Here is a 57,671-nt window from a genome sequence, read left to right as displayed (position 1 = left end):
ATAAAGCGTAAATATTAAGTTTCGTTACCTGTACTATTAACAAATACACGATTAACAATGTACCATCAATAACAGTAACGAAACTTAACACGATACCGAGTAATTATTCTGCGGCTTTATCTACCATATGCAAATGCACATCTTGCTGCGGGAATGGAATTGACAAACCTTCTTTATCAAAGCGAACTTTCACTTCGCGGGTGATATCCCAGTACACATCCCAATAATCTTCAGTTTTCACCCAAGGGCGCACAATAAAATCAACCGAAGAAGTATTAAGCGTATGCAGCTTAATTATCGTTTCAGGGTTCTTCAATACGAGTTCATGTGATAGCACGATATCAGCTAATACGGTTTCAGCCAGCGCGATATCATCGCTATAACCAATACCAAAAACCATATCAACACGACGGACACGTTCATGGGTAATATTTTTAATAATATCGCCCCAGATTTTACTGTTTGGTACGATAATAACTTGGTTATCAAACGTCTTAATCGTCGTATTCACTAGACTCATATGGGCAACCTTACCTGATACACCACCCGCTTCAACAAAGTCACCTTCATCAAATGGACGATAAATCAGTAGCATCATGCCCGAGGCAAAGTTAGATAAGGTATCTTGCAATGCAAAACCAATTACTAAACCTGCCACACCAAAACCAGTTAGGATAGGCGTTAAATCAACCCCGACTTGCGATAATGCGATAAGTAAACCAATCGCAAAGACAATATTACCCGACATCGACGTAAAAAAGTCTTGTATCAAGCGCGACAATTTTAAATTCGGTGACGATACAGCTCTTTTCACCATTTTACGGGTGAGTGTTTTCAACCAACGGAAAGCTAAAATTATCGCAATAAAGAGTAATACTTTGAATATTAATTCCGGTGCATTATTGGCTAACCATGCACCAGCGCCCTCGCCCCAAGTCGAAATAATCGACAAGATGAGATCCACATTAAGCAATTCGTCAGTCAATGTACCAGTGGCTTGAAACAGCTGTTGTTTATATTGCGTCGTGTCTAAAGACATTTTATCGGCAAGCGTCACTAAAAATTGTAACGTCGTAATATCATTATTCACTTTACGCTGAGCCAGGATATGTTCAAGCTGAACAGCGGTTTTCTCACCTTCCGTTGCCGACTTAAGTTGCTTACTCAACAAGACTTCTTGCTGATTATCAAAAATTAAAGAAGCTGACATAAACCCAAGACGACGTTCAATATCGCTAACCAAAGCTTTTTCTTTTGCTGGTGAAGATTGATCGAGTAACTTCAACCATTGGTAGTTAGTCCACTGATCAGCTAATAATCGAGTTGAAAAACGACGTGATTCATCCAGTGATTTTTGCGCTGATAATTTACCTTCATTAGTTTCTTTTTCTAACGTTTTTTCAGTCGTTGCTATCTTATTTAACAGATACTTTGACGCATCTGCAATAAATTGAACCTGTTGGTTAACCTGCTTCAATAAAATGTCGTGCGTTTCATCAGTACGCTTATCAATAAGCTCTTGAATCACTTCTCGCAGCGCATCATTTTTATTTAATAATTGTAACCGCACGACATCCCTGGCTGTACCAGTCATGTTTTTTGATTCGTTATATAACACCGAAATGTCATTATCGAGCTTGTTTAGCTTTGCTATTTGCGGCGACGCTACTTGTTCGGTAGCGAGTTGTGACGAGGACGCTTGTGCAAAAGACAGGCTAGGCACCAATAACATCAACAATAAAACTATAATTCTCATTATTACTTCAACTTTATCATTCGGGTTTAACAAGAATAGCAAATCAAACATCATCTGCTATTGAGGTAGAAAGTAGAATATAAAAAAACCACGGTATTAAGCGTGGTTTAAATAAATGCTATATCCACGTTTGTGGTTGGGCGACCACATCGACTAACGCTTGCTGCGCGTCGTTCTGTGGTTCTAAATCATCATAGTGCCAACTAGCAAGTGGTGGCATCGACATCAAGATTGATTTTGTACGGCCTTTACTTTGCAAACCAAAAATAGTGCCTCGGTCAACAATCAAGTTAAACTCGACATAACGGGTACGACGGAACAATTGGAATTCACGCTCTTGCTCTGTATATGGCTGATTTTTACGCTTCGCGACAATTGGCGCATACGCTTGGGTATAACCTTTCGCTACAGACTCGATAAAGCTTAAACTTTTTTCGATATCCCATTCATTCAGATCATCATAAATAATACCGCCGATACCACGGTATTCTTCACGATGTGGCATATAGAAGTATTCATCTGCATCTTGTTTGAATTTGCTATACAAATCATCACCAAATGGCGAGACAGCATCACGAGCAGCAGTATGAAAGTGACGAGCATCATCAGCATATAAATGGATCGGCGTTAAATCAAACCCACCGCCTAACCACCAATGCTGCTGACCATCATCATCTGTTACCATGAACATACGTACATTCGCATGGCTTGTTGGTGCATGTGGATTACGTGGATGAACGACCACAGATACGCCCATCGCTTGATATGACATACCAGTAAATTGTGGACGTTTAGCCGATGCAGCAGCCGGTAATTTATCACCGCTCACCATCGAAAAGTTCACACCCGCACTTTCATATACTTCACCATCACGTAATACACAGCTTGTACCCTGACCTAAGTGGCTAGTCCAATTATCGGCGATAAACTCACCATTGGTTTCTTCCGCTTGAAAAGCCGTGATAATCGTTTTTTGTATATTACGAAAAAATGATTCTAAATCATTGATTCTGACAGTCATAAACACCTTACTTACAACTTAAGTGGCAATGTAAAAACACCAAACACCTAAAAAGATAATGAATAAAAACCCCATATTGAGCATTACAATATGGGATTCAAAAATAACTTATTTAATATTATGCAGAGATCTCAGCATAGAGATCACAAAATTGCAGCGTCACTTTATGCTTAGGTGCACAATTGATCAAGGGTTGGGAGATATTATGTGACTCTTTTACTTTCACAGAACTGTGGATCAAGGTATTTAAAATCGGTAAATCTTCAGCTCTGAGCTCAGCAACCAACTTTTTCGGTAAGCTGGCTTGGCCTTGAAATTGATTAACTACAATCCCTTCAACCCGTAATTTATCATTGTGATCTTGTCGTGTTTCTTCAATATTCGCTAACAAGCTATATAAACCACGACGTGAGAAGTCATCGCAATCAAAAGGTATCAAGCAGGTATCTGCAGCAATCAGTGCTGACAGACTATAAAAATTAAAGGCTGGCGGCGTATCAATATAAATTTCATCATAATCACGCTTTAATTTAACCAGCGCGTCACGTAATTTATAGATCTTATGGCGTTGTTCTAATTTAACAATCAACTCACCTAATAATTCCGATGCAGGCATGATCGATAAATGAGGGAATGCAGTAGGGGTAATGAAATCCTGATAAGGCCTCCCTTTCATGATGATATTTAACGTCTGCTCAAAAAACTCCGCAACACTAAAATCAACCTGATAATCATTCCCTAATAAATAAGCACTGGTATTACATTGACTATCTAAATCAATAATCAAAGTGCGCTTGCCTTCTGAGGCTGCTATCGCCGCCAAATTACTGCAGATGGTCGATTTACCTACGCCACCTTTTTGATTAAACACAACACGGATCACGAGATTCTCCCTTCTCTTTACTGAGTTTAATAATATAATTATTTAACTCGTTAATATTAATTCCAATCTTATATATCGCTAAGCTCTAAGCTCGTTTCACAGACGATAGACTCGACTTGATGTAATTGTAATAATTTAGCCAGCTCTTCTGGTGGCTCAATGTCAGTAAATAACTTATTCACCTGATTGATATTACCAATATTGACCATGGCATTTCGGCCGAACTTAGTGTGATCAACCGGTAAGAATACTTCTTGTGAGCACTCAATGATCGCTTGTGTGACTCGCACTTCTTGATAATCGAAATCCAGTAATGAACCATCCATATCTAAACCACTGATGGTAACAATGCCAAAATCCATTCTAAACTGCTTAATAAAATCAACGGTCGCTTCACCAACTACACCAGCATCTTTATTGCGCACTTCACCACCAGCAACAATGACTCTGAAATCAGGTTTTTGCATCAAAATAGTGGCCACATTAAGATTATTGGTCACAATGCGTAAATTGTTATGATTTAATAGTGCACGCGCTAGCGCCTCAGACGTGGTACCAATATCAATAAATAATGATGAACCATCTGGAATTAATTCAGCCATCGCCTGGGCGATTTTCATTTTTTCTTTAGCCGTTTTTTGCTTACGATTAACATATGAATCGTTAACAACACTGCTTTCTAATAATGATGCGCCACCGTGGTGACGACGAACCAAATTCTTCTCTGCTAATTCATTTAAATCGCGGCGGATGGTTTGCGGGCTTACTGAAAAATGCTCAACAAGCACTTCAGTACTGACGAACCCTTCTTCCTTAACCAACGAAATTATTTTTTGGTGACGTGTATTTTGTCTCACATCGTTCTCCCTGTTTTCCCTAATATCATTATCGAAAGGGAGTTAATATTACCCCTTAGTTTATATCATATTTACACCTGTAAACCTGAAAAATAGCGTAGATAAACAAAGTTTAACGTTATTTTGAGATATACTCATCCCTGTTCATCGATATTATCAAGTCACGATCACCACCATTCATCATGGCGCGTAACGATGATATGTATATAACAGCAATACAGCGAGACAATAAGAATGGCTTCAGAACCCGATAAACTACTCAAAAAACACGCAGGATTAACCCATTCAGAACTGCAGAAGGTAACCTCTCACGTACAGCGTGAAAAAGACGACTGGTTTGTCAATACGGTGATGATTCAAGGCCACACGGTACCATTTAAATTTAAACGTAAGAAAGTCTATCAATCGTTAACAGGTGCGCGTGTAAATCTCACTTACTACCCTGAAATTGAAACTGTAGCAGGTTTCAAAGTAGAGATAATGCATGTGGTTAGAATTAAAAAATCATAACCTATTTTATATGCTCTTAAGCCAGCCTTTTTAATATAGTGATTAAGCTTGTTGCAAACATTTCAGCGAGTTACACTAGAGTAACTATTACTAAACTTAACGTATGATTCGAGGGAACGACCACATGAGTAAATCTAAAATCATTGCGGGTATTGCTGCTGTCAGTATTATCTTTTATGCTACTTCAGTTTATTGGAGTGTTGAACCAGACAATTTTAGTCCAACACGAGTTACAGAAGAACTGACTAAAAACAGTGCTGATATTGCGGTTGGTTCTTATACAACAGCAACACTCATGAAGTCGTTATTAATGCTAAATGAAAAAAATGGCGGTTACCTAAGTAACTCAATATTGCCACCAGCAATCATGATGGATAACATGCCATCATGGGAATATGGGTTATTAGAACAGTCTCGTGACCTTATGCTCGTGTTACGTCGTGATTTAAGCCGTTCACAAACACAATCAACTGAAAATAAAGATCTACAAAAAGCACACGGTTCGTTAAATGTTGAACACACACGTTTATTCCCAACCAATGCAAACTCTGAATACAAAAAAACGATTGCTGAACTGCAAACATACCTAGATAAATTAAACGATTCGCAATCTAAAAACGCACAATTCTACGCCCGTGCCGATAACCTTGCTGAATGGTTTAAACAAGTTGAAAAACGCCTTGGTTCATTGTCTCAACGTTTAAGTGCATCAGTTGGCCAATACCGTATCAACACAGATTTATCAGGTGATCTTGGGGCTGAACAATCTACATTCACAGAGTCTGGCTCAACAGTGAAAACGCCATGGTTAGATATTGATAATGTATTCTGGGAAGCACGTGGTTCTTCTTGGGCACTATATCACTACTTAAAAGCAGCGCGTATTGACTTCAAAAGCGTATTAGAAAAGAAAAATGCGCTAGCAAGTGTTGACCAAATCATTCTTGAATTAGAGGCATCGCTACAGCCTGTAGGCAGCCCGATGATCCTTAATGGCGCTGGTTTTGGTATCTTTGCTAACCACTCATTAGTCATGGCAAACTACTTATCTCGTGCAAACGCCGCGGTTATTGACCTACGTAGATTACTAGAACAAGGTTAAGCTTTGCTGGCATAAATAACAATGAAGCCCGTAACACAATTACGGGCTTCATTATTCCCTCCCATATTCCCCCCATCAAGACGTTGTTACCATTCTTCGATATTGTCGAGGAGTCATCTGCATTTGTCTTTTAAAAGCACGCGTAAAATGCGCAGAATCTGAATAACCCATTTTACTTGCTATTAATGTGATCGATAAATTGCGCTCGGAAAGTAGATCTAACGTTTGTTCTAAACAAATATTTTCAACAAGTTTACTGTATGTTGTCCCCTCTTTGTCAAGACGACGCTGAATTGTTCTGACATGAATATTTAATACTTCAGCGGCCAGTTTTATGGGTAATTTCCCCATAGATAAATAAGGTTTAATAGCGAGTTTGAACGTCGACAAAAATGTTTTATCTAATACCGAGCTTCGACCTAACTCGCTAACTTTCGGGACGCTTGATAGCATTACAGGTGAATTGATTAAGTCATCCGAAATTGAAAATGCGGTAACAGGCCTGCCAACATAAAATTGTGCTTGAGACAATTCAGGTAACGCTTGGTAATCCTTAGCATCATGGTATTGAATGCCAACATTAACCGGCCACCACTTGCCAGCGGTTAATGACTTCAACAACTCATTAATAAAAATCACTGAAAACAGCTCTGCATATTTAAACCATGGCTCATCTGTAGGTGACTTATCTCTCACTAACCACCATCGTCCACGTCTGTACTGTGTATATATATTCGCACCACTAGAAACGTCCTGTAACTGCTCACCAAATTGATCTAGTGCTGATTTTAGAGTTTCAGTTTTCGTTAGCTTAGCGACAAACTTAGGGACATATACTTCTTTACATGCACTCCACATCAGTAATCCAAAGTCTTCTTTCGTCGTTCGAGAACCGAGGATTTTAACGAGATTATTAACCGTCGTCTCAGGCAGGTACTGGTATTCGCTTTTGTGATCATAAATATCCCCAGGGATATTTGCTTCTCGTAATAGTGTAAACATATTATCATTCATTATTTTAAATATGCCGACGAAAAATTGCACATCCTCCCTTTTTACGACAGTGATGGTATTGGGTTTTTCTGTCATACAAATCCTTTTAAATATATGAAATGATCATTAAGTTAATTCCTTACATTATAACGTATATAAAACTGCATTAATGCCCTAGCCTATACATCCAGCATTGTCATCAAATGGCAAGTTTTAATTAGAGCTCTCTCTTATAATATTGGCAATAAAATGAAGAGGGGATGTAAACATGAAAAATAAATTTGAACAATACCGTTCACCATTAGAGCAATCTTTACAACATGCGGTGACCTATCTTGAATCTCTTGATGATAGAAATATAGATCAAGGCGCAACATCTCAGGAATTAAGAGCCGCTATTGGTGGTCCGTTACCAATACATTCAGCTGATCCAACACAAGTAATTAATAACTTGGTTAAAAATGTCGATAAAGGGCTTGTCGCATCAGGTGGTTCACGTTTCTTTGGTTATGCTATCGGAGGCTCTTTTCCTGCGTCATTAGCCGCTGATTGGCTGGTCAGTGCTTGGGATCAAAATGTACCTTACTATATTGCAAGTCCAGCAATGGCAGTTGTTGAAGAAACCGCAGCAGAGTGGATGGTTGAGCTACTAGGTTTGACTAAAGGTTCTGCTGTTGGATTTACATCGGGTGCACAAGAAGCTATCTATACAGGTCTTATCACAGCCCGTAATACATTGCTCCATCGTGCGGGATGGGACGTTGCAAGACAAGGCCTATATGGGGCGCCACGCATCAATGTCGTTGCAAGTGACGAAATACACTCAACCATTAAACGTGCTCTGTCTATGATTGGTATAGGCCTTGAAGATATAATCAAGATTCCAACAGATAATAACTTAAGAATTATTCCTGAAGAAATGAGTAAAATTGTCAGCAATTGCAAAGGTCCTACCTTAGTTTGTGCTCAAGCTGGTTGTATTGACTCTGGTGCATTCGATCCATTTGATGAACTTGCCGATAGTGTCGAACAACATCATAATGCATGGCTTCATGTTGATGGCGCTATTGGCCTTTGGGCTGCAGCCAGTGATAAACAAAAACACAGATTGCAAGGTATTGAGCGAGCGGACTCTATTGATACTGATGGGCATAAGTGGTTCAACATGCCTTACGATTGTGGCATGATCATCGTTAAAGACCCCGCTACGATTATTTCAGCGATGGGCGGAAGTAATATGGGCGACTATCTTAGCGATGCAATGAAAAAGCCAGACAGAAATGCAATTAATTTCTCTATATCAGCATCAAGACGCGCACGTGGTGTACCTGTTTATGCAGCCTTTAAGTCATTGGGTAAAGAAGGTATTGTTGCCCATTTGGATAACTGTTGTGCTCTGGCTTTACGCATGGCGGATAAATTAGCCGCGGTCGATGGCATCAAGATACTAAATGACGTCGTATCTAATCGTTTTTCCGCACAGTTTGGCCATGGTGATCAAGCTTACCGAGATGAATTGACAGAGCGAGTTGTACATCGACTTCAGAAAGAGGGATATTTGTACCCATCCACATCTGGATACAAAGGATTAAAGACCATGCTATTCTCAATATTGAATTATCATACTGATATTAATGATATTGATATCTCAGCAGAAAAAATCATTAAGGCTTATTCGGCAGAATTAAAACTGATGTAATCATTTGTTTAATAATTTAAAGCACAAAATCAACATGATTTTGTGCTCTTTGTCTTTCTTTTAAACCATTCAATTTATTAACCGTAATCCAAAGAACAGAGTTTAACGCCCTGCTTAGACACTAAATACCCCCCCTTGCGCGAATGCCAAATACCCAGCTACTACTTTCTGTAGAGAATGCTGGATCTTTAATATACTGGATGTCAGGAGTAATCTGAATCAATTCATTGACTTGTATATTGTAGTATATCTCAGTGGTAAATTGGGTTGAGTCCGCGACTAAATACGCGTTCTCGAGATTGTCATTAACATTACTCCAATTAACTGCAAAACCAAGATTGTTACCCGCGCCCGCAAGACCAAAGTAACCGAGCCCTGCCGAAATAGATTGATCATAAAGCGCAATATCCCCTTCAGAAAAACCACCTCGAATAAATGGCATTAGTTGAGATGTAGCAAAATAACTGGCGGAAAAATTAATACCTTGCCCCCCTTCTGTACTAGTCAGGTTATGCTGAGTACCACCAGCGAGATGCCAAGCAGTAAGATGTATATTATCAGTATAAATTTGCTCTTGCGATGTAGTCCAACCAAGTTCAAGCGTAGAGAACAGCTTGTGATCATTAAATAATGTATCAAAACCAGCAAGTGGATCATCCGACTTACCCTTGCCATCAGCCACTCCAGCAACCACATACAAGTTATTTGTTAGCATGTGAGCAACTGCGAGTCCTAGAATACCGTCATCAGGCAAGCCTATCGCACCACCACCGGTACTAAATGCTAGGTTACTAAAACCAGTCCAAGGGCTTGCAAGTGCGTAAGTATCCACATAATCCGTTGTATCAAGATAACCAGCGATAAAAGACGAGTCTCCCCCGTTGAGTTTTTGCTTCCAATATAAGTTAGTTAATCGTGTACCTTGGTCACTGTACGCTGGGCCAATCATGCCCGCATAACCCAAGCCATTACCAATAAAAGCAAATTCCTTGGGGGATAGATCGCTAAAAGCATGACGGTGTTCAACCTTCCAAACAATGCCTCCGATATTACCGGACTCGAGTCCAGTAAGATTCCAAGCACCGTAGAGTCGAGCTACACCTGCAGACGCTTGCTCATCACCGCCAGCGGTCGGGTCGCTAGCCGAAAGACCAAGCACTTGGTAATCAAGACCAAAAGTTAGATTCTGCTTCGAGGCTAGATTTTCTCGCCAAGATTGCTTTACCCGATGATTATCACTGAGGGTATTATCAACCGCACCAGGCCCGCCAAAATTTGTATCGGCCATCACCGTAAATGCAGTTATTGGCAAGAACAGGCATGCATAAGGGACAAATGTTCTAAATTGAATCTGCATATTATCACCGATTGGTTAAACTAATTTTTCGTGCTATTCATTAAATGAACTTCATATTTTTACTTCGGGTAATAACGATCTATCATCGCGCCATCCATTTTGTAACCCATGGTCAGATTGACTTTGCCATCAGCTAAAGACACTTCTTCTGTTTGTTGATAGGCTTGGATAGTACCTTCAATCCAAACTGGGTATTGGATATTTTCAACCGTAAATCCTTTAGAATATGAAAGCCTGACAATTTGATTACTTGCTGGCGGCGGTTGATGTACCCCCGCACCTGCGAATGGCACAAATAAGAACTCCGTTACTTGAACTGTGTCATACACATTTTGAAACTCCAACGGCACTAAAAAACCAGACATGCGAATTTTTTTTCCCATCACCTTAGGGTTTAAATTTTCAGCCTTCTGCTGGGCAAGTTTCATATAGGCATCGCGTGTTTTAAATACTTCAGCCACGTTAATACCTTGTTTAGCTAAATCATCTTTTAACTTTTGGACATTTTTTTTATCATCTATTGAGCCATATCGCTCAAGTTGATAAAGTTGTTTAATGGTATTTAGCTGCGCTATCGTTAATACAGGTAAAACAACCTCGGCATTTTTAATTACAGGTTTTAAATCTTCCCAGTCAAGCTTAAGTACTGCTGATTTAACGGATAAGCTGACGAACAGCGAAATGAAAAATATAAATTTATTCAAATGTTTAACCTTACGTTCCTGTTATCACCCAATGAGTTATCTATGTAGATTAAAGATAAAGGCCCATAACGAGCCTCTAATTAAACAATATGGAGATTACAGCGAGTTTTTATAGATTTTACCGTCTTTCATAATGACTCGAAGTGTATCGATACCATTACGAGGCTCAGCATCAAACCATTTTTCATTACCACCAATAACCGTAATATCTTCAAGTGGATTGCCTTCTACAAGTAGTAAGTCGGCATAAGCGCCAACTTCGACTACACCCAATTTACCTTCAGGGTATGGGTCGACAACATCACCCGATAATTTCAAAATTTCACCGTTAACTGAAGTCAACGCTTTCAAGTAGTAAAAGTTACCGAAAAATTCAGCCCCCAAGTAAATTTGATGATCATTTTGCGCCTGACAAGCGTTAACTAAACCCACACAGTCGCCTTGAAAGCCTAGTTTAGGACGGAATTTCTTAACATTGGCAATATAATCTTTGAATGCAGCTTGCGCAGAGGCAGCTTTACGCGCTGAAGCAGGACTCGCAGAAATGGCCGAAACTTGCCCTAGTAATGGCGAGAAGGCTTGCATGTTTGTGGTCATATATGCGCCTTTCTCTTCCATTAGCTCAGCGATCTCCGCATCAAACGAAAAACCGTGTTCTATCGATTTAACACCATTCTCTAAATTACGCATAATGGCTTGTTTACTATAAGCATGCGACATAACGTAAGAGCCATAAGCATTTGCAACTTGGACTGCAGCTTGAATCTCATCATCTGAATATGCCTCTAACTGCCACGGATCAAATTGTGAAGCGACACCACCACTCGACATGATCTTAATTTGAGTCGCGCCCTGCATGAAGTTTTGACGACCTGCAGTCTTAATTGCATCAACGCCATCCGCGGTGATGGTCATTCCCAACCTTGCACCGCTAGACTGAGGTCCATTGAAAGTTTCATTTGGTGTAGTTAGATTTCTAAAGTCAGCATGTGAACCTGTTGGACCAATAAAACCACCAGATGGGTAGATGCGTGGGCCTTCGACCAGTTCTGCATCAACCGCTTTCTTTAACCCTGCGCCCATTCCACCAGCATCACGCCATGATGTGAAGCCTGACATTAACGCCGCTTTCGCGTTAGCTGAAGAACGGACGGCAAGTTCTTCCCAATTTAAATTATTTTCAATTTCAGAGAGTGATCCCCCCGCCATTTGTAAGTGACCATGCCCTTCAATTAAGCCCGGCATTAGCGTCATACCTTGACCGTCGATAACCATTGCATCGGCTGATTTAATCGTACTTTTAGATATTTTCGCAATTTTATTATCAATCACTAAAACATGATGATCTTCGTAGAGTTTATCTTCCGTACCATTAAAAATATCAACATTGGTAAACAAAGTTGTCGCTGCATTTGCAGACAAAGCGAATGAGCATGCACACGCAATAGCTGAAAGTTTAATACCTGATTTTTTCATTATTACACCTATATTCTAAAAGAGTGGAATCCACTTCCCATCACAATTCCCTATGGCTTGCGCCTAATGAGTCTTAGACGATGACATCGAACAAAAAATGTAAACATATCGCCGCAGACTCAAAAATCAAGATGCAATCATAGTCAAACTTAATAATTTAAAATGGCCATTTGATGACAATGAATATTATGCGAGCAATATCTATCTTTCATGATATCGAAGTATAGTTATTATTTTTCATTTGCCATTTAAGGCTTTAAGATAAAAAGAACAGCCCTCACAAAATGTAAAAAACAAGGCTTTTTTGTAACTTAAATTCATGACAAACTGTTTAACAAATAATTCATAGGCTGTTTAATACATTCAGAATTAATAACTTAAAATGATTAGCGTAAAAAAGAGTGCAAAGGAACAATTGAATGGTAACGGTATTAATAACAGGCGCATCAACAGGGATCGGCTATCACGCAGCAGTGACACTTAAAACAGCTGGCTATCGCGTATTTGCAACCGCAAGAAAGCCTGCTGACGTAACGGCCTTAACAGCACAAGGTTTTGAAAGTGTACAACTCGATTTAAGCTCGACAGAATCGATCACCACCGCGGTCAACCATATAACCCAGCTTACCGATGGCAAGATAGATGTCCTATTTAATAACGGCGCTTACGGTCAGCCCGGCGCAGTCGAAGATTTACCAACCGATGCACTGCGTAAACAGTTTGAGGCCAATGTATTTGGTTGGCACGAGTTAACCACGCTAATCATCCCATTAATGCGCGCAAATGGCCGTGGTCGCATCATCCAAAATAGTTCTGTACTTGGTTTAGTCGCAATGAAATATCGCGGCGCATACAACGCCAGCAAATTCGCCATTGAGGGTTTAACTGATACCCTACGCTTAGAGCTGCGAGATTCACCAATCAAGGTATCATTAATTGAACCTGGACCCATTGTCAGTCAATTTCGCGCTAATGCATTAAGTGCCTTTAAAGAGCACATTAATATTGCAAACAGCGTTCACAGTAAAGACTATCAACAGCAAATAGAGCGTCTAGGTAAAAAAGATGTCAGCAATCAATTTACGCTAGGGCCTGAAGCCGTAACTAAAGCATTGATTCACGCGATTGAAAGTAACAGGCCTAAGGTACGCTATTACGTGACGTTTCCAACCTACTTATTTGCCTTGTTAAAACGCATTTTACCGTTTCGCGTATTGGATGGGATCTTAGCTAAATCAGGTTAATACCTGCACGCATTAACGCTATCAGCACAACCACGAGCATAACGATAACCATCAACACAAGGTACCTGAATATGAATAATATAAACCTGTTATTTGATTACAATGGACACTTACCTGAATGCCCAACATGGTGTGCACAAAGCCAAAGTTTATATTGGACAGATATCTTAGAGAAACAAATACATCGATATGATCTATTAACCAAAAAACATCACGTACTCAATTTTTCTGAAGAAGTGGGCAGCTTTGCGCTCAGAGAATCAGGCGGTTTTATTTGTGCGATGCGCACGGGGATCTATTTAACCGATGCAGATGGACAATTAAATAAAAAAGTGTGCGATAACCCAAACAATCCAGTGCTGGCTCGCTTTAATGATGGTGGCGTAGATCCACTAGGTCGATTTTATGCTGGCACATACTGGTCACCGAAGGACTTTAATGGTGCCTTGTTATGCCGCGTTGATGCAGATTTAAATACCAAAGTCATACACGCTGATATCCTAGGTGCTAATGGTCTGGCGTTTAGTCCTGATAGGCAATGGATGTATACAACAGACACACCAAACCGAGTCATGTATCGCACACCCCTCGATGAATTAGGTAATGCAGGCACCAGAGAAATATTCAAACACTTTGAACCTGATTACGGTCGCCCAGATGGCGCTGCGATGGATGTAGAGGGCTGCTACTGGGTTGCGATGTTTAGTGGTGCTAAAGTTATTCGCATCTCACCCAACGGCGATATTTTAGCTGAATATCCAATCCCCGTTAAAAATCCGACCATGGTCTGTTTCGGTGGCAGTGATATGAAGACGCTTTTCATCACGTCGGGGCGTGAAAAAATGTCTGCAAGTGAGCGCGCAGCATCGCCATTATCAGGTTGTATTTTCACGCTACAGACAAACGTTAAAGGCATGATTAAACCGCGTTTTAAAGAGGCTTTACCTTAAGCATGGGTAAGTATGACCATATTAAGCGTGCTTTCAGGACGACTTATTTGCCTTGCTAAAAAAAATTTACCCTTTAGGGTGTTAAGCACTGTGTTAGACCTTATATTAAACCTATATTAGAGCCAAATCTGGTTAGCATTTTTCCTTCCCTCTTATCTTACTTTGGAATAAACATGACAACAAAATCAGCCTATGAACAGCTATCTAAACATTTTAAAAAAATCCATAATCTAAGCCATTTATCGTCTATTTGTGGTTGGGATCAAGCAGCTATGATGCCTACAGGCGGTAACGAAGCTCGCTCTGAAGCCATGGCTGAATTAGCCGTTATGATCCACCAGCAAAGTACAGCGCCACAACTTGCCGACTTAATTAAACAAGCGCAGTCAGATCAATTATCGACAGAACAACAGGCGAGCTTAGCGGAGATTGACCGCAGCTGGCAACAAGCTAACATCGTGCCTGAAGAATTAGTTTCAGCTCAATCGTTAGCAGGTTCTAAATGTGAACATGCTTGGCGTACCCAGCGTAAAGAAAATGATTGGGCAGGCTTTGCTAAGAACTTAAAAACAGTCGTTGAGCTATCACGTGAAGAAGCCAGTATTCGCGCACAAGCAAACAACTGCAGCAACTATGATGCCTTAATGGACTTATATGAACCAGGCATGACCAGTGCACAGCTTGATCCGATCTTTGATGATGTAAAGTCATGGTTGCCAGAGCTAACTCAAGCAGCACAAGAAAAACAAAAATCAGACAACGTCATCCTGCCAACAGGCCACTTCCCGATTGCAGCACAGCAGCAACTCGGTTTGAAGACGATGGGTATTTTAGGCTTTGATTTTAACCACGGTCGTCTTGATGTATCTGCGCACCCATTCTGTGGTGGTGTTGCTTCTGATGTTAGGATCACAACGAGATACGAAGAAGATGATTTCACGCAAAGTTTAATGGGTGTGGTTCATGAAACCGGTCACGCGCGTTATGAACAAGGGCTACCAACAGCATTGAACCACTTACCTGTGGGCCAAGCGCGTTCAATGGGTATTCATGAAAGCCAAAGTCTGTTATTTGAAATGCAATTAGGTCGTAGCGAAGAGTTTTTAACCTTACTAACACCTGAAATTAAACAAGCATTCGGTGGCACAGATACCACTATTTATAACCCTCTGAACCTGAGCCAGTGTTATACCCGCGTGAAGCCTGATTTCATCCGTGTTGATGCCGATGAAGTGACTTACCCTGCGCACGTGATGCTGCGTTATGAAATTGAACAAGCATTAATGAATGGCGATATCGAAGTAGATGACATCCCTGAATTATGGGCGCTTAAAATGCAACAATATTTAGGCGTGAATACGAAAGGAAATTACCGTAATGGTTGCATGCAAGATGTGCATTGGACCGACGGCAGCTTTGGTTACTTCCCGTCTTATACACTAGGCGCTATGTATGCAGCGCAGTTTATGACGACGATTAAGCAAGAGATGGATGTTTCGGCAATCATTACTAGCGGCGACTTATCACCAATCTTCACTTGGCTTAAAACCAACATTTGGCAAAATGCGTCTTTGTTAAGCACTAATGATTTAGTCAAACAAGCAACGGGGGAAACATTAAACCCGTTGCACTTTAGACGTCATTTAGAAAACCGCTACTTAAAGTGAGATTAAGTTAAAATTATCGACTTGAATATGAAGGAATACAAGATTGAAACAATCAATAATACACGTTGCTATTGTTGTTAAAGATTATGATGAAGCAATTGATTTTTATGTCAATAAACTAAAATTTGAACTCATTGAAGATACATATCAAGCAGAACAAGATAAACGCTGGGTAGTCGTTTCACCACCCGGTTCTAATGGCGTCACTTTACTATTAGCGCGTGCGTCTAAACCTGAACAGGATGATTTCGTCGGGAATCAATCCGGCGGTCGTGTGTTTCTGTTTTTAAGTACAGATGACTTTTGGCGAGACTATAATCGAATGGTATCTGATGGCATAAAATTCATCAGAGAACCACAAGAACAAGATTATGGTACGGTTGCGGTATTTGAAGACCTGTATGGTAATTTGTGGGACTTACTCCAACTTAGTTCGACTCATCCAATGGCATCGAGAACAGTATAATAAGTCAATTTAGCGAGAGAAAAACAGCAGGTTTATAATTTAAACCTGCTGTTTTTTTAGAATGCATAGTTCAATGGTTATATCAGTTCATCACCTTAGGCAACAAGCGTAATAACTTAAACGCTTCAGGCATATTCGCTTGCGTCACCACAAACCCCATCAATACTTCATCACGATCAAACGCCTTTGCCGTCATTCCCGATGCAGTCAATTCAACTTGCCAACGCGAGTCACTGGCCGTGGTATTGCCGCTAAGCTGGATTGGATATAGCGGTGTTTTCACTTTAACTAACATTGCAGGAAGCATCACCTCGGTCACCGAACCGGTGAGGGTTTTCGCTAACGCATTTGCACTGAGTATGATCGGTTGTAAAAACGCTAAATGTTTACCCTCTATTTCAGCGCAATCACCAATGGCAAAGATATGCGGATCACTTGTGCTTAACTGTTTATCAACCACAATACCGCGATTAACGACTAACCCCGCATCATTCGCTAATGCCGTGTTAGGTTTTAGACCTGCTGCACACAACACGATATCAACCATGGTGGAATGCCCATTTTTAAAGCTAACCGCAATACCAGTCTCTATTCTAGTCATGCAACTGAGTTCATTACCCAGTTGTAACTCAATCCCTTGCTTTCTCATCGTTTGATAAAGCTGAGATGACACAAATTCAGGTAATAGGCTTGGTAATAATGCATCAGCGCGATCACTTAATATCACCTTATAATCGGCGATGGCTAAATCCATCGCGATTTCAGTTCCCACTAAGCCCGCACCAACCACCAATACCGATTTAGCCGCAGCCAATTTAGCTTGTGATTGTTGATACTCCTCCAGACTATTCAAGGTAATAATGTCGTTAGCCGCATCCCCATCAACAAAGGGCAAAAATGATTGCGCGCCAGTTGCCAGTACTAAATTTTCGTAGGCGATTTCGATTCCCTGACAACTCACCGTTTTTTCGGTGCGATTAATGCCATCAACACAGGTATTTTTCATCAAGGTAATATTGTGCTCAGCCGCAAAGTCAGCGCCGCTTTGCTTGACCATGTCTTGCGCTGTGAGTTTTTTACTAAATACATGGCTCAATTCTGGCTTAACGTAATCATCACCACTGCCCGCTGTAATGATCATTATCGCTTGTTCTTGATTTGCACGACGAATTGATTTAACTAATTGATAGGCAGCAAAACCACTGCCTATAATGACAATACATTTTTCATTACCATCAATCATGCTACCGCCTTCTTGGTTTTTATCTCTTCGAATACATCCTTGCCTAGACCACACTCAGGACAAAGGAAGTACTCCGGTACATCTGGCCATGCTGTACCAGGGGCGACGTCTTGATTCGGCTCACCCTGCGCTGGCTCATAAACCCACTGGCAGACTGTACATAACATCGAGCTATCAACATCAAATTGAACAACTGGGTTTTCAGGTATCGACTTTGTAGTCGCTTGCTGCTGTGATGCTACTGCAGGTTCTTGTACTGCTTGTTGTACGATTTGATCCTGAACAGTTTGATTTGCAGCAAGTGCAGATATATCTGCGACAGGCGCGCTTGTTAGTGCCCACTCTTTGGCAATCATACGACCGTATTCACGACATGCTAATATTGCTTTACCGTCTGGTCGCCACTTCGTTTTAAGACTTCCGAAGCGTTCAAAACCAGCGTCATCTAAGCGACTTTCGATGCGGTCAATAGCACCGCCATTCCAGCCATAACTGCCAAATGCAGCGGCTTTTTTATTTTTAAAGCGTAAGCCAGTGATCTCTTCAAGCATGCCTGCGACTTTCGGCATCATCACGTTATTCATCGTTGAAGAACCAACTAACACCCCTTTAGAAATAAAGGCATTGGATAAGATTTCATTTTTATCATGACGCGCCACATTAAATACTTTCACCGCAACCTGACTATCAACCTCATGGATACCTTGGGCAATGGCATCTGCCATCATCCGGGTATTATTCGACATTGAATCGTAGAAAATAGTAATACGGTCTTCTTGGTATTTATCTGCCCACGTTAGGTATTGCTCAATAATCTGAATTGGGTTGTCGCGCCATACCACACCATGTGCTGTTGCAATCATATCAACAGGTAAATTAAAGCTTAATACTTCTTTGATCTTAGCGGTAACCAACGCACTGAATGGCGTAAGTATATTGGCATAATAGCGCAGACACTGATCCATTAATTCTTTGCTATCAACTTCATCATTGAATAAACGTTCATCGCAATAATGCTGACCGAATGCATCGTTACTAAACAGTACTGCATCCCCTGTCATATACGTCATCATGCTATCAGGCCAGTGCAACATGGGTGTTTCAATAAACACCAACTGCTTGCCATTACCTAAATCTAAACTGTCGCCCGTCTTCACGACATTGAAATTCCAATCTGGCTGGTGATGGTGGCCAACAATTGAATCAATGGCATTTTCGGTACAATAAATCGGTGTATTAGGAATTTTATTTAACAAGGCAGCGAGTGCACCTGCGTGGTCTTCTTCGGCGTGGTTAATAACAATGTAATCAATTTTATTAAGATCAATTTCTAATTCTAATTGCTGGATAAACTCATAACAAAACTTGTGATCAACCGTATCGATTAATACCGTTTTTTCCTCTTGAATCAGATAACTATTATAACTTGTGCCTTTCTCAGTTTTAAATTCAGTGCCGTGAAAATCACGTACTTCCCAATCACGCTGCCCAACCCAAGAGATATTATTTTTTACATGTATAGTCATTTTAAATCCCAATTAAACAATAATAATAAATTTTATATACCTCTTTAATTGCACGTAGTGTGCCAATAGTTAACCAGTTGATTTAATAGAAAATAATAAAACAACACTGTCATAATGACTTCCTTTACACATAGTCATTATGACTATACACTGTCGATAAGACAGTATTTTATATGATTATGACTATGCAGCATGATACTAAAGACCTTATCCATATCGCCTTAGATTTAACGACTAATATCTCCAGTCAAGATCGCTTCGAGCGCTTATTAACAACCATGCGCAAGCTATTCAACTGCGATGCATCAGCACTATTAGAGTTTAAAGGGCAGCACTTCAAGCCCTTAGCAATTAATGGCCTAAGCGCAGATGTGTTAGGTCGGCAATTTAATATCAATGAACACCCAAGATTAGAGGCGATTGCCAGAGCGGGTGATGTCGTCAGGTTCCCAGCAGACAGCGACCTGCCCGACCCTTATGATGCCCTTATTACTTCGCATCAAGGTGATCTGCATGTACATGCGTGTGTAGGCTTACCCTTAATGGCCAATCAACGCCTGATTGGTGCCCTTACTATCGATGGTTTTAACCCTCACCAGTTTGATAATTTCAGCAATGATGAGTTACGTACCGTTAGCGCACTAGCAGCCGCCACACTTAACATTGCGTTATTGATGGATAAACTGGAAAAAGTCGCAGGCACCATGACCGAGTCAGATCCAGCTACACATCAACCACCAAGTAACACTGAAATTATTGGTCAATCAGCGCAAATTAACGCCTTAAAAAAAGAAATCAGCGTTGTTGCTAGTACTGACATGACCGCGCTCATATTAGGTGAAACGGGAGTAGGTAAAGAGCTAGTCGCAACGGCAATCCACCAGCAATCATCTCGAGCAGATAAACCGCTGGTCTATCTAAACTGCGCTGCATTGCCTGAATCCATCGCTGAAAGTGAATTGTTCGGCCATGTTAAAGGCGCTTTCACGGGTGCTATTAGTAACCGTAGCGGTAAATTTGAATTAGCCGATAAAGGGACGCTATTTCTTGATGAAATTGGCGAGTTAACCCTGACTTTACAGGCAAAATTACTGCGGGTTCTACAATATGGTGATTTACAACGTATTGGTGATGACCGTAATTTAAAAGTCGATACACGTATCATAGCGGCTACCAATAAAGACTTAAAAGAAGAGGTCCTTGCTGGCCGATTTAGGGCTGATCTTTATCATCGCCTGAGTGTTTTTCCCATTATGGTGTCGCCTTTACGCGAACGCGGTGAGGACATTTTATTATTGGCGGGTTTCTTTATGGAACGCTGTCGCAGCAAGTTGCAATTAAGCCATTTGAGTTTAAGTTTAGCTTGCCAAAACACACTGATGAGTTATCCATGGCCTGGGAACATTCGCGAATTAGAACACAGCATTAATCGTGCGGCTATTCTTGCCAAAGCAGAAGCGAAAGATGAATTAGTGATACTGCAACCTGCGCATTTTAGAGTTGATAATGTGAACGTTAAGCATTCGCCATTTGAAGTAACAGATGTGATAAACCAACCGGCACTCGCAGTGACAAATATGCCCGTGGATAATTTACGCGAAGCAACGGAACAATTTCAACGACAGTTAATCACTAATGCACTGCAAGAAAATAATAATAACTGGGCTGCAACTGCAAGACAGCTTTCTATCGATGTGGGCAATTTACATCGCTTAGCTAAGCGAATAGCATTGAAAAATTAATAATGAAAAAGTTGGTTGAAATTGAAATAGCAAAAGGCCGCGCATTACGATTAATAAAATGAGCGGCCTTTAGTTATTATCTAAATAACGATTCAAGCATTACTTCATCGGTAACGATATCTGTCTTAGTGAAACAGCACCAGGTACGAGCTCAAGCGTCATTGTTGCACTCCCACCACCAATACTGACATCAATCTCGATATTATTTTTATTACTTAAACTAATCTCCATACGACCATCATCTAAGAACTCAATAGGTCCTTGCAGATCCATCGTGATTGGATAACTGTGTAAGTTATGCGATAAATCTAAGGTTACATGCATATTTGGCGAATCCATATATACATTAAGTTCAATAATAAAGTTAAGTTGCTGCGTCTCTTCATTCCAAATAATATAACCCGTTGGCACCACTGTTTTACCATCAACGGTAGGGTAACGCGGACGCATAATCATAGTGCCCGTCGGGGTATCAGAATTGATAACACCAATTAATTTAGCTTGTACATAAACATCTGACGAGATCATCTGCTGAGCATGAATAGTTACTGGAATACGATTATTAATAGCATCGTACTCCCCCACTTCTGTTGGCATAAAGGCACTAATAAAAGTCTTCGAATAATCTTCATCACAGCTAGTGCCAATAGCACAACCCGTTTGAGCAGCTGTCAGTAAACCACCAAAACTGCCCTCTTGAACTCTTAATTTGGCATAGTTACTGGTAAGCGTTTCAGCGCCTTCATTCCAACGGTAATCACGGTTACTATCCGTCGTCGGCATCATCAGTGGGTTAAATACAAATTTATCGATAGGAGCAGCTCTAAACGGAATGCGGATATCAGGACCGCCTTGGTCTTCAGCACTCGACTCTTTCAATAATGTCGTCTGTAATGCATAACCGGCTTCACTACAGATCGCAGAGCCATTAGTACAATCGACTTGCGCTTGCGTGGCATTATCCTGTGAGATTAACGAGTACTGATAAACATTCGCACCTTGATCTTGCCAATTATCCATTGGCGAGAAGGTTAAGATCTTATTATCATACTTCATCACACCCGGTACCGTTGACTGACAAACACCAGCGTTATTCACAACTTCGACGCGGAATGAACCACTATTACAGCTATTACCCAGTATTAAACTTGCTTTGTCGATTGGCTGGCTAAAAACAATAAAGATGTCACGATCGGCCTGTAAACTAAAGATATTAAATTTATCATCATCAGCTAATCCGCCAGCACAACGACCCGCAATATCATTAGCATAATTGGCGTCAACCAAAGCACAAGTGTAACCAGGAACAGCACCTTCAACCATAGGCGATGTTTGTCTTAATGCTTGAGCTTTATAGGGCGTGGTAAATGTTTGCTGCACATATGCAGAGTTACCCGCTAAATCTTTAATACTACCAGTGATGGTGTAATCCGTTGCCGCAGATAAACTTGCTATAGGATCAAACACGATAGACGAGCCATCCTGTGAAATAAACGTCTCAACAGCATCACCGTTTTCATCTTTAAGCACTAGGTTCTGGAGTGACGATAACTCAAGTGGTTCGTTGTAAGTAACCGTAACATTATCACCTAAACTAAAGTGAGTAATGCTCTCACCCGGATAAGCAGATTGAAATTGAGGAGCTTGAATATCGACAGCTGGCGCAGGTGTTTCATCAGCGGTATACGATTCCATGTGGAATGATACTTGCGCATAAGCATTATCAACGCCTAAGATCTTCACATCAATTTCACTAACCGCATCAATAATCATCGCCGCGCCTTCCGTTCGCACAGTGCCCATCAATTCAAGATGCATAATATTCTGACTTAAACCACCATTGGCTTTACCATTTAACTTACCGCCTTCATCATAACCATCGGTAGTCATAGCAACATCCATGAGCAGGTGTAGTTGCTTTGGTGCATATTTATGATCAGAACTGGTGTTATTAATTAAATAACCCGTGGCATCAGAAATATTAGTCATCCGAATATTACCGGTATCGAAACCAGTCGGAAATTCACCACCAACTTTCACTGTTAAGCTTGAGCTATTTAAAATAGAACCTTTACGAATAACCAATGGCGCAGCGTCATCAAAGTTACCTAAATTAGCTAGTTCAGTCACTAAATCGGAGTCAACATAGGTCGTATCATTGCCACCAATCAGTACCGACTTAATCGTTACTGCATTGGTCAGTTCACCAGAATAAGGCGATGCCTGGTTATTATCATTCATGGTGACGTTCATTGGTTTAAATGCATGCTCGCCAGAATCTAATACCGTGAAGGTTTTCTCTAAGCCCGCAAAACTGTTACCAGCCAAGTCTTTAACGCCATCACTGACGATAAGTTCATAGCTTGCATCAATATCAAGATCAATCGCCGGATCAAAAGTGACATAACGACCTTTGGTAATCAAATCACCGGTAATTTGCTCACTTGTGCCTACTTTTTGAAATTTAAACGTATCACCAGCCACTAAGGTCTTAGTATCAATGTCATTGGTCATGCGTAGACGTAATGTTGTGAACGTCGTAAACGGTAATTCATCGCTCGGGAAAAAACCGTCCGCATCCAAAGCAAAAATAGCAGAATCTTTCGCTAACCGAGTGGTGAAGGTGAGCGGATCTTGCGCTGTACGCTCCGCTATCAGTTCCGTATTACCATCCGCTTCATTAATTAAACCAATGGTATAGGTGACTGTGTATTGCTCACCAGGTTTCAGTGCTTGTGTTGGTTTAAAAGCGAAACCATTTGTCGGTGGATTATTAGGGTCTATCGAAAAGCTACTTTCAGTCACCTCAACCGAGGTCACCTCAACAACGTTACCTTTACTGTCTGTTAGGCTAAATACTTGCGATGCGAAGGTATCTAGCGGATGCGAAAATGACAATAATACCGAGGTATTAACCGCCACATCAGCCTGACCATTCGATGGGAATGAATAAAACTCATGGGCGTCAAATAGGCTTTGCGCTCGACGCTCAGCTAATGCAGCACGACTTTCTTCAGCGGTAAGCGTGACTACTTCAGCTTGTTCATTTTCTTGTAATTCAACACCACAACCAGCAAGTGCAATCGCCGAGGCTACGAAACTCCCCTTAACAAAAGAGCTAAAGAAAGTATTTAAACGAGCATTAATTGTTTGCATAAGCCCCCCTTAAAACTTAGTCGCGAATGAAAGTGAAATCGTTGATACAGTGCCTTCCAATTCAACTGAGGAGTTATTTGCGCTGTCTTGATGCGTGATAGTGTGATCTGTTGGATCAAGTACTTGTAACTGATACGCAAGGTCAATCTGCCAAGGGTAAGCCGTTAAACCCGTGCCTTTATGAAAATATGATATACCTGCACCAACAACCAATTTATCTGCACTTAAGTAGTTCACATCCAATGTGGCTTTTTCTGAGTCTAGTGGTGAAACCTCATAACTTGCACCCGCCATCACTTTAACGGTATCGTTAAAGTTAAGTTCCATACCAGCGCGTGGAATAATGATATCTTCAAAGCCCACACTGGCTTGGTCTTTCACCGTGTCGTTTAACATTAATTCATTTAAATCAGACCAATTTTGTTGTTCTGCACTGAAGGCAAAACTAACCATGCCCGCTTTAATACGCACACCAGCAGAAATGATATCCGGCTGATAGGCATCATACGTTAACAGGTTAATGGGTAAATCCGTGACAGTTTGAGTAATCGTTGCTGCCGCTTTAATGTTTGCTTGACCATAACTTTCACCACGGAAAGCGGCTGCAAAGGTAATACCATTTCCCGAGCAAGCTGTATCGCTGCCGCACATCATTCTGCCAAGATCTAAGGTTATGCCTGCAATAGGCGTAATCACGGGTTCCGCTGCAACAGCGACACTCTCGTTACCCGCCGCAGTACCGTCGAGTTCACTTTCTAAATTCATCGCCGCATCAGCATGTAAAGAGACTTGCGCACCACCACCGATCGTTAAACCAGGTACAATTTGTATCGAACCCGACGCTGCAACAAACAGTGGTTTCTCACCATAATTGGCTAACTGACCCGTTTCTGATGTTGACGAGCTAAATGCCATCATCTCGGTACCGTAATTCTCAATGCCAGCAATCAAACCAAAGTAAATAGGGTAAGAAAAATTAAATAGATTGGTGACATTAACATTCATGCCAGCAAGTATTGGTTGCGTTGCTTCATCAAATGTTTGCTCACCAGCAGTCATATCAGGCGTTGCTGATAATAAACCGACATACATCTCACCTTTACCTGCTGTGGCTAGCGCAGATGGATTGTAATACGCTGCTGATGATTGTGAGTTGAATAAAGAAAAAGATTGAGCAGAGGCAATATCCACAGGTGATAAACCAAATGTGGAGCCTAAATTCCCCATACTAGCCTGAGCGGTACCCGCTGACAGTGCTAATGCCACAGATACAGTAAGTAGAGATATGTTGTTAGAAAGTGTCTTCTTAGTCATTGGTGCTAACTCCATTTAGCGAAACTAAAATAAGTATTCTCTAGTGGCTCCTGCCACAACAACGGAATACCGGTCAATTTATTGAGAATATCAAGAGACATACTATCTTTTGAATTCTGAGTATAAATTTACATCAATTAACCAATAAAATGTCAGTATCTAACTCGTATTATTTAATTATTCAGCGTCTAATCAGGTGAAAGTACCAGTAAAGTCCCATACTAATGTCTAACGAATCTAAATTTATATAGCAATCAAGTAAAGGTTTTACATCATCCTTCTAGCGTGACATATTTCTGAATACCATCGAAGCTCAGCCTGATGTGCTGGTGAATAACCTTGATGAATAACATGATCTACGGACGATCACTATAAAGTCCATATCCGTAACCACTGACATTAATGAGTCTGTATTTATTTTTTTCATCATACTTTTTTAACAATTTCCTTAAATTAAACATAGCTACCGCCAGAGAATTTTCTGTCACAATCTGCTCTCCCCAAACTAAGTCTAATAGCATCAATTTACTTATTATATCGTTTTCATTCTCAAATAATAATTCAAGTAACTTAACTTCCCTCCGACCTATTCTATCGAATTTAAACTGTGGTGTATTATGCTTGATCACACCACTTGAAAGGTCAATTTCAACGTGACCAATTTTCATCTTCCTCACTGTCTTATTTCGTTCTAAAGTTAGTACACCTTTCATAACCGTTCCTTACATTCATGTGGTTAAATTTAATGAGATAAAAACTTTAAGTTCGACCTTATCAGCTCTCAATAGAATAATAGTAACGTTATATAAGAATGTAAGACACGTGAAACAAGTGGTTGTTTTCACATTGAATTTAATTATAAGCAGTGTAACGATGGTGGTTTAGTGAATCATATCTTTGAGTTGCTATGATTCGTCAATAAGTGCTCTTTTGAGTATAATTTTGAGAGAGAGATTTCAGGGGGAGCTTGATGGTTCTTTATACAAAGAATATGTGAAATAGGTAAAGATAAAATTAACATTATCTTAATAAAAAAATAATTACATCTTTGAATAAATACGATTAAATATACCTATTAAAGTTGATAAATAGGTATATTTAATGTTTCAAAAAGAATGTAACAAATGTGGTGAAAAAGGTTTCCTATTAAGAGTCAAAAGAACATTCATTGAAAGGAATTTAACACATAAAAAAGAATATAAATTAAAATGTAACAACTGTAATCACCGGTTATTTATCTCATTAGGAACGGTAACGTTTAGCTAACACTTTTAAACAGAGTATCTAATGTCGGGGAATAGCAAACAACCTGGTTCCGTCCTGCCCTCTTAGCTGCATAAAGAGCGATATCCGCTTTCTTGATAGCGCCATTGACTGAATCACTAATAGAAAAAACATGATAACCAATCGATACGGTAAAACGAGGAACACCATCTGTTACTAGATGTTCAATGGAAAATCTCAATCTTTCCATAATTACATCGATGTCGCGCTTGGTATTAGACTCTGCTCTCAGGATAACCAGAAATTCTTCCCCTCCCCAACGAAATAATACATCCCGATCGCTCATCGTTGTTTTTATACATAGAGAAATAGATTTTATTGCATCATCGCCAATGTAGTGACCATAAGTATCATTAATATATTTGAAATTATCGATATCCAATAAACAAAAACACTTCACTTGATTATTAATTTTATTTGTCTTAAATGAATCTCGTCTTAGAAGTCCTGTTAACCCATCATATTTATAACGACCAAGTCGAACTTTGATCACACGAAAATACAATAGACACGAGAGCATTAGCACGGTAAATATTGAACTGATAAACACAAAAAAATGCACCAGCATATTTCCATTCATCTTAAAATAGACTTTGTATGTCGAACCGACAAACTCAATATGGGTTATAGTCAAACCACTAACAACATTTGCCCTTATTTTTTTAATCGGGATATCAAAAGCACCAACACCAAAAAAAATACCGTCACGATAAACAGGATATGAATAAGTAATCATATCCTCGTGAGGAGAGAATAAATTAGTATAGATATCACTTAAGCAAGAGCCCCCTGTTTTTTTCGCACATTGATACCACATCCGAGTCCTCATATCTAAAGAAATTAATGTTGGATTTTCACTCGGATCATTGAAAAGGACATTCCCATTTTTGTAAACAAAATAGAGGTTATTATAGATCCCACTGTTCCAAAACATATCAAGAAAATCGAGTCCATTACCACCTCGAAAATAAGGGATCATTAGGTTGCTGATTCTTTCCATCTCTTTCGCTTGATACATTTCATGTTCAATATTGGTATGAGCATCTTGATAACTACGGCTAAACATAAAAAAAAGCGAACACAAGGTGATAATAAAGCTTAGAACGAGCATTTTAAACGTGAGTAAAAAAGACATATTATACCACCAAAACACAAGGAGAGACGCACTCTGGATTGTGAAAGTAAAAACCTTGAAAATAGTCAATACCTAATGACAACAAAATTTTATAATCATCGTATAACTCAACACCTTCAACCAGCACCTTTGAACCTCGACCTTTAAACGTATCAATTAAAATTTTAAATTCTGCATAATTATGGTTCTTTTTTTGCGTCAAAAAAAAGTCTCGACTTATTTTTACTATTTCAGGGTTACACATTTCATAACGTTCAAAATCAGAGGCTGCATCACCATAATCATCTAATGCTAATTTATAACCGTGTTTTGATAATAACTGAGTGCCGAGCGCTAATGATTTTTTACAAACTGCATGCCCTTCCGTAATTTCGGCGACGACATTGCATCGAAGTATATCGAATTCTTTAAGCATGTTATTAACATCATTAGCTATCTCATGGTGATACCTAATGCGTTCAAAAAAATCCGGTGTTAAATTCAAAAATATTTTTTTCTCTTTAGAGAACAATTTAGATTTTCTATAACTTAATAAATGTAACTTATTAATGAGAAACGATACGTCTCGATAACGTTCTTCTTTCATTAAAAGGGAAAAAAACATATCAGGTCTGACCTGCTGCCTACTTGAATCAATGTGTATTCTAGATAATGCTTCATAGCCAATTATATTTTCATCTGTATCCACGATCGCCTGAAAGGCACTACGGATAATGTATTTCTTAAAAGAAAGCACATAACTATCTTTCTGTTTACAATAAAAAATCTTCACTATCACTACCTATCTATAAGATCACATAACTTCAATTATCTCGAGATGTAAAACTACATCAATAAATTTAACAATACCTAAAAAAATTGCTTTATACATGAATATAGAATTATTAAAAAATTAATATTTTATTAAAAAAATATTAATTAATTTATCCAGACATATTGTTAGCATATGGGGATGGAATATACGCACACCCACGTAGAATAAATTACTTTACTAAAAGAAATACATCTTACTAAGAATAGTGTTATTTAATAAAATAATAATTATTTGATAATGATTATTATTTCAGTTGCTATAAAATGAATTCAACATACCAAAAGGAGACCACCTGTCACGTATGTATTAAGGAGGGGATTATCAACGATTATGAGACTATAACCAAAGAATATATAAAGATAGGCTGTGTAGAGCTAAACCTACATTCAGGTTTGTATTTTTACATAGGCAGTAAGTTAGACATATCAAAGTATAAAAAATTGGGCAAAAGAGAGTTGTTACTACTCGATTTTTTACTTAAAAATCCTGGTTGTGTAATAGATAAAGAGTTAATCGTAACAACAGTCTGGTCTAACAGAATAGTCACAGATAGTTCATTAAATGTAACTGTGCATAATTTAAGGCAGTTCATTAAGTCAGTATCAAGTAATATTTTAATAAAAAATTTTTCAGGAGTCGGTTATGTCTTATATAAAAACACTAAATCATAATTCTGTTATAATAAAAAACATTGAAAATGATTCATCAGCAGAATTTGACCTACTTGCTCAACCTATTGTAAGCCCTAAAAATAGAAAGGTATTTGCATTAGAAGTAACCTCTAATTTCAATCACAACTCTAAAAACAATGTGAATATTGAAAGGTTTTTCGATTCTATACCTGATGATTTTTTTAAAGAGTTAATGTTAATTAAGATAGAGGCGTTAAACAAAAATGAATCTATAATAAATCATGATAATATCATCGCATCAATACATTGCCCATTCAGCTTATTATCTGATAATGAATTTATTAAAAAAATAATATCTTTAAGTAAAATTAAATTAGCATTTGAAATTAATAATTTTATTGAAAGTACTTTAAATAATGATGCAAGACATTCGATCACTCTACTAAAAGAGCAAGGCCATGAGTTATGGTTAGATAATTTCACATCAGAAGATATACCTATTAATATATTAAAAATGATCATGTGGGATAGAGTTAAAATTGATAAAACATTCATGTATAACCACATGAATAACAACTCTATCTTTTCAGCTCTATATAATTTCGTATCAAATAACTCGCTGAAAAGTTTGATATTTAAAGGAATAGAATCAGATTATCAACATGATAAACTTACAAAATTAAACTGCCTTTGCCAAGGGTTTCTCTATTGTAAATCTTTCAACTTAGAAAGCATTGGGGGGTAACAAGTAGAGTCACACCCTGTATCCAAAAGTAATTACATGATAGAGGATCTTCATGTCTAAAAAGAATTATTGGAATAAATTCCATATCCATAACCGCTTACATTCACTAATGTATAATGCTTTTTTTCATCGTATTTTTTTAGTAATTTTCTTAAGTTAAACATGGCAACGGCAAGAGAGTTCTCTGTTACGATTTGAGTTCCCCAAACCAAGTCCATTAACATAATTTTGCTTACTACATCATTTTCATGATCAAGTAATAGTTCAAGTGTTTTAACCTCTCTTCGTCCAACGCGATCAAATTTTAACTGCATTTTTTTATTTGTAATTACACCACTTAAAACATTAATTTCAACGTCTCCGATGCTAATATTTCCAATTGATTTTTCAAGCTGACAGTTCATATTTTAACCTTTCGTCATAGCATTTATATTAAATAAAAATTCAATATGGATACTACTAAATTAGTTTAACAAACAAACTTTTTTTTAAACTTCCGGAAATAATTTTCATTGATTTCAAACCAACAAAAGAAATTATTTTCACCAACAAGCACGATACATTAAACTCACACTGTAAATTAAGCCACTACATTTCACTAACAAGCTGTTCGAACTCTTGAACGATTAAAGACGTTAATTTAAAAACCTGGCTAACAGTTCTAAGTGGTAATTTATTTAATTGATAAAGTATCTCTTTAAGTTCTTCTTGAGGTACATTTAACCATTGTGGAATATCACAAGTACCCGTAATTAACCAGCTAAGGTTTGCATCCAAAATGTCACATAAAAGTGGGCATAATTCGATATTAGGAGATGACTTTCCAATACTCCAATTATATATAGTCTTAGAAGACACACCACAGTAAGCTCCAATATCCTTATTAGTCAGACTTAAATCATGTTTTCGCAATTTAAAACGTTCATCAAAGTAAATATCTTCTTTTTGTTCATGTTTATAGTTTTTTTTTCTGTCTTTCGAAAAATCAACAGTGTTAACTTTATTAGTTGCTAGGTTTATATGGCCATTTAGATTTACGATCATATCAAAAGCACTACGTAGTACATGACCTCGGTTGTAAACTGAAACACTCTTAATAACATGAAGAAAATCTAAAAAACCTTCAGGGAAATCATCTACCCACTGATATTGACTGATGCTCCCAGTTATAACCCAAGGAATGTGAGAATGAAGTGTGAAACAAAGAGCACTTATATTTTTTAATTCAGGTGGCTTTTATTTTCACACCAATTATATACAGTCCGTTCTGTTACATTACAACGACGAGCCACATCACTGCGACTACAATTAACATGATTCATTCTTAATTTTATACGGTCTCCAATTTGGAGATGTTCAGCAGGAAGGTGAGGCGGATTATTATTTTTCATTGTAGATAAATGACCTAGATTGGGTCTAAATAAACTTATTTTGTAATAAATCTATTAATAGAATGACAAAATAAATGGCATATTACTAGTGAATATAAGCACGTATTAAATTTTTATGAGTTAAAAAATTAACATGATAGCTGTAATACTAAGGTTGCATTGTTTAACTTAACCGGCTTAACACGTTGAGTAAAACACTCTATATTACTCATGTGTAATAGTAATATAACCTCACATAGGAGCACCATTTTAAAGTTAAGAAATTGAAATTAATGTGAGCTGATTATCAATAATCATAAGATATAAAGTTAGTCAGCCTTTAGTAACGATTTATTTATTGTCAACTTTTAAAATTAAAGAATAATCTAGTAATAATAGAGTCACTATTCATGCTATATAGTAAGATCAGGATAAAAAACTATTATATCTAAAAAGGATTGTTAGAATAAATTCCATATCCATAACCGCTTACATTCACTAATGTATAATGCTTTTTTTCATCGTATTTTTTTAGTAATTTTCTTAAGTTAAACATGGCAACGGCAAGAGAATTCTCAGTTACGATCTGTTCACCCCAGACCAAGTCCATTAACATCAACTTGCTCACTATATCATTTTTATTATCAAGTAATAATTTAAGTGCTTTTACTTCTCTTCTACCGATTCTATCAAGTTTATACTGTGATACTTTGGGTTTAATCATCCCATTTAGAAGGTTAATCTCAACATCACCAATTCTAATATTTCCAACAGCATTACTCGATTCTAATTGCATATATTTATCCCTAATATCATAAAATTAAAAAACATACTTCTCACAACAACCTTACCAACTTTATTTAACAAATAAAATTTTTTTTAATTAAATGGGCGGTTGTTTCAACACAATTACACGATCGAAAGAAAGTTCATTCCATATATTAAAAATATAAAATGAAGTTATTTTCATCTGCATATCTATATCGCTGCGTCTTGAATTTCCTCTATAATTATCGAGGTAAGTCTTAACACTTGGCGGGCTATCCTCACCGGTAGTTTATTTAATTGATTGAGCATATCTTTAAACTCAATCTGCTCTACATTCAACCATTGTGGTACATCACAAGCCCCTGTTACCAACCAGGTTAAGTTTGCATTAAGTACTTTACAAAGTAATGGTAATGACTCAAGACTAGGTAGATACCTTCCTATACTCCAGTTATAAACCGTTTTATCCGATACATTGCAAGCTACCGCTATCGCATTATTTGACAGATTAAAGTGTCTCTTTTGTAACTTTAATCGTTCACAAAATGTCAATTCTTCTTGTATTTCATGCTCATAAACTTGTAAATAACTTAAATCTAAAGGTACACCATTATCTATATTCCTTATGGACAGACTATTTCGACTATTGACCTGAGTATATAAGTTAACAACCATGTCAAAAACACTGCGCAGCGCATTCCCCCTACTTTCTACAGGCATTTCTTTAATCGCATTAAGAAAATAAAAAAAACCTTCAGGAAACTCATCGACCCATTGATGTCGATCTGCACGTCCAGTAATAAGCCAAGAGATATGAGATTGGAGCTTAAAGCACAGTAATGTAATCACCTTTAACTCTGGGGTTGACTTGTTTTCACACCAGTTATATACAGTGCGAACAGTGACATTGCAGTAACGTGCGAGCTCATATTGACTGCAATTTATATATTTAATTCTTAATTTTATACGGTCTCCAATTTGTAAATGTTCAGTTGAGAAGTGAGGGGGATTATTATTTTTCATTATTTATAATGACCTAAATTGGATTAAAACAAACGTATTGAGCAATAACTCCATTAACATAATGTAAACATACACGATATCTTTCAGTTAAATGTAAGCGAATGTAAGCAACAACTACAACACATTGTTTTTATTGGTTTTAATTGAGTGATAGCGGTAACAGCTAGATTGCATTTTTCAATTTCATATCCCAACTCACTGAAAAGTACTTTAATCCACTTTAGTTTCTTGAAGTTTAATGTTTTCGAGCATTGTCATTATTCGTCATTATTGATACTTAACTTGTCATTTTGTTGGCAGTAAAAAGCCTTTATTGGTTGCTTTAATAGAGTCATAGCTTGTTAAGCAGTCTTACATCAATAAGGGAACTGACCATGAAAAAATCAATCTTCGCAAAAACATTACTTATTACGTCAATGGCGTGTACCAGCATCTCAGCAAACGCAGCAGAACAGGAACCCCTAACAAATTGGGAAAAGGCGGGCGTATTTTCATCAACCATTATCGTCGGCACCATTGCTGGCGGCCCAATTGGTTTAGTACTTGGTGTCGCTGCAGGTGATTGGATTAATAACACGTGGGATAAGTCGATTGAATCTGACCAGTTGATGGTTGAAAATCAGCAAATGACAGAGGATTTACTCGCCAGTGAATTACAAAATAATCAACTGCAACATGATGTTTTGATTTTGGATAAACAAATTCAAAACATTTCTGAAACTGAAGAAGTAAACCAACAACTGGTCATGGATGCTTTACAACTCGACCTATTGTTTGCAGTAAATCAAAGTGCGATCGATAACACCAATCAAGCACGATTAATGCAAATTGCCGATTACCTGATTGAAAATCCAAGCATCAGTATCGTATTGTCAGGTCATGCAGACCCAAGTGGTAAAGAAGAATTAAACGAAAATTTAGCGCAACAAAGAGCTGTCGCAGTACAAGATAAACTGATTGCGTTTGGCGTAAATGAATTGAATATCCAGGTGCAATCATTTGGTGCCGATCTCGCGAGTGCAGAACTCGGAGAGTTAATTCAATATCCACGCGACCGTAAAGTCAGTGTCGAGTTTATCGATAACTTAGCAAGTAATACGACTGCAGAAATGGCCATGCAATTCTAACTGCATTCATTAAGGCTAGCGACGTATCAGAGTCCCTGTAAAGAGGCGCAGTAATAATTCGCTAGTCCTTACCTTTTCTTTATATATCTTCAATATTCTTACTCATTCAAATACCTTATTTCAACATAAACATATCTTCACTACTCTTCACACTCAAGCATTTGGCATTCATATCAAAGGATTACAGTGAGTTCACCTTTATTGATTTTTCCTGATTTAAGTTGATTTTAATATTCACAATATTTTCAATAAACTGCCGTCAATCTCAAAACAGGCCAGTGTACTTGGTATTAATAAACTGTTTTGGAAGCATATGTAATAAATATTTCAATGACGGGATGTAACATGAATAATAGATTTAAATTAACACTACTCGCTACCAGCACAATACTTCTAACGGCATGTGGTGGTTCAAGTAGTAGCGACAGCAACAAAACAACACCACCGAATACTAATAGCACTGTTATCTTTGAAGATGGCATACAAGATATCCGCGCAGGCTACACCCCCTTAAGATTAAACATCGTCAATTTACGTGATGAACAAGTAAATTTCACGATTGCCCTACCGACCGCTGGAGGCAAAAACGGCGAATATACAAAATACATAAAAACCGATTTGCCCGAAGCACGTGCAGATATGCTCCAAACTGAATGGAAAAATGGTAATGACCATAGTATCCAAATTAAAAATAGCAATCTAGACACCGCATTAGATGTCGAGGTTACAGATTTAAATGCCAATGTGCCATGGGAAGTTAAAGACCAAATTACAGGTGGTAATGAAGAAGCTGGCCACATATTAATTTTACCTCGTGTTACCGATATTGACGGTCAACCACCAGTGGCATTTATCGAAGGTAATGTCGATTTTGATGAGCATAGAAGCGAAGGTCAAATCAGCTTTGTTAACCGTTTTCAACATTCAAACCTGTCTGCAAAAGCATCCAACATTTGCTTAGCAATGATTGATTATAATGGCCAGGTAGCATCGGTTGAAGACAACCTTGCTCAATCCGAAGCCACCGAGTTGCTCGATAGTACCAAGCTAGGTCTGGAATCGATGAGAAGACTTGTTGTAGTGACTAACACGGCACTTAACCCTCAAAAAGAAGTTACAGATTTAACAAGCTTACAGTTGCAAGCCATTAACAATGCCTGCCCAAATCATGAAGTTACTAACGGCGATAACATTCAGGTAATTTATATAGGCGCACAAATGAACACCATGACAGCAGATATTATTTATAGCCCAGAAGATGGCGATATCGCTCGCTTTGAGCGCTCGGCGACACTACCTTCACTAAAGTGGGAATCTGAGGTCGGCTACCAAGTAATGCCAAATAACCTTAAATAACTCCTATTCAATCTAATCAGATCGATAAGCGCGTTGTTAATTCAACGCGTGTTGTGATCTTCAGCCTTTTTTAGTAAATATTCACTTACTCGATTTAACTTCTTAAGACGCGGTTTAATTGGATTTGTCTTTAAGTAATTTTTTGCCAGAAAATAAGTTAAGGCTTTTTTTACACGAAAAAAAGAAACCTGTTTGATTGACAACAATAATTGGTTAGCCCTTTGTAAATCACCTGATAACGCATAAGCAACCGCTAATTTCAAACACGTATCATCAAGCTTATCAGGTAGCCCTTGCTGTAAATATTCAATTGATTTTTTTAGTGTTTGCGCATTTTCATTCTTAATATATTGATTTAATAATACTCGACCATAAGCACCAAATACCAATGGGCAATCTTGATTACAACTTTCAGTTGATTGCGCTAATTTAGCTACAAATTCAGTATTGTCTTCAATATCCTGGCTGTACGCCAAGGCAGTTAATTGCAATCGGTCCATAGACTTAGTCGGGTCATGGGGTTTCTTTAAGTTAGAAAACGCTATCGCTAATACCCTTTTTTTATTCTCACTACTTGTTAGCCTATCCAACAACTGCAGCAATAAATCATCTAATTCTCCATCAAGCTGATCAAAAGAGAGTGATTTCGTTGTCAGTTCAATATCAGCATTAACGCCATCAATAACCAGGTTCAGCTTTAACATGTTTCCGGAATACCGCAAAATAGGTTTTATTTCTATAACTTGACTACGATCAAAATGATAACTCTCAGGGCAAATCTGTTTTGCTGCGGGGGTTGAACATTCAAAGCGCACATCTACATTTTCCCCTGCAAACGAATTCTTAAGCCCATAAAACAAAAATCCAGATAATGCATGGCTAATCGGATCCGCAGGGATCTCACCTGAACGCGTGATAATTAAAGCGGGAGATACGACGATGGTTTTATTGCTTTGTGGCCATAGCGAGATAACGAAAGCCGCGGCTATGAGGATAAAAATAAGACTATAGCCAATAGACTTAACACTCACTTTGGGATATTTTTTTAACTTTGTAGGCTCAGTATCTAACGCTTTATTATTTTTTGGGGTAATATTTTTTGCAGATAAAGAGGCAACCTCATCAACGAATACCGTTGAAATACTGTCTTCAGGAAAACTAATCCGTCCGATAAATGAGTAACCTTTACGTGGGTTCGTTATAATCATTTCTGGTGACTTACTGTTATCACCTAATAATTTTCGTAATTTACTGATGGATTGATTTAGTGAGTTTTGAGTCACCACCATATTTGGCCAAACGGCTTCAAATATCCGTTCTCGTGAAACAATATTACCCTGTGCACTAACCAGCAAAAGTAATAGCTGAATCAATTGCGGCTCAATTTTTTGTATTTGTTGATCTTTGCTGATAGTTTGCTTCTTTGGATCAATAATCAAGCAATCACCAATATAAAACAATCGAGGGTTTTCATACAGCGCAATCATATACAGTCTCTATAGAGCAGGTAAAATAGGGGGATGCATTATATACTCAAATTTACTAAAAATGCGAATATAGCTTGGACATTCAAGACACGTAGTCATCATTTATATCGATACTAAGCTCAATTATTAATTCGTGTCCCCCCTCCATTTTTATGCCGCCCCATAATAATTATCGAGTCTATAACTCTTTTCAAAACTAACATCTCCTTGTTCTATACTGAAATAGCTATCCTAGTATATTTAAATAGTATTTTATGATCTAAGTAACAGTTTACTAGCCCCAAATAAGTATATTTAAAGGTGTAGATACATTACTCACGACTACTTGCTAGTCCCATCTTAACCAGGAGCTTCATCATGACCATTAACAACATCCTTTGCCCGACCGATTTCTCAGACACGGCAAATAAAGCGATAAACTACGCTGCAGAAATGGCAATCATACATGATGCTACCTTGCATTTAGTCAGTGTCATTAATGAGATCCATGGCTTCGATAGTTTTCAAGTACTCGCTATCACACCGAGTGACATTCACGAACATATGCTCAAAATAACCCAAGAAAAATTGGATGAACTCACCACTGAACTCAAGCCAAGCTTGCCACGACATACCGCGGTACTCGAAGGACACCCATCAACAGAGATCGTCCAAGCGGCTATCGATTTTGATTGCGACATGATTGTTATTGCTAGCCACGGTCGCACTGGTTTAGAACATATATTAATAGGGAGTGTGGCAGAATCGGTTACCCGTCATGCGCATTGCCCAGTATTGATTGTCAAATAAGTTAGCAAAGCAAGAAGCCCCCGTTAATAGCGTTATTTAATGGAGGCTTTCTGACTTTGAAAGCGCAATGTTAGTTATTGCTAAATATCATTGACGTGGTGTTAATGTCAGCGTTAAATTAGTTGGTCGCATGGTGAATGCAAACTCTTCACCTACTTCAGGCGCCTGTTCTGGTTGGCTAATTACATAGTACCAACATAGACGTGCAATAACCGCCTTGCCTTCCATCATCGCTAAACGTTCACCAGGGCAATGTCGCGCCCCCGCACCAAATGGCAGATGGCTACTTTGTAAATGAGGACACACTGGTTTATCCGGTTTTGCTAACCAACGCTCCGGGTTAAACTGTTCGGGACATTCCACCACTTTTTCATCTAATCCACCGGGACGCGTTAATATAAAAATAGCCGTACCTTTGGGTAACTTAATGCCATTACTTAATACTGTGTCTTCCGTTGGTTCTGCAGATATCAGCGGCGCAGTCCCTTTTAGCCGTAAACCTTCACGTAATATTGCTTCAATCACGTCGAACTGCTCTAACGCCGCCAAATCCAACATCTCGATATCACCACAAACATGTGATACCTCATCAATCACTTGCTGTTGTAAGTCAGGGTTTTGCGCTAAATAATACAAGGTCCAAGCAAGCATATTAGACGTGGTGTCTTCACCCGCGAGTAACAAGGTTAAAATATTAGCAAATAATTCATCATCCGTTAATTTCCCCTCCTCACTGTCACTCGCCACGATCATCGCTTGTAAAATAGTTTCAGGTTCATCTGCAAGCGCAGTATTTTCAGCAAGTTCGGCCTTGGCTTTACTTATCATGCTGACAGCTAACTGATAGACCTCTTCACGGGCTTTATCAACTCGGCGAGTTTCTGCTGTGCGGATATAACGCCACCACGGAAACGGGTATTTACCGCGTTTATTGAGCGCTCTAAATAAACGATCAATATTATCTCGCAGCGTCGTATCAGAACTACCCGACAACATATTGGTTTGATAACCAAAAACCAGGCCTGTGGTAATATCTATGGTGAAATGTTGTAATAATTCATGCACATTAAATGCGCTACCGAGGGCAATTTTTTTATCAATCGCGGTTTGTAAATCAATCGATAATGACTTTAGGTGGGGAACAAAACTTGCCAGTGTACGGTAGGAAAAAGCAGGCATGATAAGTCGTCGTTGCCGCTTCCATTTTTCACCATTACTGGAAAATACACCATGAATACCTAAATCTTCAAATAACCATTCTAAGCGCTCTGTGCGATTAAATAGCTTAGGCCTTTGTTTAATAATTTCAAGACCAACTTTAGGATCGGAAATAACCACATATTGCTTATTCAATAGTTTCATTTGATAAGCTGGGCCATATTCTTTCGCCCATTGTTCTAAATTAGTATGAAATGATTCAGGTGAGATCTGCGCAAAGTTACCGATGAGGGGGGCTTTTTTAGGACCCGGTAACTCATCTATAGATAACATCGAGAAACCCGATAGGTTTACATCCTTAACCGTTTTAGCGTTCATCTTACTTTCCCTGTATTGTTAACTATCGCAGAATTTAAACCGCTACCATTAACAATAGAGCATTAACCTTAAGATCGCATTACAGTTTACTACCTTTTGTAAATTCATTAAACCAAGTTGGAATGCGCTCTTCTAACCAATACTTTGGTTTTAATATAGAGCCATAAACAAAGCCAACATGACCACCATAACGGCTTAACTCAAATAAAATATTATCTGACATGTCTTCAAGTTTTGGGATCACCTTTTTAGTTAAAAACGGATCATCCTCGGCATGAATAAATAAGGTCGGCGTTTGAATTTTATGTAAAAACTGCAAACTACTGCACTGGCTATAATAATCTAGCGCATCTTTAAAACCATGCAATGGCGCCGTAACGCGATCGTCAAACTCCACAAAGGTATTCAGCTTTTTCACTTGCTTGGTGGTCATATCTAACGCTGAACGCATATCTAAATGTTCAAACTTACGCACTACACTGGCTTGCAAGCGTTTAATCAATCGACGCTGATAAGCTTTAGAAAAACCTTTTTTAATCCGCTCTGCACTTTCAGCCAACAGTAATGGCGCAGAAACAATGGAAGCGGCTAATAACTGAGATTTTGTACCTGTTTGGGCTAAATAGTGCGTTAACACACTGCCACCAAGCGAATAACCGACCGCGAATAACGGTGCATTAGGATAGCGTTTAGCCATCAAACCAATCACATAACTTGCATCACTGGTATCACCAGAATGATAGGCGCGTAATAAACGATTCGACTCTTCGCTGCAACCACGGAAATGCATGACCAAACCGATCCACCCCGCCGCAGTCACCGCGCGCATGATACCTTTTACATAAGGGGATTCGACAGAACCTTCCAGCCCATGAAATATGATAACAATCGGTTTATTATTTTCAGCGGTAGGCAAGGCTGTCCACGCCAGATCAAGAAAATCACCATCTTCAAGTTCAAGCCTTTCATTAATCGTCGTTAATTTCAGATTGCGGCGACTAATCGTTGGCAGCATCGTTTGTAAATGCGCGTTACGGATCCACCACTGGGGCTGAAATTGACTCGGTTGAAACATCTATAGCTACCTTCATTTAATCAATTGGCTATTTAAACAACGCCTTGCGTCTTATTTGATATTTTATGATAACACCACTAGAGTATTTTTGAATAACGTCACGGCTAATTTAAATAATACAGCAACTCACTTCAACAACACCGCGGCTCGTTTAATTACGACCCGTTGAGTAATTGATACCGCCAGGGTTAATAATGTTGTAAACTGAAAATAATTTTACTTATAACCAGTGCCATAAATGAATTACATAGAACTTGAAGCTTATTCTCGAAAATGGATTTTTAATCATAAATCGCTGCCTGTTAGCGGCGATGATCTCATTAATATCAAACCCTTCAGTAAGGCTAGAGCAGGTCAACTATGGAGCCAGCTGATTAGCTCACAATGTAACTTTACCGATCAATTTGGTAAGGGCGATTGGCCACATGACCAAAATACTTGGTCACAAGAGGCTGACTGGCAGCAAGCTTGGGATGATGACGATAATAATGACTTACCTGAAGCAGTGCTAACGCATTTAGCGTGGGACGATAACAGTAAGGTTTACTTTTGCTATGAACGTTTTAACATGATTGAAACGAACTGGGGCACGTTTAAACGTAACTGGAAAAACTTTTTATTCTACGATGACGGCGCAATTTTAATTTCAGCAAAGCGTAAAGAAGCACTTTCATTTCAACAGGACGGTACCGTATTAATTGGTACTCGCGCACCTGTTTCACCTGCAAAATAAAGAGCCATTATGCATACACTTTGTAGCTGTGGCTTGGCAATGCCTTTCAAAGATTGCTGCGGTAAATACATTTATGGTACAGCAGCAGCGGCAACTGCCGAGCAATTGATGCGCTCACGATATAGTGCTTATGTACATAACGTGCCTGTTTATTTAATGGCAACGCATCACCCGGATTTCATTGCCGATTTGAATGAAGATTTAATTGCTGAAACTGCAGAAAATACCCAATGGTTACGATTAGAAATAATCATGAGCCAAGGTGATGAAGAAAGCGAAACCGGTATCGTCGAATTCAAAGCATGGTTCCAAGATGGCGAAGATGAAGCATGTCTACATGAACGCTCTAACTTCATCGTTCAAGACCAGCAGTGGTTTTACACTCACGGTGAGCTAAATCCAGCGCCACTCAAACAAGGCCGTAATGATGCTTGTTTATGTGGAAGTGGAAAAAAACACAAGAAATGCTGTGGCTAATAGCAGTAACAAATACTGCGTTATCGACATCGAGGTTTAACATTTACAGTTCGATATTAAGCATTAAAGTTCGATAAGATACACAGCCAATATGGCTAAACGAATACAAGAATAAAGTACCCCGTTTAGCCATACACAATTAAACATCAAATTAAAGTAGTAGAAATCATGGAAAAGAAAATATTACTGGCGGATTGTCCCGATCAAAAAGGGCTTATCTCAAAGATCACCAACATCTGTTACAAACACCAACTCAACATCAGTAACAACACTGAGTTTGTCGATCGTACCCATAATCGATTTTTTATGCGTACCGAGCTCGATGGTATATTCAACGATGAAACTTTACTTGCCGACCTAGATAGCGCATTGCCAACAGGTTCACACCGTAAACTCGTCTCAGCAAGTCGTAAACGCATCGTTATTTTAGTCACTAAAGAGGCGCATTGCCTTGGTGATATTTTAATGAAGAATTATTACGGCGGTTTAGATGTCGAGATCGCAGCAGTCGTTGGTAATTACGATAACCTAGCTGAATTAGCCGAAAAATTTGATGTGCCTTATCACACGATATCTCATGTTGGTATTAGCCGCGAAGAACACGAAGAAAAGATCATTGAAACCGTTTCTGCGTACCAGCCAGATTATGTTATTTTGGCAAAATACATGCGGATTTTAACGCCCAATTTTGTGTCTGCATTTGAAAATAAGATAATTAATATCCATCATTCGTTCTTACCTGCTTTTATCGGGGCACAGCCTTATAAGCAAGCATTCGAACGTGGCGTCAAAATTATTGGTGCAACCGCCCACTACGTCACCAATAATCTTGATGAAGGTCCAATTATCTTACAAGACGTGATCCACGTAGATCATAAATACAGTGCCGAAGATATGGCGCGTTCAGGTAAAGACGTAGAAAAATCAGTACTCAGTAAAGCACTGCGTCTGGTACTTGAAGAACGTGTATTTATTTATGAAAACCGCACTGTCGTATTCTAGCCTGCCTGTACTAGCGTCAATAGGGATAAACTCATTCGCATTATGGGTCTATCCCTACTTCCCTGCATATTTACCTTTACACAACTAACTAAATTGTTAATATTAATGACTTATTTTAATCTAATGGTTCATTATGCTCACAATTATCTTTACCGCCTTACTCAGCAGCATCTTTACAGCAGTGGCCTTTATCTACGTCTTCAATCAGGTCATCAAACCTTATATCGCCACCCAAATAGCGTTAGTAAAAGAAGAGGCTGAAGCAACGATTAGCCAAGTATCACCACAAATAAGTAAAGATATTGCCGATGCAATCGAAGCTAAAATTGCCGAAATTCAGCCAGAACTAGAGGCGCATGTAAAACAAGAACTCGATCAAATCATTGATGAATTCTTACCTCAGCTCAGTAAAGAAGTCGAAGACGGCGTCGACAACTCGTTTAAAAAGTTTATTCCGACCATGATGGGTTCAGCTGCGACCATGCCTGCTGAAACGCTGATAAAAACCAGTTCGACTTTATTTAACACCGGCATTGGTATTTTGAGAAGTGTCACTCCTGATGTGAAGAAATAACCTAACTGCGTGATCCAGTCTGCACTTTAAAAAATCGTACTTGCAACTGGATCGACCTGCCTATAAGCAAAATTAATGTAAACTGGTGTTTTCATTATCGTAGCTTAATTAAATATGTTTCTAAACGAATTCTATTCTCAAAAAGACAGCTCTTTTCGCTTTACTCAACAACAAGCTAGCCGCTTTGCTAAAACAGTAGCAAACGATTATAACAAGATCCATGATGTGGATAATAAACGTTTTTGTGTACCTGGCGACTTACTTTTTGCTGTGTCTTTGGCTAAATTCGGTTTATCTGAAACAATGAAAATTGATTTTACCGGCATGGTTAAAAACGACACTGACCTGGTATTCTCCCCGCTACTAGACAATAAAACTGAAATACTAAATCCAGAACAAAAATCTTTTATGGAATTAGAACTCGGTGGTCAATCATCGCATGATGAAAACATAATCAGTAAAATCATTAAAGAATACGTGCAGTTTTCAGGTAAAAATTTTCCTGACATCATGGTGCCGCTGATGCGCTCAAAAGACCTGATGTTTAATCCTGCTCGTGCTTTAATCATGTATAAATCAATGCAGATAAACATGACTCGCGTACGAGTTAATCGCATTGAGCTTAAATTTGATGAAGCTATTATTGAAGTACAAGGTAAACGTGCAAGCGTGACCTTTAAGTTCGATTTTTACGAAGGTGATGATAAAGTCGGTACTGGTCAAAAAGTAATGTTGTTAAGTGGCCTGATCGCTTACGAAGAATCAGTGATGGCGGGTGTTATTGCCGATTATCAATCAGCAAAAACGAAATACCTTGCGACAGCAAGTTAATCATTTATCAGGCTCAGTAACTCACCGTTAAGCTGAGCCATTTAAGTCAATTATTTAATATGGTCGAGCGGCAATACAGTTCGACTTAAGACATTCCGTAACATAAAGCTCGATCTCACCCCTGTTACACCTTTAATACGCGTCAACTTCCCTAACAATAATTCTTGGTAATGATCCATATCCGGCACGATCACCTTTAACTGAAAATCTGCATCACTACCGGTGATAATACAACATTCCATCACATCAGGAATAGCGGCAATCTCAGCTTCAAAATTATCAAATCGCTCTGGCGTATGACGATCCATACTGATGTGGATATAAGCCGTCAACTTTAAACCGAGTTTAGCTTGATCAAGCAAGGTCACATGTTTATCAATTAAACCTAACTCTTCTAAATGCTTAACGCGGCGTGAGCAAGGTGACGCAGACAGACCAATTTTATCAGCTAACTCTAAATTACTGATCCGGCCATTTTCTTGAATTAAGTTTAAGATTAATTTATCCGTACGATCAAGTTTCATCTTTGCATCTCCGTATTATCACATTACACACGTTATAAAGGCATAAGCAGCCAACGTCTCTGGTCATTGTCGTTTCCATTTAATGAAAGTAAGAATATAAATAGCGCACCAAAACAACATAAGGGTTAATTATTGCCAATAAATAGTGTAAATACAAATGTAATTGCTAACAAAGTGACAATTAATGCAAACATCGCAACCACATTCCAAATCGTTATGGCTATACTAAACCCAGTTAAAGATAACGCCAAAAGCTGATTAGCAAACACCTTAACCCAGGTCGATGCGGTGATAGAAGTACCCTTCTTGCAACCAATCAGGCAACAATCCTTACCCAGGAATATTCGTCATCACCAGTGACAGGCTGTATTAACGCAAAGATAGGCACCCTAAACGGTGCCTTTTTTGTATCCAACTTTCCCAACATACATCCCAGATACGACAAATTAGCTACCACTTTCAAAGACTAACCTCTATAATTGGGTTAATAAGATTAATTATCCGAATTGGCACTCTGCCAAACAGCGTATAATTAAATACTAAATCACTTCGTATTGCGTATATTTCACGACCCGCTCTGTATTATCCAGTCACAAACATAGGTAAATTTTAATGCACTATGCAAATATCACCGGTTGGGGTAAATGCTTACCGCCCGCGACGCTAACAAATAATGACCTAAGCACTTTTCTTGATACGAATGATGAATGGATTCAATCTCGTACCGGTATGCAGGAACGCAGAATTTCACATGTAAGTACATCAGAACTTGCTTACGTTGCAGCATGCCAAGCGATCGCTGCAGCAGGTATTGATGCATCTGAACTTGATGGTATTTTCTTTGCCACTTGTACCGCGGATTGCACACTACCGAGTGCAGCATCAAAAGTACAAGCTAAATTAGGCGCAACTAACGCGGCTGTATTTGATATGAATGCAGCGTGTACCGGCTTTGTATATGGCCTGAGTACGGCTAACGCCTTTATCCAAAGCGGCCAAATGGACAAGATATTAGTGATTGGTGCCGAGCGCATCAGCTATTTCCTTGACTGGACAGAGCGTGGTACAGCCGTATTATTCGGCGATGGCGCGGGCGCTGTGATCCTAGAATCAAGCACAGAAAAACAAGGTATTTTAAGTAACAAAATTGGTTGTGACGGTGATGCTGGACACATCCTGTCCGTGCCAAACTTTGGTACTGACAGAGCGCGTTTCAAAAATATCGATGGGCTATTTGATTTCAACTTCGAAGGTAAAGAGATCTTTAAACGTGCGGTAACCCGTATGGGTGAAGCGTCTGCGATTGCCTTAGAAAAAGCCAATATGACCCCAGAAGATGTTGATTTTATTATTCCTCATCAAGCTAACTTACGTATTATTGATTTCTTAGCTAAACGTATGGGTGCCAGCAAAGAAAAAGTAATGGTGAACGTGCATAAATATGGCAATACTTCGTCAGCAACAGTGCCAATTGCACTGTGTGAAGCACTAGAAGAAGGCCGTATTAAAGCAGGTGATAATGTATTATTAGCTGCATTTGGTGGGGGGTTAACTTGGGGCGCGACGATGATCAAGTGGGGCGAAAGAACGACGCCTATCGCGACATCTGACGTGAAATTACCTGAATACAATGGCACTGCATTAGATTTAATTCAAGATGCAATTAAAGGCTGCCAAGACGCTAAATTGGCACGCGAATTACAAGTTGATGCATAACTATCTCTAAATAAGTCATCGCTAAATAAGCGATCTTTAAATCAGTTATATCAATACCGAAAATCATTAAACAAAAAACCAGTGAATCACTTCACTGGTTTTTTTCTATCTAAACGTTAGTGACAACTTAAATGACAGCAACATTTAGCTAAGACTATTTACATTCACCTTCAGTGAAACCACGTACCGTTGCATCAGAACATGCCCCACACGCATTGCTGAATGTTTTCAATTCACCCGATTCAGTTGTACCGCATACTGGGCGGTAATCCATCGTACACATCTGTGGACGTTCATCAGGACAGCTATTACTATAAGTTGGTAATGTTGGTAATGCCTTTGCTGTCTCAGGCGTGGTTTCTGTGTTAGCACAGGCAGCTAAGCCAAGGACTGTGAATACGACTAAAATTGCTTTTTTCATCTTAATTCCTACTCTTTTATTGATGATGAGTTTTGTTATTATTTTTGTTATTCAAGATTACAACAACGGGTTGAATAAATAAAATACGCTTTCTAGAAAGCGTTGTACTCGGCCTCGTTGTTGCCATTGCGTTAGGCATACTTTATGCGAATGAGCGATATAAGATAGCTGTAGTTGGTACAGTTCGGCAATAAAAGGTGATTGGTCAATCAGTAATGTTACTTCGAAGTTGAGCCAAAAACTGCGTTTATCTAAATTAACCGTCCCCACCAAACATAGCTCATTATCGACCAGAATACTTTTGGTATGCAGTAGGCCATTTTGGTATTGATATATTTCAACACCACAAGCCAGCAGTTCTTCAAAAAAACCTTTGCAGGCATAATCGACCATACGTGAGTCATTCTTTGCTGGCAGAATGATTTGTACTTTAACACCGCGCGCACTGGCAGTTTTAAGTGCCGCTTGCAAAGCTTCATCAGGAACAAAATAAGGCGTCGTTAAAATTAATGATTTTTGCGCTGAATAAATTGCTGAAACTAATACTTGATGGATATTATCATCATCAACATAAGGCCCAGATGGGATCATTTGCACATGACTTTTTTCATCAAATACAGGGCTTTCCTTACATTTTACCAGCATATTTTTAACTAAGCTTTCACCCGTTTCCATCTCCCAATCAAATTCGAGTAGTGAGGCTGTAATAGGAATAATAGGGCCTTGCATGCGGATCATTATATCGACCCATTCACCCACTCCAGCGTCTTGCTTGAACACATGTGGGTCAACTAGGTTCATACTACCGGTGTAACCAACATGGCTATCAATAGCGATAAGTTTACGGTGCATACGTAAATCTTGGCGATGAAAGAATATCCGCATAGGACCAACGGGTAAGACTTCAATAAGGTGAATACCCGCCCGCTTAAATTGCAGCGGCCAATGGCTTTTAAAGAATGCCGAACTGCCCACAGAATCAAGCATGACACGACAATCAACCCCCCGTTTAGCAGTATTAATCAGCGCGACAGCCACCTCATCCGCTTTTCCACCCACCGCCCATATATAAAATTCAAGGTAGACAACTTGGCTCGCAGCATTAATATCAGCAATTATTTGTTCGAGAATACCGTGTGGACGAGTTAATAACATCAGTTGATTACCTGTGACGCCAGGCATTTTAAAACGCCCATGAATCAACTCACGCAAGGGCGTGACTAAACTTCTGTTATTCTCATCATAAGGTACTAAATACGGCGCAGCACATTGATTAATCTGTTGCGTAAAAGGATCAAACATTGCTTCGGCGCGTTGTACCCGTTTTTTACCGAGGTACAGCTCACCAAAAATCAAATAAATCACCACCCCAGCAAACGGTAACGTATAAATCACCGATAGCCAGGCTAACGATATACTGGCAGAACGGCGTTTAGTGATAACCCGAAATGAAACTAATATAATGATCACCGCATGCAGAAAAACCAGCAATAAAGTAATAAAATTAGTAAACGAATCCCATTTATCCATCTTGGTTATCCATCCTGATTAGCAATCCAAGTTTTCAGACGGTTAACATCATGCTGATATTCAGTATTAATTTGTTCAACCCAGTCATCAATATTCTGCCACCACGTCGGCTGTTCTGGTGACTGCGCTAATTGTGACACCTGCTGAATACGAGTCAGTCCAATTGAGCCTGCAGCGCCTTTAATCTTATGTGCTTCATCAACGATCGCATCTTGATCTCGTGCGGTTAAATTCGTATTTAACAAGGTTAAATAGTGCGGCATGGTTTGTTCAAATAAGCGCACACTTTCCAGTAATAAATCTTTGCCTAAGGTATCCAGATATTGCTGTAATAAATCAACATCAAGATATTCATCAAGCATTTTTTGTTCATCGACCAATTCATCAACAACATAATTAAGCGGTGATTCAGCCCCCTGCTCTAAACTGCTAAATAAGCGACTAATGACCCCGGTTACAGCATTGATCGATAATGGTTTACTGATCGCATCATCCATGCCTTTATCGATATACTCTTGACGATTATTAATGACATTCGCCGTTAACGCCACAACTGGTGGTAATTCAAGAGCGTCATTTTCACGTAAGGTTTTAATCACATCAAAACCAGTCATGTCCGGTAAGTTAATATCCAAGAAAATTAAATCATAATGATTATTTTCTGCCATTTCGATAGCGGATTGGCCATCAATAGCGACAGCCACACTGTGGCCTAATTTATTTAAAATAGCGGTGCACACAGTGACATTTAACTCGATATCTTCAACAAGTAGTATCGACAGCTTAGTTTGTTCCGTTTCTGGTACATCAATCGGCTGTAAACTTTCTACGCCATCAACATCAAACTCGATTGTGAAACAGGCACCTTCACCTAATTCACTGCTGACCCAAATATCGCCGCCCATCGCAGTCATTAAACTTTTAGCAACAGACAGACCGATACCAGTACCGGTAGCACGCTTACTGCCCTGCTCCTGATAATACATAGCGAATATTTTATCCTGGCCTTCAGCAGAGATGCCAATACCGGTATCTTCAACCTCAAAGGTTAAACCAATGCGATTACCGTCTTCTTCGCTGGTGAAAACTCGAATACTTACTTCGCCAGAATCGGTGAACTTCACCGCATTCGACACCAAATTCCATAACACTTGGCGTAATCGAGTACCATCTGCATTGATAAAATCAGGGATCTCACCAAATATATCAAATGCTAATACCAAGCCCTTTTGCTCTGCTTGTAACAAGGCTAAGGTTTTAATGTCGTTAAGAAAACTTCTAAATTCAATCGGTTGGTTAACAATCTCAAATTTACGGCGATCAAACTTATCCAAATCAATAATATCGTTAAAGATATTACCCATTGTTTGCGCGCTAACATAAATGGTATTTAAGTGCTGGCGCTGCTCTTCGCTGAGCGAGCCATCAAGTAAGATCCGACTTAAACCAACAACCCCGTTTAACGGGGTTCTTAACTCATGACTAATGGTTGAAATAAAAGTGGTTTTATCGCGACTGGCCTTTTCTAATGCATCTTGGTATTTCTTACGTTCGGTAATGTCACGGCCATAACCAAGGACACCGATAGATTCATTTCGACGCCCAAAGAAAGGGACTTTACGTAATTCAAAACACGCCTTGTGGCCATCAGGATAAGTTAACCATTGCTCGTAAGTTTCAGATAGCTGAGTGCTTAATACTGCTTTATCGGTGGCAGCAAATTTAGCCGCAATCTCGGTATCGTAAACATCAAACGGCGTAAAACCAATAAGCTCTTTTTCGATTTTACCCGTTAACGATTCCATGGCTAAGTTACAGCCAGAAAATTGCCCTTGTTCATTACTGTAATAAACCAAATCAGGCGAGCTATCAATAAATGAACGCACTAACGCAGAGCGCTCTTCCACCACTAATTGCGCCTGTTCACGCTGAAATACTTCATTTTCTAAATCTTTGAAAGCTTGATTTCTATCTGATTCTGCTTTTTTACGCTCTTCAAATTCGGCATTAAGTTCAATCAGGTTTACTTGTAATTCTTGTTGCAACTGTAAATCGCGAGCACGTACTTCTTGCAGTTTATAAACCATTTTACTGAGTCGTTTACGTGAATCTTCGAGTTGTTGGACAACTATAGAGAGGAAAAATACCACCCAAGGCGTGACAATAATGGCGAATAAAATAGCCGCATACAAATCATCAAGTTGCACTTCGCCACGCAAAATATAATTAATGCTTGCTTGGATCATGATAGAAAAGAAAATAGTCGTGGCCGCAGAGATAATACTAAAGCGTATAACACCCAACTTAGTAAGCATATCAACGTAGTATTGAGCCCAGGCTCTGATTTTAATCATGGATTACCCACAGTAATAAAATTATCTAGATAATTAATAATATACGATAGGTTATAAGCAAACTAGCGGAAAATTAAGGTTTTAATAAATCTATGGTTTTATGAGATCAAAATTTAATTCGACCATAGCACTGTCCTGCACTTGCTCCTGGTAAACCCAACACTGATTACGGCCATGCTCTTTCGCAAGATACAAAGCCTTATCCGCATTTTCAAGTAATTGTGCCTCCGAACTTTCGCTTTCCGGACACATAGTCGCAATACCAATACTTAAGGTGACATATTTCGACGCCTTAGAATAAGCATGTGTAATTGCCAGTTGTTCAATCGCCACAATGATTTTATTGGCAAGGCGAATAGCCCCTTCCTCATCGGTATTAGGTAAAATAACCGCAAATTCTTCGCCACCATAACGCGCGACTAAATCTGCACCACGGTGAACCTGCTCATCCATCACTTGTGCTATGTTTGCGAGCACAACATCCCCCATCGGGTGGCCGTAATTATCATTATATAATTTGAAACTATCGACATCACAGAACAACAAGGACATCTGCTTGACCTCTCGATGATGCGTTGACCAATAATGCTGTAGCTTGCTATCAAACGTACGTCGATTAGCAATTTTAGTCAGTTCATCAATTGAACTTAATTCATCAAATTTTTCTATCGCCTGCTCTAGTTCATGTTCGATACGCTTACGTTCGGTCAGATCACGATAAATAATTAAAATTCCACTCTCACCATTAGTGCTGTTGAGATAGCGTTGTTTACATATTTCATACCAGCGTGGTTCTTCGCCTGCAAGATGCAGTAACTCTTCATAACGAACAGATTTACCATCCTCCAACAATTGATTTTCTTGTTCCAACAACCAAGATCTTTTATCGCAAGTGAACAATTGCTGTCTATCCATGCCCAGTAAATCGGCATGTTTAACACCAACCACTTCGCAATATCCATTATTTGCGCCAACATATTTGCCGTTACCATTCATAAATGCCACCGGATCTGGCGTCGCATTAATCACCGAGTTTAATAAACTATTGTTACGACTTAATTCCGCTTCAATACGTAAATGTTCACCATTTTCACTCAATAAACGTTCATTCAGATCCATTATTTCCGTTTGGTCATGCGATACAGTTAAAATCGCGACGACTTTTTTATGCTCGTCATACAATGGGGACTTAGTGGTCTGCAATAAAATATTATTATCAACCATACTCCACTCTTCATATTCTTGTATTTCACCGATAAGCACAGACTTTTCACAAGACTTAATTTGCTCGAGCTTCGAGGCACTGTAAAAGTCATGTTCAAAGTGACCATTCACTTGTTCTACCGACCGCTCAAATTGCGAGGCCCATGATGGTGAACAACTCAGGATCAGACCATCTAATGTTTTGATATGAATAAACGCTGAGTTTGACGAAAATAAAGTTTGAATAATCTGCCCATCCAAATCCCAAGGTGAGATAGAGGAAGAGTTAGTATCGATATGATCAATTTGACATAACCAGGCACGGCGACCTTGATAATTAATTTGCACCGCACTATAACGCAGCGTTTTCTTCAATTGCTTTATATGAAATACATCATTGGTGATAGACGTTTCACCGGAGAGTTCAGATAGCCGTTCGAAACAACATTGAGCAACAATATGACTGGTCTTATTATCTCGGTCAAAAAGCCTAGTTATTGCTGGATTCGCATAACGTATCGAGGCTTTTTTTACATCAAGAACAAGTGTCGGCGTAGCTGAAAATGTCAGTAATGTTTTACTGGCAGACAGTTTTCGCGATAGTACCAACATCACCAACATATTCGTTAATGAGGCCGCCAAAACTAACCAAAGCGTGATCACGACAGGCATATTTGTTGATAATTCAGTAATGCCCTGCCACCAATTTAATATTGTTTGCATCGCAGATTGATATTTAAAATCCATAATTTCGCCCAAGATCCATCTCACACTGACGGATTATAGAACACCAAAATGAGTATACTGTAAAGCAAGCATTCTAAAAACTAGCGCAATAACCCATTTTTGTTTTCCATACTTTAGTACTAAGTAACATAAACCAACTAAATCAGTAAATTATGTATCAAAAGAAATAAAAATGGCACACTACATCATGAATAACTGCTGAAACATCATTTAAAATCACACAATGTCATATCTCCAAAATTAAAAACCAAATCTTAAACAATCATCAATATTTATCACACTTTATTGACCAATGACAAAACAAATGGCCCATTTATATGAAAAGGTGATAAGTAACTCAGAATACATTTTTAGATTGACCTAAGTGTTAATTCTGGTAAATTTGGCAGGTTAGCCAATTTTCGGCTTTTGGAAACTTTAACGATTTACCTATTTTTGTATGTATATTTAAACTCTGAGTAGAATCTCAATGAGGCATACACAATCAGTATTTAGTAAATTGAATGCAAGGGAGAAGTGCAATGTCAGTCTATGACCCGTCGCTGGAAAAAGACAACTGTGGTTTTGGTTTAATCGCCCACCAAGAAGGTGAAGCTAGCCATAAGTTAGTGCGCGTCGCTATATCATCATTAGACCGGATGCAACATAGGGGCGGTATCGCAGCAGATGGAAAAACAGGGGATGGCTGTGGTTTACTTATGCAGAAACCAGACAGTTTTTTCCGTGCCATCGCGATAGAAAATAATTGGAACCTAGGCAATAATTACGCCGTTGGTATGATTTTCTTAAATCAGGATACGGATAAGTCTGCGACAGCAAAACAAATCATTAAAGAAGAACTCGAACGCGAAACACTCAATGTGGTTGGCTGGCGTGAAGTCCCTCTTGATACCAGTGTGCTTGGCGAAATTGCCATGTCATCGCTGCCACAAATCCAACAGGTATTTATTAGTGCACCTGCAGGTTGGGCTCCAAAAGATATTGAACGCCGTTTATATTTAACTAAACGTCGTATCGAAAAACGTATTACCGATGACAGCGATTTTTATATTGCCAGCCTATCAAACCTAGTAACTATCTATAAAGGTTTGTGTATGGCGGGCGATCTGCCTAAGTTTTTCTTAGACCTTGCCGATCTTCGTATGCAATCTGCAATTTGCTTATTCCATCAACGATTTTCAACAAATACGTCGCCTAAATGGCCGTTAGCACAACCATTCCGCTTTATGGCGCACAATGGTGAAATTAATACCATCGAAGGTAACCGCGAGTGGGCACGTGCACGTAGCTACAAATTTAGCTCGCCACTGCTTCCTGACATGCATGATGCTGCGCCGTTTGTGAATACCAAAGGTTCTGATTCATCATCAATGGATAACATGCTTGAGCTATTCTTAGCCGGTGGTATGGATATTTTCCGTGCTTTCCGTCTGCTTGTTCCGCCTGCATGGCAAAATCACCCTAATATGGATGATGATCTACGCGCATTCTATGACTTCAACTCAATGCATATGGAACCTTGGGATGGCCCAGCGGGTATCGTCCTCAGTGATGGCCGTTATGCTGCTTGTGGTCTAGATCGTAATGGTTTGCGTCCGGCACGTTATGTACGAACCAAAGATGGTTTGATTACCGTTGCCTCTGAAGTAGGTATCTGGGACTACAGCGCGGATGAAGTAATCGAAAAAGGCCGTGTTGGTCCAGGCGAATTACTTGTTATCGATACCGAAACAGGTAAATTATGGACCTCTTGGGAAATTGACCAGGAATTAAAAGGCCGTAATCCTTACCGCGAATGGTTATCAAACAATTCAACGAAGTTAACACCATTTGAAGCATTGCCTCCAGAAGCCATTGGCACACGCACATTTGATGACGAACAATTAGCTACGTATCAAAAACAATTTGATTGTAGCAAAGAAGAATTAGAACAAATTCTACGTGTGTTAGGCGAAAACGGCCAAGAAGCCACAGGCTCTATGGGTGATGATACACCGATGGCTGTGTTGTCAACTAAAACCCGCTCGCTGTATGACTACTTCCGCCAAAAATTTGCGCAAGTAACCAATCCGCCGATAGATCCATTACGTGAAAACCATGTGATGTCTCTGGCAACATGTATTGGTCGTGAGCACAATGTATTTAACGAAACACATGGTCATGCGCACCGCGTACTATTTGATTCGCCAGTATTACTTTATTCTGACTTTAAACAAGTGACCGATTTAAGTAATGAATACTACAGAACAGCAACAATTAACCTGTGCTTTGATGGCCAAGCTGAAACATTAGGTCGCGCAGTCGCGCGCATTACAGCTGAAGCTGTTGAGCAAGCAGGTTCTGGCGCAGTGTTATTAGTCTTAACAGATCGGACACTGACTAAAAATAATTTACCTATTCCAGCAGCAATGGCTGTCGGTGCGGTACAAACAGCCTTGGTTGAAGCGAACTTACGTTGTGATACCAACATTGTGGTTGAAACAGCAAGTGCACGTGACCCGCATCATTTTGCTGTATTGATTGGTTTTGGTGCAACGGCTATTTACCCGTATCTTGCTTATGAATCACTACGTAAATTAGTTGAAATAGGCACAATCAAGCAAGACACAACAAAAACTTTATTAAACTACCGTAATGGTATTAATAAAGGTCTGTATAAGATCATGTCAAAAATGGGAATTTCAACCATTGCCAGCTACCGTTGTTCGCAATTGTTTGAAGCCGTTGGTTTAGCTGATGAAGTGATCGAACTATGCTTTAAAGGTACCAGCTGCCGTATTAAAGGTGCTGACTTTAGCGACTTCCACATTGATCAACAGAAATTAAGCAAACTAGCATGGACAACACGTAAGCCAACTTCACAAGGTGGCCTACTGAAGTATGTTCATGGTGGCGAATATCACGCTTATAACCCTGATGTGGTTAGCACGCTACAAAAAGCAGTGCAAAGTGGTGAATATGCAGATTACCAACAGTATTCAAAAGAAGTAAATGAGCGCCCGATTTCAAGTCTGCGTGACATGCTACAACTTAAAGTATCGGATACTCCGGTTGCACTTGATGCTGTAGAACATGAAGATAACCTATTTAAACGCTTTGATACTGCAGCTATGTCAATTGGCGCATTAAGTCCTGAAGCGCATGAGTCATTGGCGATTGCGATGAATACCTTAGGTGGTAATTCAAACTCAGGTGAAGGTGGTGAAGATCCACGCCGTTTTGGTACGCTTAAAGTATCGAAAATCAAACAGATCGCATCTGGTCGTTTCGGTGTAACACCACATTACTTAATGAATGCTGAAATCATTCAGATTAAAGTAGCGCAAGGTGCAAAACCCGGTGAAGGTGGGCAACTACCAGGTCACAAGGTAACAGCTGAAATTGCCAAACTACGTAACTCAGTGCAAGGTGTAACACTAATTTCACCGCCACCGCATCACGATATCTATTCAATTGAAGATTTAGCTCAGCTGATTTTCGATATTAAGCAAATTAATCCAACTGTATTAGTATCGGTGAAATTAGTATCAGAACCCGGTGTTGGTACGATTGCGACTGGTGTTGCTAAAGCATATGCCGATTTAATCACGATCTCTGGTTATGACGGCGGTACAGCTGCAAGTCCAATTACGTCAGTGAAATACGCTGGTAGCCCTTGGGAACTTGGCTTAGCTGAAACTCAGCAAGCATTGGTTGAAAATGGCTTACGTCATCGTATTCGCTTACAAGTTGATGGCGGTTTAAAAACTGGCTTAGACGTTGTAAAAGGCGCGATACTAGGTGCTGAAAGCTTTGGTTTCGGTACTGGTCCTATGGTTGCATTAGGGTGTAAATTCCTACGAATTTGTCACTTAAATAACTGTGCGACAGGTGTTGCAACACAAGACGAAAAATTACGTCAAGATCACTTCCATGGTCTACCGGAAATGGTTATGAACTACTTTAAGTTCATCGCCCAAGAAACCCGTGAAATCATGGCATCGCTTGGCGTAACGCAGTTAACTGATTTAATTGGTCGTACTGATTTATTAGTACAACTAGACGGCTTAACTGAAAAACAACGTAAAATTGATTTGTCTGGCATTACCTATAAACCACAGCCAAAAGCAGGCCTAGGTATATATTGTCAAGCAACCAACGAACCGTATGATAAAGCAGAGCTTAACGAAACGTTAATTGCACACTACTTAGAATCAATTACTGAGCAAACAGGGTTATCAAGTAGTTTCCCAATTAAAAATACCGATCGTTCTGTGGGTGCACGTTTGTCTGGCGAAATTGCTAAACAACACGGTAACCAGGGCATGGCAGCAGAACCTATTACCGTTAACTTTACTGGTACTGCTGGTCAAAGTTTCGGTGTGTGGAATGCGGGTGGCTTGAATCTAAACCTAACTGGCGATGCCAACGATTATGTCGGTAAAGGCATGACAGGTGGCCGTATTATGATCCGCCCTGAACCAGGTTCAGCATTTAAATCAAATGAAGCGGTGATCGCAGGTAATACTTGTTTATATGGCGCATCAGGTGGCGAATTATACGCGGCAGGTTTAGCTGGCGAACGTTTTGCTGTTCGTAACTCGGGCGCCAATGCGGTTATTGAAGGTATCGGTGATAACGGTTGTGAATACATGACCGGTGGTATTGTCACAGTCCTGGGTAACACAGGTGTTAACTTCGGTGCAGGTATGACCGGTGGTTTTGCTTACATCTATGATGAAGATGGCCAATTAGCGTCTAAAATTAACTATG

Annotated in this window: 48 protein-coding genes (1 of these 48 running past the window's edge); 20 read left to right on the top strand and 28 right to left on the bottom strand. The window is 39.2% G+C overall.

Going from position 1 to position 57,671, the window contains the following annotated elements; translation table 11 throughout:
* Positions 1-103: 103 nt before the first annotated feature.
* The 4 genes from JFU56_RS09555 to JFU56_RS09540 all read right to left on the bottom strand — a co-directional run bounded on the left by JFU56_RS09555 (position 104) and on the right by JFU56_RS09540 (position 4,517).
* Entirely contained in the window at positions 104-1,756 is a 1,653-nt protein-coding gene (locus JFU56_RS09555) for a mechanosensitive ion channel family protein (protein WP_198437062.1), read from the bottom strand.
* A 118-nt stretch (positions 1,757-1,874) separates the two neighbouring features.
* Positions 1,875-2,777 (bottom strand): oxygen-dependent coproporphyrinogen oxidase, encoded by a 903-nt coding sequence (hemF, locus tag JFU56_RS09550; protein ID WP_198437061.1) that lies wholly within the window; start codon positions 2,775-2,777, stop codon positions 1,875-1,877.
* Positions 2,778-2,895: 118 nt separating this feature from the next.
* Positions 2,896-3,660 carry a ParA family protein gene (locus JFU56_RS09545; protein ID WP_198437060.1) on the bottom strand — a complete coding sequence of 255 codons (765 nt, stop codon included), beginning with the start codon at positions 3,658-3,660 and terminating at the stop codon, positions 2,896-2,898.
* Between the two features lie 68 nt (positions 3,661-3,728).
* A complete protein-coding gene (locus JFU56_RS09540; RefSeq protein WP_198437059.1) occupies positions 3,729-4,517 on the bottom strand; it encodes a DeoR/GlpR family transcriptional regulator in 789 nt (262 codons plus the stop codon).
* A gap of 234 nt (positions 4,518-4,751) precedes the next feature.
* On the opposite strand from JFU56_RS09540, the gene JFU56_RS09535 reads away from it, so the two are divergent.
* Positions 4,752-5,027, top strand: a complete 276-nt coding sequence (locus JFU56_RS09535; protein WP_198437058.1) for a hypothetical protein — start codon at positions 4,752-4,754, stop codon at positions 5,025-5,027.
* Positions 5,028-5,151: 124 nt separating this feature from the next.
* Positions 5,152-6,129, top strand: a complete 978-nt coding sequence (locus JFU56_RS09530; RefSeq protein WP_198437057.1) for a DUF2333 family protein — start codon at positions 5,152-5,154, stop codon at positions 6,127-6,129.
* Between the two features lie 75 nt (positions 6,130-6,204).
* Here JFU56_RS09530 and JFU56_RS09525 read toward each other — a convergent pair whose 3' ends face one another.
* Positions 6,205-7,218, bottom strand: coding sequence for an AraC family transcriptional regulator (locus JFU56_RS09525; protein ID WP_198437056.1), 1,014 nt, complete (start codon positions 7,216-7,218; stop codon positions 6,205-6,207).
* 172 nt (positions 7,219-7,390) lie between these two features.
* Here JFU56_RS09525 and JFU56_RS09520 point away from each other — a divergent pair, with 172 nt between their 5' ends.
* Positions 7,391-8,821 (top strand): pyridoxal-dependent decarboxylase, encoded by a 1,431-nt coding sequence (locus JFU56_RS09520; RefSeq protein WP_198437055.1) that lies wholly within the window; start codon positions 7,391-7,393, stop codon positions 8,819-8,821.
* A gap of 121 nt (positions 8,822-8,942) precedes the next feature.
* Here JFU56_RS09520 and JFU56_RS09515 read toward each other — a convergent pair whose 3' ends face one another.
* From JFU56_RS09515 to JFU56_RS09505, 3 genes are all read right to left on the bottom strand, one after another.
* A complete protein-coding gene (locus JFU56_RS09515) occupies positions 8,943-10,178 on the bottom strand; it encodes a carbohydrate porin (RefSeq protein ID WP_242065931.1) in 1,236 nt (411 codons plus the stop codon).
* 59 nt (positions 10,179-10,237) lie between these two features.
* Complete coding sequence (locus JFU56_RS09510; protein WP_198437054.1) at positions 10,238-10,882, bottom strand: DUF3299 domain-containing protein; 645 nt, start codon at positions 10,880-10,882, stop codon at positions 10,238-10,240.
* A gap of 96 nt (positions 10,883-10,978) precedes the next feature.
* Positions 10,979-12,358 (bottom strand): amidohydrolase family protein, encoded by a 1,380-nt coding sequence (locus JFU56_RS09505; protein WP_198437053.1) that lies wholly within the window; start codon positions 12,356-12,358, stop codon positions 10,979-10,981.
* A gap of 419 nt (positions 12,359-12,777) precedes the next feature.
* Here JFU56_RS09505 and JFU56_RS09500 point away from each other — a divergent pair, with 419 nt between their 5' ends.
* The 4 genes from JFU56_RS09500 (at position 12,778) to JFU56_RS09485 (ending at position 16,685) form a co-directional block, all read left to right on the top strand.
* Positions 12,778-13,602, top strand: a complete 825-nt coding sequence (locus tag JFU56_RS09500) for an SDR family oxidoreductase (RefSeq protein WP_198437052.1) — start codon at positions 12,778-12,780, stop codon at positions 13,600-13,602.
* Positions 13,603-13,673: 71 nt separating this feature from the next.
* On the top strand, positions 13,674-14,552 hold the full coding sequence (locus JFU56_RS09495; RefSeq protein WP_198437051.1) for an SMP-30/gluconolactonase/LRE family protein: 879 nt from the start codon (positions 13,674-13,676) through the stop codon (positions 14,550-14,552).
* 173 nt (positions 14,553-14,725) lie between these two features.
* A complete protein-coding gene (locus JFU56_RS09490) occupies positions 14,726-16,219 on the top strand; it encodes a carboxypeptidase M32 (RefSeq protein WP_198437050.1) in 1,494 nt (497 codons plus the stop codon).
* Between the two features lie 43 nt (positions 16,220-16,262).
* The gene (locus JFU56_RS09485; RefSeq protein ID WP_198437049.1) at positions 16,263-16,685 is read left to right on the top strand and encodes a VOC family protein; all 423 of its coding nucleotides are present in this window, start codon (positions 16,263-16,265) and stop codon (positions 16,683-16,685) included.
* Positions 16,686-16,767: 82 nt separating this feature from the next.
* Here the strand turns inward: JFU56_RS09485 and norW are convergent, their stop codons facing one another.
* Both norW and norV read right to left on the bottom strand, forming a co-directional pair.
* Positions 16,768-17,928, bottom strand: a complete 1,161-nt coding sequence (gene norW, locus JFU56_RS09480; protein ID WP_198437048.1) for an NADH:flavorubredoxin reductase NorW — start codon at positions 17,926-17,928, stop codon at positions 16,768-16,770.
* Positions 17,925-19,454 carry an anaerobic nitric oxide reductase flavorubredoxin gene (norV, locus tag JFU56_RS09475; protein WP_198437047.1) on the bottom strand — a complete coding sequence of 510 codons (1,530 nt, stop codon included), beginning with the start codon at positions 19,452-19,454 and terminating at the stop codon, positions 17,925-17,927. The genes norW and norV overlap by 4 nt, the downstream gene beginning before the upstream one ends.
* Positions 19,455-19,627: 173 nt before the next feature.
* Between norV and norR the strand changes: the two genes are divergently transcribed.
* Positions 19,628-21,196 (top strand): nitric oxide reductase transcriptional regulator NorR, encoded by a 1,569-nt coding sequence (norR, locus tag JFU56_RS09470; protein WP_242065930.1) that lies wholly within the window; start codon positions 19,628-19,630, stop codon positions 21,194-21,196.
* A gap of 99 nt (positions 21,197-21,295) precedes the next feature.
* On the opposite strand, the gene JFU56_RS09465 is transcribed toward norR, so the two are convergent.
* From JFU56_RS09465 to JFU56_RS09445, 5 genes are all read right to left on the bottom strand, one after another.
* Complete coding sequence (locus tag JFU56_RS09465; protein ID WP_198437046.1) at positions 21,296-24,352, bottom strand: Ig-like domain-containing protein; 3,057 nt, start codon at positions 24,350-24,352, stop codon at positions 21,296-21,298.
* A gap of 9 nt (positions 24,353-24,361) precedes the next feature.
* Positions 24,362-25,666, bottom strand: coding sequence for an OmpP1/FadL family transporter (locus JFU56_RS09460; protein ID WP_242065929.1), 1,305 nt, complete (start codon positions 25,664-25,666; stop codon positions 24,362-24,364).
* Positions 25,667-26,022: 356 nt separating this feature from the next.
* Entirely contained in the window at positions 26,023-26,379 is a 357-nt protein-coding gene (locus tag JFU56_RS09455; RefSeq protein ID WP_198437044.1) for a winged helix-turn-helix domain-containing protein, read from the bottom strand.
* A gap of 545 nt (positions 26,380-26,924) precedes the next feature.
* Positions 26,925-28,085, bottom strand: coding sequence for a diguanylate cyclase domain-containing protein (locus JFU56_RS09450; RefSeq protein WP_198437043.1), 1,161 nt, complete (start codon positions 28,083-28,085; stop codon positions 26,925-26,927).
* A 1-nt stretch (position 28,086) separates the two neighbouring features.
* A complete protein-coding gene (locus tag JFU56_RS09445; protein ID WP_256432389.1) occupies positions 28,087-28,821 on the bottom strand; it encodes an EAL domain-containing protein in 735 nt (244 codons plus the stop codon).
* Between the two features lie 341 nt (positions 28,822-29,162).
* Here JFU56_RS09445 and JFU56_RS23235 point away from each other — a divergent pair, with 341 nt between their 5' ends.
* Together JFU56_RS23235 and JFU56_RS09435 are read left to right on the top strand one after the other, a co-directional pair.
* The gene (locus tag JFU56_RS23235; protein WP_198437041.1) at positions 29,163-29,570 is read left to right on the top strand and encodes a helix-turn-helix domain-containing protein; all 408 of its coding nucleotides are present in this window, start codon (positions 29,163-29,165) and stop codon (positions 29,568-29,570) included.
* Positions 29,542-30,276: an EAL domain-containing protein gene (locus tag JFU56_RS09435; protein ID WP_198437040.1), complete on the top strand. Its 735-nt coding sequence runs from the start codon at positions 29,542-29,544 to the stop codon at positions 30,274-30,276. Before JFU56_RS23235 ends, JFU56_RS09435 begins: the two co-directional genes overlap by 29 nt.
* A gap of 56 nt (positions 30,277-30,332) precedes the next feature.
* Here JFU56_RS09435 and JFU56_RS09430 read toward each other — a convergent pair whose 3' ends face one another.
* The 5 genes from JFU56_RS09430 to JFU56_RS09415 form a co-directional block, all read right to left on the bottom strand.
* Positions 30,333-30,680 (bottom strand): winged helix-turn-helix domain-containing protein, encoded by a 348-nt coding sequence (locus tag JFU56_RS09430; protein ID WP_198437039.1) that lies wholly within the window; start codon positions 30,678-30,680, stop codon positions 30,333-30,335.
* A gap of 184 nt (positions 30,681-30,864) precedes the next feature.
* Complete coding sequence (locus JFU56_RS23070) at positions 30,865-31,320, bottom strand: helix-turn-helix domain-containing protein (RefSeq protein WP_242065927.1); 456 nt, start codon at positions 31,318-31,320, stop codon at positions 30,865-30,867.
* 176 nt (positions 31,321-31,496) lie between these two features.
* Positions 31,497-31,598, bottom strand: a complete 102-nt coding sequence (locus tag JFU56_RS23065; protein ID WP_242065937.1) for a hypothetical protein — start codon at positions 31,596-31,598, stop codon at positions 31,497-31,499.
* 496 nt (positions 31,599-32,094) lie between these two features.
* Positions 32,095-32,442, bottom strand: a complete 348-nt coding sequence (locus JFU56_RS09420; RefSeq protein WP_198437038.1) for a winged helix-turn-helix domain-containing protein — start codon at positions 32,440-32,442, stop codon at positions 32,095-32,097.
* A 182-nt stretch (positions 32,443-32,624) separates the two neighbouring features.
* Positions 32,625-33,437, bottom strand: a complete 813-nt coding sequence (locus JFU56_RS09415; protein ID WP_198437037.1) for a helix-turn-helix domain-containing protein — start codon at positions 33,435-33,437, stop codon at positions 32,625-32,627.
* Between the two features lie 374 nt (positions 33,438-33,811).
* Between JFU56_RS09415 and JFU56_RS09410 the strand changes: the two genes are divergently transcribed.
* Both JFU56_RS09410 and JFU56_RS09405 read left to right on the top strand, forming a co-directional pair.
* Positions 33,812-34,564 (top strand): OmpA family protein, encoded by a 753-nt coding sequence (locus JFU56_RS09410; RefSeq protein WP_198437036.1) that lies wholly within the window; start codon positions 33,812-33,814, stop codon positions 34,562-34,564.
* A 345-nt stretch (positions 34,565-34,909) separates the two neighbouring features.
* Complete coding sequence (locus JFU56_RS09405; protein ID WP_198437035.1) at positions 34,910-35,920, top strand: hypothetical protein; 1,011 nt, start codon at positions 34,910-34,912, stop codon at positions 35,918-35,920.
* Between the two features lie 41 nt (positions 35,921-35,961).
* Here JFU56_RS09405 and JFU56_RS09400 read toward each other — a convergent pair whose 3' ends face one another.
* A complete protein-coding gene (locus JFU56_RS09400) occupies positions 35,962-37,407 on the bottom strand; it encodes a transcriptional regulator (RefSeq protein WP_198437034.1) in 1,446 nt (481 codons plus the stop codon).
* A gap of 357 nt (positions 37,408-37,764) precedes the next feature.
* Here JFU56_RS09400 and JFU56_RS09395 point away from each other — a divergent pair, with 357 nt between their 5' ends.
* The gene (locus tag JFU56_RS09395; protein ID WP_198437033.1) at positions 37,765-38,196 is read left to right on the top strand and encodes a universal stress protein; all 432 of its coding nucleotides are present in this window, start codon (positions 37,765-37,767) and stop codon (positions 38,194-38,196) included.
* A gap of 87 nt (positions 38,197-38,283) precedes the next feature.
* Here the strand turns inward: JFU56_RS09395 and JFU56_RS09390 are convergent, their stop codons facing one another.
* On the bottom strand, positions 38,284-39,732 hold the full coding sequence (locus tag JFU56_RS09390; protein WP_198437032.1) for a cytochrome P450: 1,449 nt from the start codon (positions 39,730-39,732) through the stop codon (positions 38,284-38,286).
* Positions 39,733-39,811: 79 nt separating this feature from the next.
* Positions 39,812-40,807 (bottom strand): hydrolase, encoded by a 996-nt coding sequence (locus JFU56_RS09385; RefSeq protein WP_198437031.1) that lies wholly within the window; start codon positions 40,805-40,807, stop codon positions 39,812-39,814.
* 238 nt (positions 40,808-41,045) lie between these two features.
* Here JFU56_RS09385 and JFU56_RS09380 point away from each other — a divergent pair, with 238 nt between their 5' ends.
* From JFU56_RS09380 to JFU56_RS09360, 5 genes are all read left to right on the top strand, one after another.
* Positions 41,046-41,540 carry a DUF2947 family protein gene (locus tag JFU56_RS09380; RefSeq protein WP_198437030.1) on the top strand — a complete coding sequence of 165 codons (495 nt, stop codon included), beginning with the start codon at positions 41,046-41,048 and terminating at the stop codon, positions 41,538-41,540.
* Between the two features lie 9 nt (positions 41,541-41,549).
* A complete protein-coding gene (locus tag JFU56_RS09375) occupies positions 41,550-42,017 on the top strand; it encodes a YchJ family protein (protein ID WP_198437029.1) in 468 nt (155 codons plus the stop codon).
* 168 nt (positions 42,018-42,185) lie between these two features.
* On the top strand, positions 42,186-43,019 hold the full coding sequence (purU, locus tag JFU56_RS09370) for a formyltetrahydrofolate deformylase (RefSeq protein WP_198437028.1): 834 nt from the start codon (positions 42,186-42,188) through the stop codon (positions 43,017-43,019).
* A 133-nt stretch (positions 43,020-43,152) separates the two neighbouring features.
* Positions 43,153-43,593, top strand: a complete 441-nt coding sequence (locus JFU56_RS09365) for a hypothetical protein (RefSeq protein WP_198437027.1) — start codon at positions 43,153-43,155, stop codon at positions 43,591-43,593.
* Positions 43,594-43,707: 114 nt separating this feature from the next.
* Positions 43,708-44,424, top strand: a complete 717-nt coding sequence (locus JFU56_RS09360) for a DUF3581 family protein (RefSeq protein ID WP_198437026.1) — start codon at positions 43,708-43,710, stop codon at positions 44,422-44,424.
* Between the two features lie 50 nt (positions 44,425-44,474).
* On the opposite strand, the gene JFU56_RS09355 is transcribed toward JFU56_RS09360, so the two are convergent.
* Positions 44,475-44,948 carry an Lrp/AsnC family transcriptional regulator gene (locus JFU56_RS09355; protein WP_198437025.1) on the bottom strand — a complete coding sequence of 158 codons (474 nt, stop codon included), beginning with the start codon at positions 44,946-44,948 and terminating at the stop codon, positions 44,475-44,477.
* 612 nt (positions 44,949-45,560) lie between these two features.
* On the opposite strand from JFU56_RS09355, the gene JFU56_RS09350 reads away from it, so the two are divergent.
* Positions 45,561-46,664 carry a ketoacyl-ACP synthase III gene (locus JFU56_RS09350; RefSeq protein WP_198437024.1) on the top strand — a complete coding sequence of 368 codons (1,104 nt, stop codon included), beginning with the start codon at positions 45,561-45,563 and terminating at the stop codon, positions 46,662-46,664.
* Positions 46,665-46,818: 154 nt separating this feature from the next.
* On the opposite strand, the gene JFU56_RS09345 is transcribed toward JFU56_RS09350, so the two are convergent.
* From JFU56_RS09345 to JFU56_RS09330, 4 genes are all read right to left on the bottom strand, one after another.
* Positions 46,819-47,085 (bottom strand): hypothetical protein, encoded by a 267-nt coding sequence (locus JFU56_RS09345; RefSeq protein WP_198437023.1) that lies wholly within the window; start codon positions 47,083-47,085, stop codon positions 46,819-46,821.
* Between the two features lie 57 nt (positions 47,086-47,142).
* Positions 47,143-48,615: a cardiolipin synthase gene (gene cls, locus JFU56_RS09340; protein WP_198437022.1), complete on the bottom strand. Its 1,473-nt coding sequence runs from the start codon at positions 48,613-48,615 to the stop codon at positions 47,143-47,145.
* 5 nt (positions 48,616-48,620) lie between these two features.
* Positions 48,621-50,969, bottom strand: coding sequence for an aerobic respiration two-component sensor histidine kinase ArcB (gene arcB, locus JFU56_RS09335; RefSeq protein WP_198437021.1), 2,349 nt, complete (start codon positions 50,967-50,969; stop codon positions 48,621-48,623).
* Positions 50,970-51,059: 90 nt separating this feature from the next.
* The gene (locus tag JFU56_RS09330) at positions 51,060-52,919 is read right to left on the bottom strand and encodes a sensor domain-containing diguanylate cyclase (RefSeq protein WP_198437020.1); all 1,860 of its coding nucleotides are present in this window, start codon (positions 52,917-52,919) and stop codon (positions 51,060-51,062) included.
* A gap of 521 nt (positions 52,920-53,440) precedes the next feature.
* Between JFU56_RS09330 and gltB the strand changes: the two genes are divergently transcribed.
* Positions 53,441-57,671: the 5' portion of a glutamate synthase large subunit gene (gene gltB / locus JFU56_RS09325; protein ID WP_198437019.1), read on the top strand. 233 nt of this gene lie beyond the right edge of the window; 4,231 of the gene's 4,464 nt are visible here — the first part of the coding sequence; it begins with the start codon at positions 53,441-53,443; its stop codon lies beyond the right edge, outside the window.

Source organism: Moritella sp. F3 (assembly GCF_015082335.1).
GTDB lineage: Bacteria > Pseudomonadota > Gammaproteobacteria > Enterobacterales > Moritellaceae > Moritella.
The sequence above is the reverse complement of the archived record's forward strand: the minus strand, read 5'-3'. Positions and strand labels throughout refer to the sequence as shown.

Bases quoted from the DNA above. Each gene is read 5' to 3' on its own strand.
- JFU56_RS09530 (WP_198437057.1), top strand. From the start codon at position 5,152: ATGAGTAAATCTAAAATCATTGCGGGTATTGCTGCTGTCAGTATTATC.
- hemF (WP_198437061.1), bottom strand. From the start codon at position 2,777: ATGACTGTCAGAATCAATGATTTAGAATCATTTTTTCGTAATATACAA.
- JFU56_RS09360 (WP_198437026.1), top strand. From the start codon at position 43,708: ATGTTTCTAAACGAATTCTATTCTCAAAAAGACAGCTCTTTTCGCTTT.
- JFU56_RS09350 (WP_198437024.1), top strand. From the start codon at position 45,561: ATGCACTATGCAAATATCACCGGTTGGGGTAAATGCTTACCGCCCGCG.
- JFU56_RS23070 (WP_242065927.1), bottom strand. From the start codon at position 31,320: ATGATCGTAAATCTAAATGGCCATATAAACCTAGCAACTAATAAAGTT.
- JFU56_RS09390 (WP_198437032.1), bottom strand. From the start codon at position 39,732: ATGAACGCTAAAACGGTTAAGGATGTAAACCTATCGGGTTTCTCGATG.
- JFU56_RS09495 (WP_198437051.1), top strand. From the start codon at position 13,674: ATGAATAATATAAACCTGTTATTTGATTACAATGGACACTTACCTGAA.
- JFU56_RS09555 (WP_198437062.1), bottom strand. From the start codon at position 1,756: ATGAGAATTATAGTTTTATTGTTGATGTTATTGGTGCCTAGCCTGTCT.
- JFU56_RS09420 (WP_198437038.1), bottom strand. From the start codon at position 32,442: ATGCAATTAGAATCGAGTAATGCTGTTGGAAATATTAGAATTGGTGAT.
- JFU56_RS09535 (WP_198437058.1), top strand. From the start codon at position 4,752: ATGGCTTCAGAACCCGATAAACTACTCAAAAAACACGCAGGATTAACC.
- JFU56_RS09525 (WP_198437056.1), bottom strand. From the start codon at position 7,218: ATGACAGAAAAACCCAATACCATCACTGTCGTAAAAAGGGAGGATGTG.
- JFU56_RS09490 (WP_198437050.1), top strand. From the start codon at position 14,726: ATGACAACAAAATCAGCCTATGAACAGCTATCTAAACATTTTAAAAAA.
- JFU56_RS09345 (WP_198437023.1), bottom strand. From the start codon at position 47,085: ATGAAAAAAGCAATTTTAGTCGTATTCACAGTCCTTGGCTTAGCTGCC.
- norW (WP_198437048.1), bottom strand. From the start codon at position 17,928: ATGATTGATGGTAATGAAAAATGTATTGTCATTATAGGCAGTGGTTTT.
- arcB (WP_198437021.1), bottom strand. From the start codon at position 50,969: ATGATTAAAATCAGAGCCTGGGCTCAATACTACGTTGATATGCTTACT.
- JFU56_RS09430 (WP_198437039.1), bottom strand. From the start codon at position 30,680: ATGAACTGTCAGCTTGAAAAATCAATTGGAAATATTAGCATCGGAGAC.
- JFU56_RS09505 (WP_198437053.1), bottom strand. From the start codon at position 12,358: ATGAAAAAATCAGGTATTAAACTTTCAGCTATTGCGTGTGCATGCTCA.
- JFU56_RS09375 (WP_198437029.1), top strand. From the start codon at position 41,550: ATGCATACACTTTGTAGCTGTGGCTTGGCAATGCCTTTCAAAGATTGC.
- JFU56_RS09330 (WP_198437020.1), bottom strand. From the start codon at position 52,919: ATGGATTTTAAATATCAATCTGCGATGCAAACAATATTAAATTGGTGG.
- JFU56_RS09450 (WP_198437043.1), bottom strand. From the start codon at position 28,085: ATGTCTTTTTTACTCACGTTTAAAATGCTCGTTCTAAGCTTTATTATC.
- JFU56_RS23235 (WP_198437041.1), top strand. From the start codon at position 29,163: ATGAATTCAACATACCAAAAGGAGACCACCTGTCACGTATGTATTAAG.
- JFU56_RS09465 (WP_198437046.1), bottom strand. From the start codon at position 24,352: ATGCAAACAATTAATGCTCGTTTAAATACTTTCTTTAGCTCTTTTGTT.
- JFU56_RS09355 (WP_198437025.1), bottom strand. From the start codon at position 44,948: ATGAAACTTGATCGTACGGATAAATTAATCTTAAACTTAATTCAAGAA.
- JFU56_RS09455 (WP_198437044.1), bottom strand. From the start codon at position 26,379: ATGAAAGGTGTACTAACTTTAGAACGAAATAAGACAGTGAGGAAGATG.
- JFU56_RS09415 (WP_198437037.1), bottom strand. From the start codon at position 33,437: ATGAAAAATAATAATCCCCCTCACTTCTCAACTGAACATTTACAAATT.
- JFU56_RS23065 (WP_242065937.1), bottom strand. From the start codon at position 31,598: ATGAATCATGTTAATTGTAGTCGCAGTGATGTGGCTCGTCGTTGTAAT.
- JFU56_RS09405 (WP_198437035.1), top strand. From the start codon at position 34,910: ATGAATAATAGATTTAAATTAACACTACTCGCTACCAGCACAATACTT.
- JFU56_RS09515 (WP_242065931.1), bottom strand. From the start codon at position 10,178: ATGCAGATTCAATTTAGAACATTTGTCCCTTATGCATGCCTGTTCTTG.
- purU (WP_198437028.1), top strand. From the start codon at position 42,186: ATGGAAAAGAAAATATTACTGGCGGATTGTCCCGATCAAAAAGGGCTT.
- JFU56_RS09435 (WP_198437040.1), top strand. From the start codon at position 29,542: ATGTCTTATATAAAAACACTAAATCATAATTCTGTTATAATAAAAAAC.
- JFU56_RS09400 (WP_198437034.1), bottom strand. From the start codon at position 37,407: ATGATTGCGCTGTATGAAAACCCTCGATTGTTTTATATTGGTGATTGC.
- norR (WP_242065930.1), top strand. From the start codon at position 19,628: ATGATTATGACTATGCAGCATGATACTAAAGACCTTATCCATATCGCC.
- JFU56_RS09385 (WP_198437031.1), bottom strand. From the start codon at position 40,807: ATGTTTCAACCGAGTCAATTTCAGCCCCAGTGGTGGATCCGTAACGCG.
- JFU56_RS09500 (WP_198437052.1), top strand. From the start codon at position 12,778: ATGGTAACGGTATTAATAACAGGCGCATCAACAGGGATCGGCTATCAC.
- JFU56_RS09410 (WP_198437036.1), top strand. From the start codon at position 33,812: ATGAAAAAATCAATCTTCGCAAAAACATTACTTATTACGTCAATGGCG.
- JFU56_RS09365 (WP_198437027.1), top strand. From the start codon at position 43,153: ATGCTCACAATTATCTTTACCGCCTTACTCAGCAGCATCTTTACAGCA.
- JFU56_RS09520 (WP_198437055.1), top strand. From the start codon at position 7,391: ATGAAAAATAAATTTGAACAATACCGTTCACCATTAGAGCAATCTTTA.
- JFU56_RS09460 (WP_242065929.1), bottom strand. From the start codon at position 25,666: ATGACTAAGAAGACACTTTCTAACAACATATCTCTACTTACTGTATCT.
- JFU56_RS09395 (WP_198437033.1), top strand. From the start codon at position 37,765: ATGACCATTAACAACATCCTTTGCCCGACCGATTTCTCAGACACGGCA.
- JFU56_RS09380 (WP_198437030.1), top strand. From the start codon at position 41,046: ATGAATTACATAGAACTTGAAGCTTATTCTCGAAAATGGATTTTTAAT.
- cls (WP_198437022.1), bottom strand. From the start codon at position 48,615: ATGGATAAATGGGATTCGTTTACTAATTTTATTACTTTATTGCTGGTT.
- norV (WP_198437047.1), bottom strand. From the start codon at position 19,454: ATGACTATACATGTAAAAAATAATATCTCTTGGGTTGGGCAGCGTGAT.